The organism is Paenibacillus sp. NPDC056579, from assembly GCF_042793215.1.
Classification (GTDB): Bacteria; Bacillota; Bacilli; order Paenibacillales; family NBRC-103111; genus Paenibacillus_S.
Genome location: NZ_JBHTVD010000003.1, coordinates 861,999 through 919,669, shown reverse-complemented (window position 1 = coordinate 919,669; position 57,671 = coordinate 861,999). Strand labels below are relative to the sequence as shown.

Here is a 57,671-nt window from a genome sequence, read left to right as displayed (position 1 = left end):
AAAATACGAACCTGAACTTCAAGGACGCGAACAAAATTCAGGATTGGGCTAAAGGCTATGTAGCCGTTGCGCTGCAAAACGACCTGTTCGAGGAATCCGACGATATGGTTCAGCCGACGAAGGAAGCGGATCGCCTCTGGGCTACGACGCTGCTTGTTAAAGCGTTGAAGCTGCAGGATGAAGCCAAAGCGAAAATGACCACGAAATTGAACTTCAAGGACGCCGATAAAATTCCGGCAGGCTCCGTAGGCTATGTAGCCGTTGCCATCGAGAAAAACCTGATCGACGGCTACGAGGACAACACGTTCCGTCCGACTCGTCCGGTAACTCGCGCCGAGCTGGCAGCTTTGCTGGATCGTACAGGCAATCAGCTTCCTGACAACACTTCGGTTAAGGGCACTTTGAGCTCGGCCGTGAGCAATAATACATTGACTTTTACCCAGGATGGCCAGTCCTACAGTATAGAGCTGGACTCGAACGCTTACATCTTCCGTAATGGCAGCAAAGTCTCTGCATCCGAGCTTAGATCGGGAGACGAAGTGCTGGTACGCACCTTCGGCGGCAAAGCGATCTTCGTAGAAGTGACCAAAGTGGCAAGCGGCAGCGATCTGCCTAGCAACTCCAATTTCACAGGTACTTTGAACGCAACGGTAAGCAACAACAAGCTCTACCTGAACAAAGATAATGCTTCTTACAGCATCGAGCTTGCTTCCGATGTTACGATTGTTCGTGACGGACGTACGGTATCGGCTTCCGAGCTGAAATCCGGCGATGAAGTGCTTGTCCGCACATCCGGCGGCAAAGTGGTATTCGTAGCGGTAACAAAGCTTGCAGGAGATCAAAACGGGAACTTCGTCGTTAACGGAAGGTACAATTCCTTGACTACGAACTCCAACGATCAAGTGACTCAAATCTCGATTGATAAAATTTTGAGCGACGGTACCGTTCAAGATAACGTGTACTACAACACAACCAGCAACGTAACGTTCTTGTACACCATTTCGAACGGAACGACCATTCAAGGCGACCGTTCCCAGCTTACAGATAACCGCTCGGTCGAATTGAGAGGCAATGACAATGTCGTTCATACGATCGTTATTAAATAAGAAGCGATAGTAGAAAAAGGTTAGAAGCTGCGAAAGAACAGTCTCCCCGGCTCAAGCTGCATGCTTGGCGGGAAGACTGTTTCTTTTTTTTTTCGTTGAGAAGGCTCAATGTGATGTAAAAGATATGGACAGCCGCATCCAGAGGTGTATAATAGATAGAATTAGTTACAACGGCGCATGATCCGTTCCCTTATGAAAGCAGGACTTTTACACACCGGAGGAGCTTATGGAGAATCAGGAGAATCAATCGGTCAAGCTGGAAGATATCATAGTAGCAAGCCACGTATTGAAAGATGTCGTTCATCATACCCCGCTGCAAAAAAACTTTATTTTGTCGGAGAAATATAACTGCAACGTCTATCTGAAGCGAGAGGACCTGCAGGTAGTCCGTTCGTTCAAAATTCGCGGGGCGTACAACCTGATGCGCAGTTTGCCGGCGGACAAGCTGCAAAAGGGCGTCGTATGCGCAAGCGCGGGCAATCATGCGCAGGGGCTTGCCTATTCGTGCAAGGCGCTTCAGGTGACAGGCAAAATCTTCATGCCTACGACAACCCCGCGGCAAAAAATATCGCAGGTCAAGCTGTTCGGCGGACCTTTTGTGGAAGTGATTCTCATCGGAGACACGTTCGACGACTCGCTGAACGAAGCATTGCGGTATAGTGAACGGGAGGACATGCAGTTCATTCACCCGTTCGATCATCAAATGATTATTGCGGGCCAAGGAACGGTAGGCTTAGAGCTGATGAACGATATGAGGGAGTCGGTCGACTTTGTTCTTACCGGAATCGGCGGAGGCGGACTGGCAGCCGGCGTAGGAACGTATATCAAGAGCATCAGCCCTTCTACCAAGGTAATCGGAGTAGAAGCCACCGGTGCGCCTTCCATGAAGCAGGCGATGGAGCTGGGCGAGATCGTTACGCTGAACGAGATCGATAAATTCGTCGACGGTACCGCGGTGCGCAGGGTAGGCGAGCTGACATACGACATTTGCCGGAAGGTGGTTGACGACATTGTGGTCGTGCCGGAAGGCAAGGTATGTACGACAATTTTGGAGCTCTATAACGAAAATGCGATCGTAGCCGAGCCAGCGGGCGCTTTGACGATTGCGGCGCTGGACTTTTGCCGGGAGCAGATCGCAGGGAAAAATGTCGTCTGCATCATAAGCGGCGGCAACAACGACATCGACCGGATGCAGGAAATCAAGGAGCGTTCGCTCATTTACGAAGGGCTGAAGCATTACTTTACTGTGGAATTTCCGCAGCGGGCAGGGGCTCTTCGGGAATTCCTCGACGAGGTGCTGGGTCCGAACGACGATATTACACGGTTCGAGTATACGAAGAAAACGAGCAAGGAAAACGGTCCGGCTCTTGTCGGCATCGAGCTGAAGAACAAAGAGGACTACGGTCCATTGATCGAACGTATGGGCAATAAAGGGATCAAATATGTAGAGATCAACAAAAATCCGCATTTGTTTAACTTGCTGATTTGATATTAATTTGGAGACAACACGGCTTGGTGTCCTTGCGGCACAGGTCGTGTTGTTTTGTTTTTGCTTTACAAAGGAACATACGTTCGGTATAATGGGTTTATTATCCAATTGGTAGGAAGGTGCGGATGTATGGAAGTATCGATTATTGAACTCCCTCAGCTTAAGGCGGTAGTTAACAAAGTGGAGCGTAACGGGACCATAGTCCGTGAGGCTTGGAAACGGGTCGAAGCGTTTATGGATGGACACGCCGGAAGAGCCAATGAAGATTATGGACTTGTCTTTATTCCGGAATGGCAATGGGCTGACGGGGTTAAACAATTATGGGTCGGCTTGCAGGTGAATGATTTTCCCGAGCTGACCAGCGATATGGAGGAGCTCACGCTTCCTGCCCGAACCTATGCCAAGCTGACGGTATGCGGAGATCGGGAACATATGGATGCTGCCTATCGGTATCTATGGGATTGGTTTAAGAACGAAGGGGTGGAGAGAGATTGCAGCGAAGGCTCGTATGGATTTGAGGCCAACAGGCTGAAGCCGGTGAACCCGTTCCATATTCCGGCCGACGTCATCGATCATTTCGAGTTTGATATATACGCTCCGATCAAATCCAAGTAATCCATAGAAAAAACCGTGTACCCATCCATGACAGGCACACGGTTAGAAATAGTTATTATGCGGCCGACAATTATTTCGCAGGCACGTTTAGCAGGTCTTGCACGCCTTGGAAAACTGTCTCGAACAGCTCTTCAAGGTTCTCTTCTTCGATGCAGGAGAAGGCTACGCGCAGGTCGGTTTCGCCCAGAGCGATCGTTCCGATGCCGTATTGGTCAAGCAGATGGACGCGCAGTGTTTCCGCATCGACGGTTTTCAGCTTCAGACACATGAAGTAGCCGGAGTTGAAAGGATAATATTCCCATGCCGCATCGTATTTGCCGGAATCGAGAATGCTTTTTACTTTGTTGGCGCGGCCTTTCATAATTTCGGATTTCTCCTGCTTCTGCGCTTTGAAATCCGGAGAGTTCAGAGCCTTCAATACGAATGTTTGCGATGGATGCGGACCGCTGGAGATGGTCGCACGGATGATACCCATCGTTTTTTGCTCCAAGGCAGCGAGCATTGCTTCGCTTTGACCGGAGTACGTAATGAAGCCTACGCGGAAGCCCCATACATATTCTTCCTTGGTCGCTCCGTCAATTTTGACGGACAAAATGCGCGGATGAAGCTCGCTCAACTGTCCAGCCAGCGATTCCATCATCGAGTCCTCGAAGAACAGACCGAAGTAAGCATCATCGGTAACGGCCACGACATTGATTCCGGCTTCTGCAGCGTCTTTGATAGCGGCTACGATTTGCTTGCCTTCCTCAATACCGGGTGTATAGCCGGTTGGGTTGTTCGGGAAGTTTAAGACGACGATTGCTTTCCCTTTGCTCTTTTGAGCCAGCAGGGCGTCGCGCAGTCCTTCGGAGTTGAATTTGCGTTCGCTGTTGTACAGCGGATAGTAGACAAGCTCGGCGCCGCGGCGAATGCCGAAGGTCAGCTCATAGTTTTCCCAGTTCTTGTCGGGAATGATAACGGCGTCTCCGGCATCGGCGTACAAGTCGGCTACGATGCTCAAACCGTGAGTCAATGCGTTCGTGGCGATCGGATTACCCAAGCTTTTGCCTTGCAGCGACGGGTTCTCCTCGATCATTTTGGCGCGCCATGCCGTCCGGAGCTCTGGCTTGCCTGCAGGCGGAGCGTATTCGTAAATGTCTTTCGGATCATATGCGGACAATGTATCTTGAATCACCTTCAGATGCATAGGCTTTCCTTTTTCCAATGCGGTACCGATGGTGGCGTTAAATTTCTTCGCTTTTTGCTTGGCTTCGGCCGATTGGCTCAAAATGCCTACTTTAGGGAAATAAATTTGCTTCCCGAGGCCGGAAAGCATGTCATAAACATGCGGGTTTTCTTTGGCTATCGTGTCGTTGAGCTGTTGTGCAAGAGGGTTCATCTCGCTCCATCCTTCCATTTATCTAACTTCACATAGATAATTGCGTAACATTAGGCTATATTATACCATTTAAGACCGAGGGAGTCACGGTCTCTTTCTGGATAAAACCCGAACTATTCTTGTCGAAAGAAACCAAGTAATTCGTCTTTTCAGACTGCAAGCCGGACAGTGCGCTTCCGGTCCAAATGTTGACAAAGTTTGAAGATCCTTTATAGCGGTAGCGATGCAAAGCAATTTATGTTACCATATATAGGGGTGCGGAAAGAACGCCATTCGCTTTTTTGGCGAATTGAAACGTTTTATGGCGGAATTCCTACCGTACAGAGCTAATTATTTTTGAGGAGGCAATTATTGTGGAAATTCGCTATGCGACAAATCCTACTGAAACGAAATCTTATGATACGGACAGACTGAGAAACGAGTACTTGATCGAAGGCCTGTTTGTCCCTGGCAAATTGACCATGGTATACAGCCACGTTGACCGTTTTATTACTGGCGGCGTTATTCCAACTTCCGAGCCGGTTAAACTCGAAGCGGACAAGCATGAGATGGGCGCAGACTTCTTCCTGGAGCGCCGTGAGATCGGGATCATCAACGTTGGACCGAAAGGTTCCGTAACCGTTGACGGCACTGAGTATGAACTGAACACAAGAGACTGCCTGTATATCGGGCTTGGCAATAAAGACGTTACTTTCAAAAGCGCCGACGCATCCAATCCGGCTCGCTTCTACTTCAATTCCACTCCGGCTCACAAGCAATATCCTACTGTAAAAGTAGGTCTGGAAGATGCGGAAACCGAGCACCTGGGCTCGATCAATTCCTCCAACGAGCGCGTGATTCACAGATACATCCACTTGAACGGCGTACAAAGCTGTCAGCTGGTTATGGGTATGACTTTGTTGAAGCCGGGCAACATGTGGAACACAATGCCTTGCCATACGCACAACCGTCGTTCCGAAGTGTACTTCTACTTTGATATGCCGGAAGATGGTCTGGTGTTCCACTTCATGGGTGAGCCTAGCGAAACTCGTCACCTTGTCGTTCGCAACGAGCAAGCGGTTATTTCCCCAAGCTGGTCGATTCATTCCGGCGTAGGTACGAACAACTACACGTTCATCTGGGCTATGGCCGGTGAGAACCAAGTGTTCCACGATATGGACAAAGTAGATCCTAAAGATCTTCGCTAATCGCGATATCGTTATCATGGATTAGCAATAAAAGAGTGAGGCTGATTTATCTGCACAATGCAGGCAAATCAGCCTCTTTGCTGTTTTTGCACCGTCGCTGCTTCTCTATCAAAGTAAGGTAGAAACGGCCAAACCTTATTTTTCCATGATAAGATAGTCTCGTATTGAAACTATTTGTAAATCTGGGAGGTTAAGGTAATGGTGACTATTGTAAAATTGAGGGCATGTGTGTTTATCGGCGAGCTGCACTGGCTGCAGCCCATCTACGACCCGACGAACGGTAATTGTCTGGAATTTGCAGGAGATATTCGAGGATTTACGCCACATGCCGTCAATACGGGTCGTTCTCGCGTAGAGCAGGAGGTGACGATCGATTTTGTCAAAAGAAAACTCGTTCCGTTTGCTTGTACGGGAGAGACGATTCTGAAAATAACCGGATCGGACGGGACTGTGAGCTATCGTCAAGAAAGGGCATCAACGAAAGGAATCATTGTGGATAATGAACAATGGAGCGAGGATGCGGTATTCTTCACAATGAAATCCAGCGTGAGCAACCCGATGAGAAGGGATGCGCCGGCTCCGGATTATATACTGCATGTGAAGGTGCAGGCGGACGGGAAGATTCATGCCAAAGGCTCTCACGACGGCTTTCCGTGCTACGAATTTTATAAGCAAACCGATTTCGGGCCATTTGAGCTTATTCATTCGCACAATTTCCACCTGACCGGGGACACTCCGGCGGCGATGGCCGGCGAGATGGAATATCATTTTGAGAAAACGATAGGATAAACGTCAAAAGCCTCCACAGATCCGAATGAGCTGCTCCTCCTACGCTGGACATAGTCCGCAAATGAGAGCGAAATTCAAACGATCCTGGAGGCTTTTCCATTCATCGGTTAATCGAAATCTTTATGTACCCATTCGTCTTCCGGAATGTCCAAGGGCTCGCCTGAAAACCGTTGCTCTTTGTTAGCGTCACCGTACAAGTGGAATCCGTTTTGCTCCCAAAAGCCCGGACGGTCCTCCTTCATAAACTCGAAGCCGCGAATCCATTTGGCGCTTTTCCAAAAATACAAATGCGGTACGATCAAACGCATTGGGAACCCATGCTTCTTAGTCAGTGGCTCACCGTTGTAATGAGTGGCGAGCAGCACATCATCCCGCATCAGGTCTTCAAGCGGAACATTCGTCTCGTAATCGTTGTCCGCGTGGACCATGACATAGTTAGCCGTTGGCTTTACATCCAGCAGCTTGAGCAAATCTTTGAACAGGACGCCTTCCCACTCGGTATCAAACTTGCTCCAGCGGGTTACGCAGTGGATGTCGCACACGACTTTGGTTCGGGGCAGCTTCATGAATTCGTCGAAGGTGAAGCTCCTTGCTTGTTCCACCTCGCCAAACAGCTTGAAGTCCCAGACGGACAAATCGTACTCCGGCACTTCGCCTTCGTGAAGGATCGGAAACCTTTCCGTCAGCACTTGGCCGGGGGGCAGCCGGTCGCCATACTCTTGCCCGTTCTGCGTCGCGGGCGGCGCCATTTGCTTCAGTCGTTCCGCTTTATTGTTCATGCTCTCTCCAGTCTCCTCTAAGTTAGTAACTGCAAGCAGGCAAGCCATATAACTTGGCCGGCCGATAGGCTTACTTGGCTTTGAAATGCACGACGGCGCTGTACAGCATTTTGCCTCTGTTAGGGTCAAATACAACGTTGTGCTCAATTTGGTACACATCGAGGAGCAGCGCCTTGTTGTTATCGATTTGCGCCTCTATGTTTCTTTCCAGCGTCTTCAGATCATAGGCTTCAAAAAATTCAATTTTGTTCTCGATTCGATCCAGTCTGAATTCCATAGGGGTTATCTCCCGCTTCCTTATTCATCCGCCGCCGACTGCTGTCGCCGCAGGCTATCATCCCTATTGTACCAGATAGATCGCACAGGACAACCCTGTGCTAGACTCAATTCTTTCGAGCAAGTGCATGAGAAGTCTAAGCCAATATGCTGCCAAGGAGGGAAGGAGGCCGAATTCTGCAGTTCCTTTCCTATTGTCATACCATGTGGGCGGTGAGATAATGAAGGTCGTACTTATTCAACTCTACTCTACGAAGAAAAGAGCGGAAGCCGCAATGATCTATTTTCTGCTGTTCTATATGGTTGTGTATATGGGAAATGCGGTATACGGGACTTACATCCCGGTATACTTTCAATCCGTGGGGGCGACGCCGGCACAAATCGGGACGCTGCTCAGCCTGGGACCGCTTGTCGCCGTTTTGGCCCAGCCGTTATGGGGAGCCATAGGGGACCGTGCCAAGACGAAAAACTCCGTCCTTGCCGTGCTGCTTGCGGGAAGCGGACTCATGGTCATGTTATTTCCGTTGTCCGACGCATTTTATTACTTGCTCGTCATGGTGTGTCTGTTCACCTTTTTCCAGACATCGACCTTCGCAATAAGTGACGCGATTACGCTGGAGGAGCTCGACAAGCAGAAGAGCTGGTCGTTCGGGTCGATCCGGCTTGGAGGGACGATCGGATTCGCGATCATGTCGATCAGCTTCGGTTATTTGGCCAAGTATGATATCGGTACACTATTTCCCGTTTATGCCGCGGTCATGCTGGTCTCACTGTTGTTGTTAATACGGTTTCCGAAGGTTTCCGGATATCAGTCGGCCGGCAAAAAAATGCAAGTGTGGGTCTTGTTCAAAAACCGCAAGCTGATGATCTATATGGGCATCAATCTGGTGCTGCAAATTACGTTAGGCTACTATTACTCGTTCTTTCCGATCTATTTCCGCGAGCTCGGGGCGGACAACGTATTGATCGGCTGGTCCATGGTCATTTCCTCGCTGAGTGAGATTCCTTTCCTGCTCTTCGCCGATCGGATTATGAAGCGGGTCCGCTTGACGCATATTTTGCTGGTCTCCGGTGTAGCTACGGCGCTTCGCTGGTTTGCCTTTTCGTTCACGGAGAATCCGTATTGGGTGCTGCCGGCGCAATTGCTTCACGGCCTTATTTTTATCGTGCTTACGGTAACGATGGCCATGTATATTAACCGCGAGGTTCCCAAAGAGCTTAAGGCGAGCGGCCAGACGCTCAACGGACTGCTAAGTCTTGGGGTTGCGCGGATTATCGGCAGCTTTTTCGGCGGGTTTGCGAGCGAAGCCTTCGGAATGAGGAACGTCTTTTTTTACAACGCATGGATTGCAGTCATTTGTACGGCAGGTATCGTCTGGCTCATACTGAAGGAAAAGAAAGCCGCATCGGTTCAGACAGCGGATAAGGGAGTGTACAACGGGTGAAACGGGTTGTAGTGACGGGATACAAAGCCGCGGAGCTGGGGATTTATTCTCTCAAGCATCCGGGCATCCCGATAATTAAGAAGGCGATTAAGAAACAAATCGTGGCTTTACTGGACGAGGGGCTGGAGTGGGTTATCGTCAGCGGCCAATGGGGAGTGGAGCTGTGGGCGGCCGAAGCCGTGCTGGAGCTGCAGGAAGAGTACGATACGGTTCAGCTGGCTGTCATTACGCCGTTCCTGGAGCAGGATGAGAACTGGAGCGAAGAGAAGCGAAGCGTGTACAGCAGCATATTGCAGCGCGCGAATTACGTGAACAGCGTAACCAAAACCAAATACGACGGACCGTGGCAGTTTAAGGAGAAAAATAAATTTTTGCTCCGCAATTCCGACGGAATCATCGTTTTGTACGATGAAGAAAAGGAAGGCTCGCCGAAATTCATCAAGGAACAGGCGCTGCACCTGGCGAAGCAGCACGATTACCGCATCTTAAGCATTACGGCGAATGATTTGCAAAATATTGTGGAAGAAGAGCAGTTCGAATACTAAAACATTCTCCCGTATCATATACATGTATCACACTTAGGGAAACTAAGTGCAAATTGGAGGGATTGCTATGGGAGAAGAATTTCAAAAGGATGAAGTGTTGGTTGAGGCCGAGGTTGAAGAAGTAATTGTAAGCGCTTCAGAAGAAGAATCCGAAGCTGCTGTCGATGAAGTGGATGATGAAGAAGTGGAAGAAGAAGCTGATGATGATGCCGGTGAAGAAGCCGGCGATGACGATGCTGAAGATGCAGAGGATGCCGATGAAGATGAGGAAGTAGCGGAGGATGACGGTGAGGATGAAGAAGCCGACGCATCGTCCGAAGCAGAGGAAAGTTCAGAGCCTGCCGAATAACGTTTTGACTCCAAATCCCTTCTCCAAAATATGATATCAATGAACCTGTTCAGCGATGAGCAGGTTTTTTTATTATATTGAAGTGTCTTTCCAATATATACTGGATCAATGTTAAAATTACCAGGAAAGAAACTGCAAGAAAAGAATACACAAAATTTGTTAGGCAGGAGTTGAAGAGGTTGGATCTTAACAAACTGATAACGCTTATACAAGAGCACACTGATGGTAATGATTTTACTGGTGGGATTTCGGATAACGACATTGAAAAAATCGAATGTAAATTAAATGTTGAGTTTCCACGAAGCTATAAATGGTTTCTGGGAAACTATGGTTCGGGTGGGATGTTCGGTGTGGATATACTAGGTTGTGGGAAATCTAATAATCCTTCTGTAGTAATAAATACAGAAAGGCTTCGTAATAATCTTGGACTACCACATGAATACATTGTCATTGAAAACTGTGATGAGTTTTATTATTGTCTTGATACTAATAATTTGTTGGATGGTGAATGTCCGATTATATCATGGGATAGAGTGGCTGGATTCGGTGGGAAACGAGCAGAAAGCTTTCATGAATTCTTAGTTGATAGACTAATTGACGCTAAAGAGAACTGGGATGATGACGTATAGGGGGTAGTAATATAAACATCTATCAACTGGAAGTCAGGTAGTTATTGATTTTCTGAAAATCCATGTATAATAGGTTCTAGTCAGGCAGTTGGAAAGGATGTATGAATAAACGTGATAACGATTACCGACTACAGTGTAGAATTAATTAAAGATCCGTTCGGCATTATTCCCGGCAAGCGGGTTGAATTCGTGCTCGACATCGAGGTTCCGGAGGACGACGAGCTTTATTCGGAGAATGGACTGTATGTCCGCGTCATTTACGGTGTGCAGGATGAGGACGAACGCATTGTGAAATACGAGATTCACGAGCGGGGTACAGAGCAATACCTGGAGTTTGACATGGAAGACGACGAGGTGGCCGTCGTGGAAGCCTTTTGCAGGGAGCATTGGAAGGTAGCGCTGGATTCCTAGTACAGCGAAGCAGAGGCCGGCGTTATGCCGGCATGCCTGCTGTCCGTCGTTCCGTCGGCTAACTGTTCTCCTGCCCGCGGTGATGCGGACAATAGGCTTTCATCAGTGCAATCGTCTCTTCATCCAGCTCGGCTCCCCTATGTTGAAGCCCTTCGGTGATTCGGGTAAACTTCGGTTCCTTCAAGTTTTGTCCGAACTTGTACTTCGCTGTCATCTCTTCGATCCGGATCCGCACGATAGAGGTTGCTTTCAGCTGCGCAGCGTAATCCTTGTCTTCAGCATCTATCGGCTCGTAGCCGCCTTCAGGCTGCAGCTTCTTCATAAATGCGGCAAGCGCCGTCGCCTTTTCCCCGGGCTCGGTTACGATTTCCGCCCGGCCCTTGATCATGACCGACTTGAAGTAGGCCGTTGCCGGACAAGCCAGCTTCGGATCGAGAAAATAAGAAGGAATAATCGCATATTCCTTGGCTACGGCAAACGTGACTCTCGTATCGGATTTCAGGTTGGTCATTTTTTGTCCGACTTTGCTGCCGTGAAAATAAAGGCTTCCCCCGGTGTACACGAAGTTAAGAGGTGTGATCTCCGGCCAGCCGCCTTCTCCGACCGTCCCTAGAAACCCATAGCTCATCTCATGCAAAAATTGTGCTGTTTCTTCGCTATCCATCACTTCAAATTCATTTCTTCTCATCGGTTGTCTCCCTTCTAAATCACCAATTATGCAAACTAAAGTACCGCAAACATTGACAAGCGAAAAGCTCCAATTTACATTATTTTTAATGGACCATTGATGTAGACGGAGGCGATTCGATGCATTTTCACATTCCTTATGAAGGCTACCGGGACAAATACCCGACCAAGCTTCTCTCCTTGTACCATTCCATCCGCGATTCAATTGTAGACGCCGTGCTGCCTTACCGGACCAAGCTGCCTTCCAGCCGGGAGCTGGCCGGATTGTATGGGGTATCGAGAGGCACGGTCAATCAGGTATACGAAATGCTGGCCGCCGAAGGCTACGTCGTAAGCGAGATCGGACGCGGAACCTTCATTTCGTACAGGACGAAGGAGATGAAGCGGGAGGACCCGCTTGAGGCGGCCTATACACTCTCGGAATGGGGACAGCGGGTGGAAAGCCATTCTTATCCTCGTGCGGCGGGCATACCTGCACATTCGGATGAGGGTATGCGGCGTATCGATTTCCATATGTTCGCGCCGGATTTGGCATGGTTTCCGCAGGAGGAGTGGAACCGGTGTCTGTACGCACAAGCGAGAAAGCTCAGCATGGCGGAAGGCCGCGCATACGGCAGCTTGGTTCAAGCCCAAGGCGACGAAGCGCTTCGCGAGGGCATAGCGCAATATTTGCGCAGAGCAAGAGGGATAGCGGTCGATGCCGGTCAAATCATCGTGGTCAGCGGCTCCATGCAGGCTATCGCTTTCGCGGTGCAGCTGCTCGTTAACAAAGGGGAGCATGTGATTGTTGAGAATCCGGGCTTTCTTGGTATTCAGCGGGCGGTGCAATCCGTCGGAGGAACGTGCATCCTCGCCGATGTGGACGAGTTTGGAATGATACCGGACGATTGGGACGCAAGGCTGCTCTTCGTCACCCCAGGCAGACAGTTTCCTACAGGCTCCGTGCTGAGCATGGAACGAAGACAACAGCTGCTCGGCTGGGCCTATGAGAAGGGAGCCATCATCGTAGAGGACGATTACGACAGTGAATTCCGCCATCGCGGCAAGCCGTTGGAGCCGCTGAAGGTGTTGGACCGCCATGAAAGAGTGATCCACATCGGCTCTTTCAGCAAGACACTGCTTCCCAGCGTAAGAATCGGCTACGCAGTGGTACCACAAGCTTTGACAAGCGCGTTCGTCAAAGCCAAGGCATTGTACGAGCTGCTCCCTACCGGTCTGCTGGAGCAGCGTACATTGGCTGCATTTATGGCCAGCGGGCAGTATGAGAAGCATTTGCGGCGTATGAAACGGGTGTACGGCCGCAAGTTCGAATGTCTGCAGCAGCTCCTTGGAGAATCGCTATCCGGGCTGTTCGATTGGGTGGAGAGCGATGCGGGGCTTCATCTTTTCGGATGGTGGAAGGGCACAGAGGAGCAATACATTCGTTACCGCGAGCGGTGCCTTGCCGCCGGCATTCGATGGTCCGATACGGAAGTCGATGATGCTGGCGGCAGGCGGCGATACGGGGTCATATTTCATTTTCCGCATTTATCGGAGCCCGATATGGCGTACGGGATTGCGAGGATGAAGGAAGCGGCGCTGACAATCGAATGATGCGGCGGCATCAGACAATTTTTTTTGCAACAGGCAGGCAATTGAAGGTACAATAGGGGAAAGAACAAGGGCTTGGCCTAGTGCGGCAAAGGCAAGGAAACCGCAGGCCCGGCAAAGGAAGGGGAAGCAATGCAGCAATCGATCGATGTGATGGGAGTCTCTTTTTCTACACTGAACTTAACCGAAACATTGGAGCATCTCACCGCACAGGCGGACCGCAAGGAAGGCGAGGGCGAGCTGTTTCATCTAATTACGGCGAACCCAGAGATCGTCATGACCTCCAGACAAGATGCTCAGCTCAAGCAGATTATGGATGCCGCAGGGCTCGTTACGCCTGACGGAATCGGCATTGTCATGGCTGCCAAATGGAAAGGCACGCCGCTGCGTGAACGCGTGACGGGGTTTGATATTTTGACGGGCATGCTCGAGATCGGCAGCCGCAAAGGATATTCGTTCTATTTCCTTGGAGCGGACGAAGAGACGAGCCGCAAATCGGTGGAAACGATCATGGCCCGCTATCCGGGCGTGCGTATTGCAGGGAGGCAGAACGGCTTTTTCGATAAAAAAGACGAGGACCGGATCGTACGCGAGATCGGCTCGGCGAAGCCGGATTTTCTGATCGTGGCGATGGGGGCCCCTTACTCGGAGAAATGGATTAATAAGTACCGGACGGTACTGAATGCGAAGATAACCTTCGGTGTCGGAGGCAGCCTCGATGTGATCGCAGGGAAAGTGAAGCGAGCTCCTGTGGTGTGGCAGAAGCTGCATGTGGAATGGCTGTACCGGCTGCTGTCGAATCCTTCGAGATGGCGCAGACAGCTCGTGCTGCCGAAATTCGCCTGGAAGGTCATAACAGGCAAAGCCTAAAACCAAAAAGCCCTTGTACCGCACGGTTTGTGGACCGTAGGCGGTTCAAGGGCTTTTTTACTGACGGATAACGTACGTGCTCCGAAGCGGGCTAAAATGCATTCAAGCCGTTCAACGAAGATTAAGATGCGTCGGCGTCCTGCGCCCATTCCTTCAGCTTGCGGTCCGACGGTAGGAAGAACGTCAGCAGGCCGAGCAGAGGCAGAAAGCTGACCATTTGTATGACGACAGGCAAATGGAACTTGTCGATCAGGCTGCCCAGGGCGACGGCTCCCAGCGCACCGAGACCGAAAGCCATGCCGGTGATGAGTCCGGACACGGTACCTACTTTGCCGGGAATGAGCTCCTGTGCATACACAACCGTCACGGAGAAGCTCGACAAAATGATGAAGCCGTTAATAAGCAGGATGACATAGGCCCAGAGCTCGTTGGCGTAAGGCAAGACGATGGCGAGCGGAGCCGAGCCCAGCATGGAAAAGAAAATCATGTTGCGCCGGCCGAACCGGTCGGCCAGCGGTCCTCCGATGAACGTTCCTAACGCTCCGGCTGCGGCGAACAGAAAAATGTAAATTTGCGCATGCTCCAGCGAAACATGGAACTTGTCCATCAAGTAGAACGGGTAATAGATGGATACGCCCGAATGGTACCACGATCTTGCGAAGACCAGGAACACGAGTAGAACGACCGCGAAGGTGATCTGCTTCTTCCGGGCGGGACTGACCTTGCGTACGGCCGACGATTTGACCGGGCGCGGGTGCGCAGCCAGGTAGCCGCCGTACCATTTGGCAATGTATATTTGCACGACAATGGCCAGTCCGGCTACCAGCGTAAACCAGATCGCTCCGCGCTGGCCGAGCGGCACGAAGATGAGTGCCGTCATGATGGAAGCAAGCGATTGTCCGGCGTTGCCGCCGACCTGGAAGATCGACTGGGCCAGACCCCGGCGCGAGCCGCCGGCCATATAGGCGACGCGGGAGCCTTCCGGATGAAAGACGGCGGAACCGAGTCCGACCAGCATAACCGAGAGCAAAATGAGCCAATAGTTAGGCGAAAAGGCCAGACCGAATACCCCTAAACAAGTCATACCCATACCGAGCGGGAGCATGTAGGGGGAAGGCTTGCGGTCCGAATAGAGACCGACTACGGGCTGCATGATGGATGCAGTCATGTTGAGGGCAAATACGATAATGCCTGCCTGCATATAGTTCAGGTTCATCGTATCTTTCAAAATCGGTAAAATGGCAGGAATAATGGATTGAATGGAATCGTTAAACAAATGAACGATACTGATAGCTAACAAAATGCGCAAAACGGTTGGTTTCGTATCGGGCTGCGGCGCTTGCTGCATTCTTGGCTGCGCTGCCGCGGTGCCGGTCTGTGCTGCTTGCATGACGTTAAGTTCTCCTCTGCTGCTACGTTGTTGTAATTGTTGTAAACACACGGAAAAGCCACGCAGCTTTTACGCTGCATGGCCGGAATCAAAGCTTTAGGACGGATGAATTCGTCCTAGAGCCTCTCCCATTTTCACTTTGCTGCCGACCTTCAAGTCGCTCCGGACGTCGAATGTATCGCTCTCCATAAGCAGGACGACTGTCGATCCGAACTCAAAGTACGCTAGCTCATCTCCTCGCTTCACGCGATCCGGAAGCGGGGATACGTATTGAATGCTGCTGACGTTCATCGCGCCGACCTTGACGACGGCTACTTCTCCTCCCTCATGCTGCATATAGGTGATCAACCGCTCATTACGGCTCAGCACCCGGCGCATTTGGCGAAGCCCAAACTCATTGACGGGATACACCTTGCCCGGAACATGCTCTTTCTCGATAATCGTTCCGTCGATTGGGGTGTGAATGCGATGGTAGTCCGTCGGGCTCAAGTAAAGAACCATATAGAACCCGTTCTTGTAATTGACGGTGCGCGGAGAGAAGTTCAGCAGCTCTTCGACCGTATAATCTTGTCCCTTGACATTAACGATCAGCCCTTCGCTGATCGGGCCAATGCCTGTAATCGCGGCATCGACGGGGCTGACCACAGTTTGCTCCGCCTGATCGATGGGGCGCAGGCCGCTTTTTAACCGTCTCGTGAAAAAATCGTTCAAAGACGCGTATTCGCTAAGCTGCTTCTCGGCGTCTTCGACGGGAATGCCATATAGTTTGGCAAAACGCGGGATGAAGCCGCGGCTTGCTCGTGATTTTGCAAAAGCTCCGGTCAAGCGGGAAATCGACTTGCGGGACGAAAGCTCCGTCAGCAAGCGGAAAAAGGGTTTCATCATGACTTCACATTCACCTGTTTCTTCAATAGTCTGGGTATACCGATTATCTTGACATATAACCTGTTTTAACGCAAGAAAAAAAGCAGGCCATGCCACCAGCTGCAGCGGCAAAAAAACGATTGCGTACATGCGTATCCTTGCTACAATGAAAAAGAAGGTGAAACTGCGAACATCATCCAATATTGCCTAACGAAAAGAGGAGAACAGGTTATGCCTAATGTCGATTGGCCCTTATCACAGCTGCAAGCCTATCAACCTGAATTGACGGCTGAAGCTGATTTTGACGCATTTTGGGAGCGGATGAAAGCGCATTCCCAGTCGGTTCCTTTGAACGCCAAGCTTACTTGGGTAGAGGATTATCCGGTCAAAAGCGTCCGAGTCTACGATGTAGTATATGAAGGAACAGATGGAACGCCGGTACATGGATGGTATGTTGTGCCCGCTGCTGAGGCGGCGAAAGGCACATTGCCTGTCATCGTCAAATATCACGGATATAACGGAAATCGCGGAAAGCCGCATGAATTGCTCCAGTGGGCCGCGATGGGGATGGCGGCTTTCGCCATCGACGCGAGAGGCCAGGGAGGCTTAACGCCGGACTTGGCTGCTTACCCTCAAGGCAGCGTTAGCGGTTGGATGACGCTCGGCATTCTCGATCCGAATACATACTATTATCGCAACGTCTATATCGATTGCCTCCGGGCGTTGGACTTCGTATGTTCTCGGGAAGAAATCGATACGAGCCGCATTGCCGTATACGGCGGAAGTCAAGGCGGAGGACTTGCGCTGGCCGCAGCGGGATTGGATTCCAGGCCTAAGCTGGCCATGCCGTATTATCCGTACTTGTGCCATTTTCGCCGTTCGGTGGAAATGCATAACGGTGGACCTTATGTGGAGATCAAAAACTGGTTCCGACGGTTCGATCCGGATCACTCGCGCGAGGAGCAGGTGTACCGGACGCTCAGCTACTTTGACGGGATGAATATGGCATCGCGCGTTCGGGCTCGTACTTTGATGGCCATTACACTGCAGGATACGATCTGTCCTCCGTCAACTTGCTTTGCCGCCTACAATCATTTGTCCTGCGAAAAAGAATTGAAGCTGTACCACGATTACGGCCATGAGGGGCTGCCGTTTCACGAAGAAGAAATGATGCGGTTCATCCAGAAATATATTTGAATGAACCGTTGACATTTGTTTCAATCATGTTAATATGATTATTGTCACTAGGGGAGCCGCAAGGCTGAGACTGGATCGATAGATCCTAGACCCTCTGAACCTGATCTGGATCGTACCAGCGTAGGGAAGTGGAGAGCGTTTCTAGCGTGTGTTAAGACTGTACATGCAACCACTTCCAGTTATGGAAGTGGTTTTTTTGTTGTATAGGCAACGATGCGCAACCCATTTCTTTGAACCCGCCGGAGGGCCCCCGGCAGGAACGGGAATACAGCTGCTCTGTTACGCTTCGCTTAATTGGCGGATCAGTCGGTCGGAGTAATGACCCCGAACATAGCAATCTATAATTGAAGGAGTGGTTGAACATGTCCAAAGGATTAAAGCTGACCGATATTTTGGTTACCATTGTCATCGCCATCGTATTCGCGATCATTTATCGTCTGTGGGGAGATGTGTCCAATGTAGTGAAGCTGGCAGGCTTTCAGCTGGAGCAGCTGATGTACGGAGTGTGGTTTATGGCTGCAACCGTTGCCGCTCTTATAATTCGTAAGCCGGGTGTAGCTTTATTGGCGGAAATAGCCGCAGCATCCGGCGAGCTGATAGCGGGCTCGCAGTACGGCGTTGAGGCGCTGACTTACGGGATTGCGCAAGGACTGCTGGCAGAGCTTGCCTTCGCTCTATTCCGCTACCGCAGCTTTTCGGCAGCTGTCGCTTGCCTGGCGGGGATCGGAGCGGCTGTGGCTTCCCTTGTCTTTGATGCATTCAAAGGCTACTTGATCGATTTGCAAACATGGAATTTGACCTTGTATCTCATCTTCCGGATCATTAGCGGCATCTTCTTCACCGGTTTGTGCGCGTACTGGCTTGTCAAAGCGTTGGAGGTTACCGGCGTAACCTCGCTCGTCAGACCGGCCAGCTCGGCGGATTATCAGGCACTGGAGCGTAAGCAATGAGTGCCGTCTGCACCTCTGTCGACGGCTTGCGTCTGAAGTTTGCCGGAAGTCCGTCGCTGCTGTTCAATGATATATCCTTTTCGGTGACGGCCGGGCAAAAGGTGCTGCTGCTCGGTCCGAGCGGCTGCGGCAAATCGACTTTGCTGCAGGTGCTGACCGGATTGATTCCGAATGTGATCGAAGTTCCCGTGAAATTCGACGAAATTACGATTCCCTCTTCCTGGGGCTATGTATTTCAAGATCCGGAAACGCAGTTTTGCATGCCGTTCGTCGATGAAGAGATTGCCTTCGTGCTGGAAAATCTCGGGGTACCCCGCGAGCGGATGAAGGCTATGATCGAGGATGGGCTGAGGCGGGTCGGGCTGCATTTGCCCGATCTGCACATGCCGATCCAATCGATGTCGCAAGGGATGAAGCAGCGGCTCGCCATCGCGTCCGTACTGGCGCTGGAGCCGGATGTGCTGTTCTTCGACGAGCCGACGGCGCTGCTCGACCCGGAAGGGACGAAGCAAGTATGGGACACGATAAAGGCTGTAGCAGATCAGAAGACGGTGCTCATCGTGGAGCATAAGATCGATGAGATCGTCGATTTCGTGGATCGAGTCGTGCTGTTCTCCGCCGACGGGGCTATCATAGCTGACGGACCGCCGCAGCAGGTGTTCGAGCAAAACGAAGCCAAGCTGCAGGAATACGGGATTTGGTATCCCGGCGTATGGGACGATTACAAGGAAAGCGCAACTTATAAAGCCTTGAGCAGTCGAGGCAGACGTACGCCGCGTACGCCGCTTGCAGCGGAAACGCCCGAGGCGCCAGCCTCGCCTGGAAAAGGGCTGCTTGCGATCCGCGATTGGTCCGCCTACCGAGGTCGGGAAGCGAAGCTGCATGTTACCGAAGCGCAGGCTGGGGCGGGCGAGTGGATCGCCGTTGTCGGCGAAAACGGGGCCGGCAAAAGCACGCTGCTGCAGGCGATGATGCAGCTGATCGCGACCGGCGGCGGGAGCTACGAGCTCGCCGGGCGGAGCGTCAAAGGCTTCAAGGACGTCGCAGACGCGGCCGCCTATGTGTTCCAGAATCCGGAGATGCAATTCGTCACGAACTCGGTTCTTGACGAGGCTGCCTTCGGATTCCGGCGAGACCGCGCCGCTGATGCGGAGCGGCTTGCACTTGAGCTGCTGGCCGAGTTCGGCCTGCAGGCACAGCAAGCGCAGCATCCGTATCAGCTGTCGCTGGGGCAGAAGCGCCGTCTCAGCGTGGCGACGGCGATGGCGAAGGAGCAGCGGCTCGTGCTGCTTGATGAGCCTACGTTCGGGCAGGATGCGGCGAACACGTTCGCCATCCTGGAGAAGCTGGAAGCATGGCGGCAGAAGGGGACGACGATTGTGATGGTAACGCATGATCTGCATATCGTGGACAGCTTCGCTACCCGGGTGTGGGTGGTGGAGCGGGGAGAGCTTGTGCAGGACCTGCTGCCGGCCGATTATTTGCAAGCCTTGGGCACGAATTTAGAGGCCAAAACGGCGGCGGACCCGGGCGAAGCTCGAACGGATGATAGAATCGAAATGATGAAATGAACGATGGCAAAGGATTGGTAAGAAAGGGAAGTGAGAGCTGTGGACAACCTGATGGCATATGACGAAACCTGGCTTCACCGGGTAAACCCTTGCTTCAAGCTGCTGCTGTCGCTGGCGTTGTTCTTTGTCGTGCTGTTCACGGACAATATTAACGTCATGATCAATGTAACGTTGGCGCAGCTGCTGCTGCTGCTGTGCTTCTCCGGGCATCCGCTGCGCCGGCTTCTATTGCTCATGCTGCCGTTTGTGCTGCTGTTCGTTTCCTCATCCATGTCGATGATGATGTTCGGCAAAGGGGATACGACCTGGCTCAAGTGGGGGCTTGTGCACGTAACGGAGGAAAGCTTCTACCGCGGTTTGCATATAGGATTCAAAACCGTCAACATGGCATTGACCGGCCTGACCTTTGCGTTGACGACACGGCCTGTCGCCTTGTTTTACTCGCTGATGCAGCAATGCAAGCTGCCGCCCAAATTCGCTTACAGCTTCATGGCGGCGCTGCGGCTGATCCCGATCATGGTCGGCGAGTTCCAGACGCTCGGCATGGCTTTGAAGGTGCGAGGCGTCAAACGCCGGGTCGGACTCGGCGGTGTTTACGAGACGCTGCGGCTGTATGCGATCCCGCTGCTTGCGCAGAGCATCCGGCGGGCGCAGCGGATCGCCGTCGCTATGGAGGCAAAGCGCTTCTCGGCGGCGCGCGAGCGGACGTATTATTACCGCATCGGCTTCTCGATGCTCGATGCGTACTTACTGCTGTACGTCGCTGCCGCTCTCGGCGCTGCGGTGTACATAGGCCTGCATTTTCCTTATGTTTCTATAGGCGATGTAAGATATAAAGTTATGTAACAACCAAAAACATTGGAGTGGGAGGATCATAACATGAAATTTTCCGAAGAGCTGCGGCTTGCCGTAGAAGACAGCTGGAGTGCGAGCTTCCAGCACCCGTTTGTGCAAGGCATCGCGGACGGCACACTGCCGCTCGCGTGCTTCAGGTATTACGTCCTGAATGATGCGTATTACTTGTCCCAATTTGCCCGTGTCCAATCGATAGGCGCCGCCAAAGCGGATGACCTGTACGTCTCCAACCGGATGACGGTCCATGCGCAAGGTACCTATAATGCGGAGCTGTCGCTGCATGAAACGTTCGCCAAGCAAATGGGCATTACAGCCGAGGAGCGCGCCGCGTTCCAGCCGGCTCCTACCGCCTATGCTTATACATCGCATATGCACCGCGCTGCATATAACGGGCATCTTGGCGATATTATCGCAGCGATTTTACCATGCTATTGGCTGTACTTCGAGATCGGCGAAAAGCTGCAAGGCTCCGCGCCGGACGAGCCCATTTATCAAGAGTGGATCAAAGCCTACGGGGGAGAATGGTTCCGCGACCTCGTGCAGGAGCAGATCGACCGTCTGGACGCTATTGCGGAGAAAGTGACGGAGGCGGACCGTCAGCGGATGAAGCAGCATTTTATTATCAGCAGCCATTATGAATATATGTTCTGGGAAATGGCCTATACTCAGGAAACATGGCCAACGTATAAATAGCATAGAGATTTCGGCGTCGGGTGCTGCGGTAGTGCCCGGCGTTTTTTTGCTGCAGAAAAAAATGTAGCGGAATAATTGAACGTTGGTTATAATACAATTGTAAAATGTAAACGCTATCATTTGACTGTTGTATATTTTACCAATTGAAGCAGTCAGGCTAAACATCTTAACGATAAGCGGAAGGAGAGCTTATGAAAGCCAAAGCGAAGAGCTACCATGAAATTGCGAATTCCCCTAAATTCAAGGCTCTGATGAGCCGAAAAAAGCGATTTTTGCTGCCGGTATCGCTATTCTTTTTCGCGTATTACTTCACGCTGCCGCTTTTGACCTCCTATTCGACGGTTTTGAACCGTCCGGCCTTCGGTCCCGTATCCTGGGCATGGATCTTCGCTTTTTCGCAGTTCATTATGACCTGGGTGCTGTGCATTGTGTATTCGAGAAAATCAGCCCAATATGACAAAATGATCGAGTCGATCCGAGAAAATGCAATGTAATTAAATACCATTTATTTTGACTTCGCGCACCCTAACTTGCTTGCTCACATTTGGAGGTGGATTCTAAGATGAATACGACCGCATTCATTTTGTTCCTTGGCATCGTGGCGCTCACCTTGATCATTACGTATTTTGCAGCGAAAAAAACGAACTCGACAAGCGAGTTTTATACGGCGGGCGGCGGGCTGACAGGCTGGCAGAACGGGCTCGCTATTGCAGGCGACTATATGTCGGCAGCGTCATTTTTGGGGATTGCCGGGACGATTGCGCTGTCGGGCTTCGACGGATTTTTTTACAGCATCGGCTTTCTGGTCGCTTATTTGGTCGTCCTGTATCTCGTGGCGGAGCCGCTTCGCAACTTGGGCAAATATACTATGGCCGATATGATCGCAGCCCGTTTCGACGATAAAAAAGTGCGCGGTGTCGCGGCGCTGAACACGATCACGATCTCCATCTTTTATATGATAGCGCAGCTGGTGGGGGCAGGATCGTTGATCAAGCTGCTGCTTGGGCTGGATTATACGACCTCCGTGCTTATTGTAGGTGCCTTGATGACCGTCTACGTAGTGTTCGGCGGGATGCGGGCAACGTCCTGGGTGCAAATTATTAAGGCGATGCTTTTAATGGCGGGAACATTCATTGTTTCGATCATCGTCTTCGCCAAGTTTAATTTCAGCATTACCGATATGTTCGAGCAGATGAAGGCGGCCACGCCGCTCAAGGAGAGCTTCCTCAACCCGGGCAATAAATACAAGGTTCCGCTGGATACGCTGTCGTTGAATCTGGCTCTGGTGCTGGGCACGGCGGGACTGCCGCATATTTTGATCCGGTTTTTCACCGTAAAAGACGCTCCGACCGCCAGAAGCTCCGTTGTTCATGCGACTTGGCTGATCGGGATCTTCTATATTATGACGATCTTCCTCGGCTTCGGCGCGGCGGCATTCGTCGGGTATGACAACATTGTGGCTGCTGATAAAGGGGGCAATATGGCGGCTCCTCTGCTGGCCAAGGCGCTCGGCGGCGATTTCTTCTTCGCCTTCATTTCGGCGGTAGCCTTCGCCACCATCCTTGCGGTAGTGACAGGGCTCGTGCTGTCCGCCGCTTCGGCGTTCGCGCACGACTTCTACACCCATATTCTGCGCAAAGGCAGCGCCTCGGAAAAGGAGCAAATGAGCGTCGCGCGCTGGGCTTCGGTAGGGGTTGCAATCGTGTCGATCGTGCTGTCCTTGTTCGCGCAAAAGCTGAACGTGGCGTTCCTCGTGTCCGTGGCGTTCGCGATAGCGGCAAGCGCCAATTTGCCGGTTATTTTGTTCACGATATTCTGGAAGCGATTCAACACGGCCGGCGCCGTCACAGGAATGCTCACCGGTCTTCTGAGCGCGCTCATTCTGGTTGCGTTAAGTCCCAGTGTGTGGAGCCCGGAAGCCGGCAAGGCGATTCTCGTAGGGCAGGCCTGGTTCCCGTATGCGAATCCGGGTATCGTCTCGATCCCTCTCGGGTTCATAGGGGCTATGGTCGGCTGCTGGTTATCGCGGCCCTCCGATTCGGCGAAGTACGAGGAAATATTGGTGAAGGCGAATACGGGCATCAAGCTGTAATTGATGGCTTCGTGTGGGTCTGAAGGTGTGACCCTTAGGAAGGTAAAGCTATGCTGCTGCGCCTGATGGCGGGCGTACCGGTCATTTGTAATGAACAACCTCCAATTCCGCTTGGCTCAAGCGGATTGGAGGTTGTTTTATGTTAGGGGTGGGGCGGTATCGGAAAAGCTACGAGAGTTGGGCTGGGAAGAGGCAATTTGTTGGTAGTGTGAGCGCGTGCTAGCGATCTGAATTCCATTTTGCGCGTAGGAGCGGAGATTCGGTGGTTTGAGGCGGGCGATGGAGTAACTTATGGGTTTTATGATTGTTGGCGCAAGCGATCGGACCGTAGATCCGTTATTTCTCTCGAAACCGGGGAAAACGGGAGGGCTGCGGACATAGGTTCCGTTATTCGGCTAGAATCGTGCGAAAATGGGTCATTTTGGAGCAAATAAGGGCTTCTCAGTCCGATCACCCTCATTTGTAGGGTGAATTTTGCCAAATAGCGGAACCAGTGTCCGATATCCTGTTGCGAACAGCCGGGGCTTGGCAAGCTGTTACTATAATCGCTCACCTTACCTGCTAACGTGAACTATTGATCATTACCAGTTACTTTGTCTGGAACACCCGATTGTTCTCATTAACAGTTACCTTTGCTACTATATGCCGATTGTTGCTCATTACCAACTACATGTGCCTTCAACACATCAATTGTTGTTCACTACCATTCTAACTCTGCTAGCCGTATTGCTAGTTACTAACCCATGATACTCAACGCATGTTACTCACTACTACTTTTTGACCGTGCCGCAGCTATCTTCTTCTCATTTCAAAAAACTCGCAGCCTTTTCTGTCATGGTAGGTAACATCGCTGACTCCAGATTGGGTTACGATGAATGTATCCGTAAACCGGATAATAACGACTCCTGAATCGACGATTTGGTCGTCTTGAAACACGCGTACGTGGACCTGCCGGTCCATCGCTTCTTGGAAATCCTGCTCCGTTATGAGCTTGCGGTTAGCCATACAATTAATCTCCCTGATTCGCAAAAGTATGTTTCTTATTATAGCAGATGATATAGGGCCGGCCTAGCATAACTGGATACCGCCGTGGCCATCTCCCGTGCGTGTAGCGCTACGTCTGTATCCGCTCACCGTACCGCGCCAGCACGCCGCAAGTGTCGCCGTACCCGCGCCCGCCTCAGCTCAATGTGCCCCCGCATCCACGTAGCTTTGCCCTCGCTCACCATGCCGCGCCTCCTCCTGCTATGGGCTCCGCGTGTCTCGGCCCATGTTGGCTCTGCACCCGCCGGCCATCACCATGCTAGCCTGCATGTCTCCGTGCCGAACGCCTCGCCGCACCCGCTAGGAGTGACGAATAACAGGGGTTATGGTATGGTAAAGTGGAACTTTTATATGTAAGAAAACGGAAAAAAGATCGGAGAGGTGAAAGCCGGAGGTGCGGATAAAACGCGGGATAGCGCTAAGCCTGCTGGCGGCGCTTTGTTTGTTCAATTACATACGCAATGATACGCCCGATCAGGACCCTTATATGATCACCGACTACAGCCGCCTGCATCCGGTCAAAGTAGAACGGATCATCGAAGGCCGGGAGGAGGAGCAGCTGATCCGGATCGTCCGCGAGGCGGCAGCATCGGGCCGCTCTATCTCCATAGCCGGTCAGCGCCACAGCCAGGGCGGCCATACATACTATAAGGATGGCATCGTAGTGGATATGACGCATTACAACAAGGTGCTGTCCGTCGACACGCAAGCCAGGAAAATTCGCGTCCAGGCAGGCGCCACATGGGAGGACGTGCAGGATGCGGTCAATCCGTACGGGCTTGCGGTCAAGACGATGCAATCGCAAAATATTTTTACCGTCGGCGGCTCTATCAGCATTAACGCGCACGGCAGAGACATCCGCAATGGCTCCTTGATCAAGAGCGTGGAGTCGTTTCGGCTGCTGAAGGCCGATGGGCAGGTCATTCAGGTGAGCCGTACGGAGAATGCGGATCTATTCCCGCTTGCGCTCGGAGGCTACGGGCTGTTCGGGCTGATTTTGGACGTGACCTTAACGCTGACGGAGGATGAAGTCTACAAGGTGACGACCGACGCGGTGAAGGTGGACGAATACAGCCGTTATTTTGCGAGCAGCGTCAAAGCGAATCCGGACGTCCATATGCATATTGCCCGTATCTCGATTGCACCGGATCATTTTCTAGACGAAATGTACGCGATCAATTATACCGTTGACAAGGAAGCCGAGCTGTCCCGGTACAGCAAGCTTGTTACACGAGAGCCGTGGGTCATTCCAACGAAGCTCATGTTTCACTTGAACCGCTCGTCCGATTGGGGAAAAAACGTGTTCTGGGAGCTGCAGCGCTATTATTTTTCCGGGCAGCAGCAAAAGCTCATCAGCCGCAATAATGCGATGCGCTCCGAATCTGCTTTTATGGAATACCGCGAGGCGGGGTACAACGATCTTTTGCAGGAATATTTTATTCCGGTAGACCGGTTCGCCGGGTTTGTCGACAGCATGAAGACCGTGCTCCGCAAGGAGGACATGAATCTTCTTAATATCACGGTCCGATACGTCAATCGAGATCAGGAAGCGGTATTGTCTTACGCCAAGGAAGATATGTTCGCGCTCGTTTGCCTGTTTCAGACGCCACTGTCAGATCAGGGCCAGCAGAAGGCGAAACAGGGCGTTCAGGCCATTTTGGATCAAGTTCTGCAGCATGGAGGGACGTATTATTTACCTTATGCGGCATATCCGAGCATGGAGCAGTTTCACGCGTCGTATCCGCGGTACAAGGAATTTTGGGCCAAGAAGTTGGAGTACGATCCGAACGGGCTGTTCATGAACTATTTTTACGAGCAATATCATTGAGCTGGCTGAGGCCCGGCAGGTTCGCCGGGAACAGCTTTACAGGGGGGAATCCGTACGATGGGGGACAGCCGCTGGCTTATCCGTTCGCAAAGTCTAGTCACGTTAGCTGCGGGCATGATTTATCCTTATTATTTGCTTTTTTTGAAAAATCTCGGCAACAGCTATTCGAAATACGGTCTGGCTTTTGCCATATTTACGATCAGCTCGGCTGCTGCCTCTCAGTGGTTAGCAGGGCGGCTCGACAAGCAGGCGCATCTCATCCTGTTCAGCAGCTCTGTAGGGATGATGCTCGCCATGCTGCTATTCCCATGGATATCGTCTTATACACAGGTGCTTATCGTTCAGCTGGCGATGGGAGCCTTCAATGCGATGCAAAAAACAAGCGAGAGATTGCTGCTTGCCGACACCACCGAAAGAGGAGCCAGAGGGCAAACGATAGGCTCTTATCATTTTTGGACTTCCATCGCCTCGGGCTTTGCTGTTCTGCTCGGAGGCTACTTGATTGATTGGCTTACGATCAACGCGTTATTTTACGCTAGCGCAGCGGTTTACGGCTTCAGTGCGTGGGCTGTATGGCGAAATCGGACCGCGAACTGACTAAATATTTCGCAATGCGAAATATTTTTGTTTGCAAGTGAAACCTTTTGTCGATTTATGCGTATTATCATGGTTGGCACGAAACTATTACATGCAACCATGGAGAGGAAGATTTATAAAAATGCATCATCGGGAACAAGACGGCTGGCGTAAGGACATCGCTCCTTATGAGAGACCTGACATCAAGCACAGCGTTTGGCAAATTATTAACACGGTTGGGCCGTTTTTCCTGCTTTGGTATTTCGCCTATATGAGTTTATCAGTATCGTATTGGCTGACCCTGGCATTAGCCATTCCGGCGGGAGGGTTTCTGGTTCGCATTTTTATTATTTTTCATGATTGCTGCCACAAATCGTTCTTTAGAAATAAAACCGCAAATGAAATCGTCGGGACGTTAACCGGCATTATGACCTGCTGCCCGTACAATCAATGGCGTCACAGCCATTCGGTGCACCATGCGACAAGCGGCAACTTGGACAAGCGGGGAACAGGAGATATTTGGACGCTTACGGTCGATGAATACGTGTCTGCTTCCTGGCTGAAACGGCTCATATACAGGCTGTACCGCAATCCGATTTTTATGTTCGGACTGGGACCAATTTATATTTTTTTGATCGACTACCGGTTCAACCGCAAGAACGCCGGGTTCAAGGAACGGATGAACACCTATATTACTAATCTCGGTATCGCTGGAATCATCGCTCTGCTCTGTTGGATCATTGGCTGGCAAGCGTTTCTTCTGGTACAGGGGCCAATCTTCTTCATTTCGGGGATAGCCGGCATTTGGCTGTTCTACGTCCAGCACCAATTTGAGGATACGTACTACGAGCAAGAAGAGGAGTGGGACTACGTCAAGGCGGCTTTGCAGGGAAGCTCGTTTTACAAGCTGCCGAGGGTGCTTCACTGGATTACTGGTAATATCGGCTTTCATCATATTCATCATTTGAGTCCCAGGGTACCTAATTATTATTTGGAAACCGTTCATAACTCGAATTCCTTTTTGAGAGATGTCAAGACCATAACACTGCTGACGAGCTTAAAATCGCTGCAGTTCCGGATTTGGAACGAGCAGAGCAAGCAATTCGTCGGCTTCAAAGATATTAAACGGCTGGCAGCACTACAAACCCAGACAGCGAAAGCGTCCGGGGAGTAACGCAGATAACTTCCATACAGCAGGCTCTTGCACGGTAGAACGGTATCTACTGTGCGGGGGCTTGTTTTTTTGTACCACACGTCCATAAAACGTTCACGATTCATTAATAATCGTTGTGACTTTGGTCATAGTTGACAACGGGCCGTCAACCTACAATGAACTCATAGAATTCAACGCCCGAAGGGGGAGGAAGCACGATGGAACAAAGGGATTCGAAGAGCACGGAGCCGTCTTTGAAGGGCACATTCGCATCGGTTATGCTGCTTGCGGCGTTTCTGATCGTAACATGGGTCGGCGTTTTATGGTTGTTCGTGGCTCGCGGCTAACACCTAATACTTATCGATTGAAGGGGATGAAGTCAATGCATATGCACAAGCTGGAAAAAATCTGGATGACCTTCGGGGTATCCATGCTAATCGTATTTCTGATCGTTCTTGGAGTCGGCGCCTTCGCGCTTGGAGCCCAAACACCGGGGGATCATGCCCACGGCCAGCATCGTCAAGTAGTCGATCCGGAGACAGTGGAGCAGACCGCGCCGTTTAATGAGCTGGGCTTGAAGAAAATCGGGGAGAATGAGTACGACGCGTACATGCTTGCTTTTGCTTTCGGATACGGTCCAGAGAAGATGGAGATTCCGGCGGGAGCTACGGTACATTTTCATATTACAAGCAAAGATGTCGTCCATGGGTTTCAAATTCCGGGAACGAACGTGAACATGATGGTTGTACCCGGTGAAGTGAACCACTTGACATACAAGTTCACGAAGGCGGGAGAATATTTGGTGCTGTGCAACGAATATTGCGGTACGGCACACGAAGTGATGCAGACAAGGATTATTGTCAGCTAAACAGGGCTGATTACAAATTTCAAGGCTACAACTCAATTATATTGTGAAAAAAGTCACATGAAGACGCGAAAGCTTCGCGCAAAAGGAGTGCTGTCATGATGAACCAGGAAGCGCAAACGTTTCAACGCGGCGATTCGTCGCTGGTGCTTGCCCATATTTTATTCGCATTCTTCGCTCTGCTGCTGGGAGGGGTTGCCGGAGTCCTGCAGGGGCTCGTGCGCGGCGGTGCGATTACGCTGCCTTACGAGATCGGGTACTATCAGCTGCTGACGGCGCACGGCGTGCTGATGGCGCTTATTTTTACAACGTATTTCATCATCGGGTTTCTATATTCCGGCGTTGCCAAAACGATGGGAGGCCATCTGCTGCCGATCTCACGCAAGCTCGGGTGGCTCGGTTACGGCTTGATGACGACGGGGACGATTATCGCCACGATCCTCATTTTGCTTAACAAAGCGACCGTCCTGTACACGTTCTACGCTCCGATGAAAGCATCACCGTGGTTTTATGTCGCGCTTGTGCTCGTTGTTGTCGGAAGCTGGATGAGCGGCTTCGGTATTTTTACCCAGTACCGGTACTGGAAAAAAACGCACAACGGCAAGCTGTCTCCCTTGTTCGCCTTTATGTCCGTCGTCACGATGCTGATGTGGCTGATCGCGACGCTTGGCGTTGCCATCGAAGTGCTGTTCATGCTGATTCCATGGTCGTTCGGCTGGGTGGAAACGGTCAACGTAACGTTAAGCCGTACGCTGTTCTGGTATTTCGGTCATCCGCTCGTTTATTTCTGGCTGCTGCCTGCTTATATTTGCTGGTATGTGATCATTCCGAAAATTATCGGCGGCAAAATGTTCAGCGACGCCTTGGCACGCTTGGCCTTTGTCATGCTGCTGCTGTTCTCGATTCCGGTCGGCTTCCACCATCAGCTGATGGAGCCGGGCATTTCCTCGGTTTGGAAATACGTTCAAGTCGTGTTGACGTTCATGGTTGTTATCCCGTCGTTAATGACGGCATTCTCGCTGTTCGCTACCTTTGAGCTGCATGGACGCTCGGTGGGAGCCAAGGGGCTGTTCGGCTGGCTGAAAAAGCTTCCATGGTCCGACGTGCGCTTCTTCGCACCGTTCATGGGTATGCTCATCTTCATACCTGCCGGCGCCGGCGGGCTGATCAACGCGAGTCACCAAATGAATATGGTCGTTCACAATACGTTGTGGGTGACGGGGCACTTTCATTTGACCGTAGCGACAAGCGTTGCGCTGACATTCTTCGGCATCACGTACTGGCTGATCCCGGCGCTGACCGGCCGTGTGCTGACTCCGCTAATGCATAAGCTAGGTATCGCCCAAACGATAGTGTGGCTGGTCGGCATGTTCTTCATGTCCGGCGCGATGCACACCGTAGGCTTGTTCGGTTCTCCGCGGCGTACCGCATATACGACGTATCAGGATCACCCGGACGCCATTTTGTGGATGCCGTATCATGTCGTGATGGCAATCGGCGGAACGATATTGTTCATTGGCGTGCTGATGATCATTATGAACGTGATTATGCTGCTCCGCGCTCCGAAAGGCTACACGGAATATCCGATTGCCGAAGTTCGTGATACGGCGGAGCATACACCGGCCATTTTCGAGCGTTGGGGAGTATGGGTCGGGGTTCTGATTGTACTTATTCTCGTTGCGTACTCCGTTCCGGTTATGGAACTGCTTAACAATCCGGGCGTAGGCTCGAAAGGGATCGTGACGTGGTAAAGCAAAAGTGTTTTAATTGAACGAAAGGAGAACAGCCTCTAGTGCTGTTCTCCTTTTTGCTAACATTTTCAAGAAATTAAAATATCTCGCTGCGGTCCCTATCAATTTATGTATATTGGTCTTCTCGTTGAGCATCCCATAAGCAATATGCAACAGTAAGTATGACAGTAAAAAAGAGTATTGTGCCTAACGCATTCCACCAAATCGTATCAATTAGCATTGTTTAGCACTCTCCTCATTTGATTTTATCGAGATGTGAGGACACCGACCAAAGTTACTCACTCCAATGGAAGCCACTAAGCGAAGGACCTCTTTTATTCCCTCTGTATTTACAAATACCGCGCAATTATTTCAGCCAGCTGCATTGATAGTAAGAGCATGTCCTTACTAATTTCTATGCAAGAAGGGCCGATTCGATTCTACTCTTTTTCAACCTTCCTCAATCTCTAGCAGTGATTATGATGACCGACAAGGTCGGTGGTTATATATTCCCTCAATTCGAACACAACGATGAATGGGAGGATGAGCATCAGTGGTACGGCAGAGTCGCGAATCGAAGCAATGTATGCGACTTATATATTCCCGCGATTCAAGCCAGAGGCATGTACCGTTATTGGTCAAATCGAGTCCTTTTTTGAGGGAATATAAGGAAAACGGATGTGGGGAATGCTTACAAATCCAGTTTCGCTGCATTATAATGGAAATGGATATTAATTCCATTGCTGAGGAGGCTCTCGCGTGGCTATTGCATCTGTAAAGATGAAAACAAACGATAACCGAAAAGTATTTCCTCAAGTTTATGAGCTAAAGCCAGGTCCCGCACAAATACTACAGCTTCCTGCTTTGCAATATGTTGCGCAGGAAATGAGTACTTCCTTCCACATGAACTGGGCGGGAAGGCCGGAACCGTTGGACGAGCCGTACATCGTCTGGAAAGTGGTCAATCAGCTCAAGCGAATTTCCAAGTCGCTGAACTATAAGTTCAAGCTCATGCCGCCCGAACTGATCTGGCGTCATACGGACGCAAATAAACGCTCCTCTGTCACTCATTTGATGCAGGTTCCCGATTGTATTACCCAGGAAATGTTTGATGTCGCCAAAGCTCATGTAAGCAAGCAGCTGAGAGGCCGGCCTAATCCCGAGACGAGGTTCATCGGGGCCGGTTCTGCCTTATGCGCGCAAAAGCTTCATGTGGGGCATTACCGCGATACACAGACTACCGTTCAAGAAATTACAGCTTTTGTCGAAGAGCAAGGATATCGGGTGAAGGGGAACCGGACGGAAATCTATCTTACTCCTCCTATGCAGTGCCATCCGCCCGAGACATGGAGAACGATAGTTAGAGTTGAAATCGAGCAGCTCGGATAGAAGCTGATTAACAAGAAGGGGACTTTTATAATATGAATACAAATTCAGAGCAATTCGTTCGGCAGCAATACGGCAATTCATCCAATCTGGATATCCGGATTCGCATCCACGAGATGTATAGTACCACGGACAAGGATTGGCATGAGTGGGTATTTGAACAGATGGACTTCGCCCCAGATAGCCGCATGATCGAATTCGGGTGCGGTTCCGGAGATTTGTGGATCAAAAATGCGGCAAAGCGGATGCCGAAATGGAACGTTACGTTAACCGATAATTCTGCGGGAATGCTGGCTAAAGCGGAGCAGACGATAGGTAATCATCCGCAGTTCACCTACAAGCTGATGGATATTCAAGCTGTGGAATATGAGGACAATACTTTCGATGCTGCGATTGCCAACCATATGCTGTATCATGTCCCGAACCTGGATCAGGCCTTATCCGAGCTGAGCCGGATCGTCAAGCCCGGAGGGACGTTGTATGCTTCCACTATCGGTTTGAAGCATATGAACGAGATTTATGAATTCGCTGCCGAGTTCGATTCATCCTTATCGTTTACCAAACCGTTGAATTCGAAGCACTTCGGTCTGGAGAACGGGATGGAGAAGCTGCAGACCTATTTCGGGCAAGTCGAGCTGCTCCGCTTTGAAAGCGATTTGCATATTACGGATGTCCATCATTTGGCTGATTATATGTTCACTATCAACAGCAATCTTAAGGAAACATTGCTGCAAAAAGAAGCCTTAAATTCATTTATCGAGTTTCTGGAAAGCAAGAAAACGGCGGAAGGTTATGTGCGTATTAGCAAAGACTCCGGGTTGTTTGTTTGTACGAAATAAGGGGAGGAGGGAGATGAAATAGGATCTAAAGGTCTGATCCACCACCAGGTTCCTGTATCCAACGTGGAAAATGCGGTGTCATAGTATGTTCATGTACTGGGGAGCGGCGGTGCATTTGATTCAGTCAGATGATCCGGCGCGGATGCAAAGCCGAGCTGGAGGATGGCGGCTCCTGCGGTTGGTGGCTCTATTTCAGCGACATCGATGGGAACCGTTATTTTGCCGCGGAGAACAAGTGAGGTGTGGCCGTACAATCGGGTCACTCGCCGGCTCATCCTTCACAGCAACGGCTGGAAGCTCACGACAGACTTGTTGGCATAGATGTAATGCGCGCTGTTAGGTTAGCATACGAATTGAGGGATGAGGGGAGACCGTTAGACAACGGCTCCTTTTTTATTTCACTGTTGCATTATTATTTATCATGTTGTATAAATATTCAATACACAAGTTTCCATATGGTTCTAATCGGTTCTGGGAGAGGAGATTCTTTGGATCGTATCGAAATAGTTACATATGAATCTATTGTCGCGATAAATGGAAAGATTCCGTATGCAAGAGGAGGCTGCTGAATATGACATTGAAAGATAAAATATTGAATAAACAGTCAGGCATTATCACATATGGTATGACACCGCCCAAGCTGGCGAATGCGCCGGAAAAAAATCTCGAAATCTCGCAAAAGCAATTTGAGAGATTGAGACATCTCGAAATCGACGGTTTGATTCTATACGACGTTCAGGAGGAAGCGAGCCGTATGGAACAGGACCGGCCGTTCCCGTATTTGCCGACAATGGAGCCTGCCGATTATAGCAAGCAATATTTGTCGCAATTGGAGGTCCCTAAGATTGTATACCGGTGCGTCGGAAAGTATACAAAGGCGGAGCTTGAAGAGTGGGTGAGCGCAGACTCGGAGCAAGACCGGTTCTCCGTGTTCGTGGGCGCATCCTCCAGCAAGCAGGAGGTGAAGCTGGATTTGGCCGAGGCCATTCAAATAAGCAAACAGCGGAACGGCAACATGCTGCTCGGAGGCGTCGTCATCCCGGAGAGACATATCAAGAAGAACGACGAGCATGTTAGGGTGGCGGAGAAGACCCGCAACGGCTGCTCCTTCTTCGTATCGCAGGCGACTTATAACGTGGAGGCCTCGAAAAACTTTTTATCGGATTACTATTATTACTGCCGTGAGAATGAGATAGAAATGGTCCCTATTCTATTTAATTTGGCCCCGTGCGGTTCAGCGAAAACGCTGGAATTTATGAAATGGCTGGGCATCAGCATTCCAAAGTGGCTGGAGAACGAGCTGCTGTTCTCGCAGGACATTCTGGATAAATCCGTCCGTTTGTCGCAAAAAATATTCGAGGAGCTGCTGGATTTCGGCCTGGAAAAAGGAATTCCGATCGGCTGCAGCATCGAAAGCGTCTCCTCGAGAAAGGTCGAGATCGAAGCATCCGTTCAAATGGTCAAAGACATCAAAGCGGTCATCGATAAAAAATGCTACCAGCTGCAATAACCGGCAGACTGCCGTGGAATTCTTTCCAGGCAGTCTGTTCTTTTTGACAAGGCCGGTTCACCTTCATTCATATGTCGATGCGGGAGGTCGTCATAATGATACATAGAGCCAAACAGCTCCTGAGCGTTAACATGTTGGAGAATATAACGCTGCTGAAAATGCTGGAGACCTATGGGGATAGGATGGAATGCAAATTTATGGAGCGGGAGAGGGATTGGGGGCTGCTGCTGAGCCTCCCGATCCAACTCTCGTTGTACGACCGCAAGACCTACCCTGAGTGTGAAGCGATTATTTTGGTAAGCGGTTCGGATCCGAACTCCATTGCCCCGTTAGTCGAAGCATTGCCTCAATACAGGCCGATCATTTTCAAAGTTCAGAATGATGCCTATAGGCAGGTCATCGCAACGAAATTTTCGCTGGAGCTGAAAAGAGCTTTTCATACATATTCATGCAGGGAGCCGATCCGTCACATGCAGCTGGATGATGTAGCGGAGGAGGACCGTTATCAGGATAAGCTGGCGGAGCTGTGGATTCGAAACGGCTATGAAGCGGGAGAGCTGCAGCGGATGTTTGACGCCGGCGCAAGGTCATACAGCATCTATGAGCTCGGGGAGCCTGTAAGCACCTGCTTGACGTGTTGTATTTACGGCATGGTGTGGGAAATCGGTGCCGTCTTTACTAAGGAGTCATACCGGGGCAAGGGATATGCCAAGAAAGTGGTCTCGGCCGCAGTCAATAGGCTGCTGAACGAGCAGTCAGTCCCAAGATACCAGGTGGTTAACGATAATGCCGCTTCGATTCAATTGGCCGAATCGCTCGGGTTATCGCGCGAGGTCACGCTGCAGCATTATGTTTATAAGGGAATGTGAGCTTCGCCATGCTGGCGGGCTCTTTTTAGTTTGCGGCGGCGGCAGCTAAAACAACGGTAGTTTGGCTATGCCGAAATACCGACTTTTATGCAAAAAATACTCGGATTTACAAAAGATTAACATGTTATACCATTAAAATTGACACTTCTCTGGTAAATTGAGTAAGGACATTTCATGGGGGAGTGATCATCTTTGAAGAAGAGAAACAGACGCATCGTCTCGTTGCTGCTTGCAACGGAAATGCTGGCGGGTTCGTTGGGCGCAGCCGTTCCTGTAATGGCAGCTCCGGCACCGCTGGCCGGAACGCCTTATGCCGTGAACGGGAAATATGATGTAACGGTGCCGCACGTATTCATTAACCAGGTTTATGGCGGCGGGTTAAAGACCGATACCGGCACTTACATTTCCAACGGTTTTATCGAGCTGTACAACCCGACGGACAAGGATGTTGACCTGAGCCAATGGTCGCTTCATTATTCCGACGGCGATTTGAGCGTATGGGATAAGTTTGACTTGAGCGGGACCATCAAAGCACATTCCTCCTACTTAATCGTTGGACGTGCTACCGGTGCCTCTAATGAAAATCAAAAGGTGGATGTTTCCACTAAATTCGACAAGCAGATTGACCGTTTTATTAGCAACAAAGGCTTCAAGGTTGCTCTTATGAGCAATCAGACCGCATTGACTGTGGTCAATCCGTTCGCCGAACCGAAGCCGGACGGATACGTCGATATGCTCGGAACCGACAGCAATGACGGGGATACGGCCGTGAACGGATACGAGACGGAATATCCAGGTAAAGGATATGGCGTTTCCAAGAAGAAGTCCCTTCGCCGTAAGGCGCTTTCGGACACCGACAACAACAAGGCGGATTTTCAACAGGTCGATTACAGTGCGGCCAACGCGACGGAAATCAGTATCAACAAACCCCGTGCAGGGTCTGACGGGCAGTGGGATTCGAAGGTTACCGTTACTACTTCTTCCTTGATGGAAGCTTATGCCGGATTACCATACAGCGCTTCCGTGTCCGTATCCGGTGGACAAGCTCCTTATACGTTTAATGCGGTCGGTTTGCCTGACGGCCTTACAATCAACAAAAATAATGGAGGTATCGCAGGAACTCCATTAACCGGCGGAACGTCGTCGGTAACGGTATCCGTTTACGATGCCGTATACGGTCCGTCGAGCCCGTTGTCATGGACGAGCAAAACGTTCTCGCTCAATGTCCGCAGCGGTGCTATTCAGGATAAGCTGAATGTTACGAAAATCGGCGAATATTCTGTTGGTCAAACGAACCCTGACGGCGGTGTCGCTGAAATCGTCAAGTATAACAAGGATAACGGCAAATTTTATGTCGTTAACGGCTCCAGCAATCCGCCGAGCCTGGATATCGTCAAGCTGGCCGCAGGAACGATGACGAAGGATAAAACCGTACACGTTAAGGAGCTTTCTGAAACCGCCGGTTTTGTATATGGAGATTTAACGAGCGTGGATGTCAACACAGCGACCAAGCGCGTGTTCGTGTCCGTACAGGAAAAGGACTCCATGAAAAACGGTAAAATTCTCATGCTCAACTATGACGGAGAATTGCTCAAGACCTACGAAGCCGGAGTACAGCCGGATATGATTAAATCGACTCCGGGCGGACGTTATGTGCTTACCGCCAATGAGGGCGAGCCTCGCGATTTGGGCAAAGATCCGGAAGGCGGCATTACGATCGTAGATACGACGACCGATACGGTTACTCATGTCAAATTCAACGATCCATCCGTCATCGCTGATAATGTTCATATTCGTGGCGCTTCCGATTCCGAAGGAATCATTCGCGGCAGCGGGACGAAAGCCGACGCCATTAAGGATCTGGAGCCGGAATTCATTACGCTTTCCGCAGACAGCACGAAGGCTTATGTTTCTTTGCAGGAAGCGAATTCGATTGCAGTTGTCGACATCGCTTCGAAAAAGGTTACAGCCGTTAAAGGACTGGGTCTCAAAGATTTGAACGATCCGAACAATGCGCTTGATCTGGTGAGCGATAGCTCCGTCAAGCTGCAAAACGTACCGTTCTACGGCATGTTTATGCCGGATGGTATCACCACGTATACGGTTAACGGGAAAACGTATCTGCTTACCGCTAACGAAGGGGATGTCACGGAATGGCCGGGCCTCGAGAACGGCTCAACCATTAAGGACATGAAGGCATTGCTGGACCCGGCATCGGCGGCAGCTCAATTTATCGGCACCTCCACTACTTACGATAAAGTGGAAGTTGCCAGCGACATGGGCAATGATAGCATCTATTTGTACGGCGGCCGTTCGTTCTCCGTTTGGGATGCGGACACAATGCAGCTGGTTTATGACAGCGGCAGCGATTTTGAGACTATCACTTCCCAGCGTTTGCCGAACTATTTCAATGCTAGCAACAGCAATGCAACCAAAGACAGCCGCAGTACTAAAAAAGGACCGGAGCCGGAAGATATTAAAGTCGGCAAGGTCGGTACGAAGCAATTCGCATTTGTCGGTCTGGAGCGCGTTGGCGGTATCATGACTTATGATATAACGGATCCTGAGCGCCCGGTGTTCGCCAACTATATTAATACACGCGATTTCGTCAATTTGCTGCCGAATTCCGCACCGGAAGGCTTGGAATTCATTCCGGCTCCACAGAGCCCTACCGGTCTTCCATTGCTGCTTGTCGCCAACGAAGTCGGGGGAGAAGTTACCGTTCTTCAGCTTAACGTGACGAAGGTTACCCTTGACAAAACATCGCTGTCGCTTGAGGCAGGCGCAGCGGCAGCTCAGCTGAACGCAACGGTATCGCCTGTAGGCGGCGGCGCGGCATCCGCTACCTGGTCGTCCTCCAATCCGGCCGTAGCTTCAGTTGACGCCAACGGCAAGGTTAACCCTGTTGCTGCAGGAACCGCGGTGATTACAGCAATTAGCGCTGACGGCTACGGCGTGGCGGAAGCAAGCGTACAAGTGCTGCCGAAGGGCAGCGGGGAAGCTTGGACATTAACCGTTATGCACACTAACGATACACACGCCCATCTGGCTGATGTAGCACGTCGAGCTACAATGGTGGGACAAGTCCGTTCGGAAACGAAGGACAGCATTTTGGTGGATGCAGGGGACGTATTCTCCGGCGATCTGTATTTCACGAAGTGGCAAGGTCTGGCCGACCTCAATTTCATGAACGGCATGGGCTACGATGCCATGACCTTCGGCAACCACGAGTTTGATAAAGGAACGGGCGCGCTTGCGGAGTTTATTAAAAAAGCGAACTTCCCGCTAGTCAGCTCGAACATCGATTTTACGAATGACGCGAACGGCGGCCCGCTCGTGAGATCCTCGGTAACTCTCAGCACTTACCTTGCCGGCGGCATGCGGACTAGTCAGGCGGCAGGCATTTATCCTTATGTCATTTTGGATGCGGGGAGCGGACAAAAGGTCGGCGTTTTCGGATTAACAACCGAGGACACGAAAGAAACGTCCAGCCCAGGCAAGGATGTTACGTTCAATAAAGCGGAAACTTCTGCACAAGCAACCGTAGACAAGCTGCAGCAGGAAGGCATCGATAAAATCATCGCTCTGTCTCACTTGGGCTATGCGCGAGATAAATCACTTGCTGAAGCAGTAGAAGGAATCGATCTGATCGTAGGCGGCCATACGCATACGAAGCTCGACGCACCTGAGTTTGTTACAGACAGCGTACACAGCACACCGACCGTCATCGTTCAGGCTAACGAATGGGGCAAATATCTCGGCCGTGTGAATGTTACATTCGACAGCCACGGGAATGTCATCGCATTGCCTGATTTTACGAACGGCAAGCTGGAGCCGATAACCGCCGCCGTCGTGGAGAATGGCGCTGCCAAGGCCATGCTGGCTCCTTATAACACCGAGCTGGAAGAGCTGAAGAACGAAGTTGTCGGTAACACGAAGGTCGTTCTTGACGGTGAACGGGCCAATGTCCGCTCCAAGGAAACGAACCTGGGTAACTTCATTGCAGACGCAATGCTTGCGAAAGGGAAAGAATTGAAAAACGCCCAAATCGCCATTCAAAACGGCGGTGGTATCCGTACCTCCATTGATGCGGGAGACATCACGATGGGCGAAGTAAGAACGGTTATGCCGTTCGGCAACACACTGTACATTCTTGACGTTACCGGCCAAGAGCTTCTTGAAGGTCTCGAGAATGGCGTCAGCGGAGCAACGCTGGCGGATCTTCCGGGCAAGTTCCCTCAAGTAGCCGGCTTGAAGTTTAAGTGGGATCCGAACCAGCCTGCAGGAAGCCGTGTTTATGACGTTCAAATTAAGAAAGATACAGCTTTCGAGCCGTTGAACTTGACGGCAACCTACCGCATCGCTACGAACAGCTTTATGGCTACAGGCGGCGACGGCTATGCTTCCTTCGCAAGGGCAATAGCTAACGGTGCCTACCATGAAGATCTTGGTTATGCCGATTATGAAAACTTCATTAACTACATGGACTCGCTCGGAGGCTCGATTGAGCCTGTAGTCGAAGGCCGGATTGAGAAAGCGGCTAAGACAGAGCAGCCGCCGGTTGACAATCAAGGCCGTGGCGGCCGCGGAGGTTCTTCCGCTCCTGCCGCTGCAGCTCCTGCTGAAGTATCGGACAAAGGCATTACAGTTAAGCCTGAAATCAGCAAAACCGAGGACGGACGTACCCAAGCATCCGTAACATTGGCTGTGGCGGACATCCAAAAGGCGTTGGAGCAAAGCAAGGAGAAAGTCATCATTAAGGTGGACTCCGGCGATGCAGATATGGTGACGGTTCACGTATCCAGCGCGGCGCTGCTGGCTATGGCTTCAGCGAACGGTAACGCTGTGTTGGTGGTGGAAAGCCCGATCGGCTCTTATGAGCTTCCGGTCAGCGCGCTTGACCTCGAAGCACTGTCCGGCAAGCTGAATACGACAAGCGATAAGCTCGATATCCGCATTCATATTACAAAAGCCGACGATAAGCAAAAAGCGGAAGTGGCTGGAAAAGTAGCCGCAATCAAAGCGAATTCGCTCGCTCCAGTCATCGACTTCTCCGTTGATGTGACGGTGAACGGAGAGCAAGAAGTGATCTCTTCCTTCGGGAATACGTATGTCACCCGTTCCATTCCTGTTGAAGGTGCCGATGTGAAGCCTAACCAAGCTACCGGCGTAATGCTGACTTCATCGGGCGAATTGAGATTCGTACCTTCCTTGTTCAGCCAGACTGACGGTAAATGGACCGCACAGCTGAAGCGTAACGGCAATAGCTTGTACACCGTAATCGGACATCAGCAAAGCTTTGGGGATACAGCTTCCCACTGGGCCAAATCCGATATTGAGCTGCTTGCGTCCAAGCTGATCGTCCAAGGTACAACGGACACCACGTTCCAACCGGACGGCAGCATTACGAGAGCGCAATTCACTGCAATCATCGTTAGATCGCTTGGATTGGATGACAACCAAGCCGGCCAATTCAAAGACGTTGCCGCTAGCGACTGGTTCAACGGCGTTGTAGGCGCGGCTTATGAAGCCAAGCTGATTTCCGGATACGACGACGGCACATTCCGCCCGAATCAACCGATCACACGCGAAGAGCTCGCTGTATTGATGAGCAGCGCCCTGCGTTACGCTAATGTGAAAGCAGGAGAGCAGACAGCCGACCAGGCGCTGAATCAATTCAAAGACAAAGGCGCAATCGCCGGATGGGCCAAAGAAGGGGTAGCATCCATCGTACAAGCCGGTATCACTAACGGCAAATCGGAAGGCTACTACGAAGGTACGTCGCAAGCGACCCGTGCCGAAGCTTCCGTCATGATCAAGCGATTGCTGCAAAAGGCGAACTTTATCAATTAATTGTTACAAGATAAGAATTAGTAGTTGAGATCATTTTACTCAAAGGCTTCCGCTTTCGTGGCGGAAGTCTTTTTTTGCTATCGTTTCGATTTAGGCGGTGCTGTCTTGTCCGTATAATCCCAGGTTATCGATTTTGTCGGATACCCGACATTAATTTCTGTGGATTTATGTTAAAATCGATATATTGCATCGGAATACTAGTTATTTGGAAGGCGGTTGACGGGATGGACCTGTATAACGATCTTACGGAGCTAAAGGAGCTTAAGAACGAGGATCCTACCAAAGAAGTGATCCTGGATGCGTTCCGCAAATACGGAGTCCGGAGAAGCTGCACGAAGAACGAGTATATTTTTCAAGAAAATGATCCGCCGGACGGTGCTTACTATGTCCAATCGGGATTGATCAAAATATCTCAATCGTCGGAAGAAGGCCAAGGGATTACTTTATTTCTCCGTTATGAGGGAGAAGTGTTCGGCAATGCGGAGCTGTTGGCTGGCGTGAAGCGCAGAAGATATGCGCGGGCTCTGAGCAACTGCCAGCTCCTTGTATTGGATGGAGTGAAGTATACGGAGCTTGCAAAAGAGAATCCCGAATTTGCATATTCCGTAGCGGTGTTAGGAGCTCGCAGGCTTCTTCAGACGCAGCAAACAGTGGAAGCCCTGATCAGCAGACCCGCTGCCTGGAGGCTGGCGTGGTTTATCATGAAGCTCGGCAAGCCGGCGGGAAGAACGATCGAAGCGTCATTACCGTTAAGCCATGAGGAGATTTCCTATGTGATCGGATGCAGCAGGCAGACCGTAACCGAAATTTTGAACAAATGGCGAGAGCAAGGTCTTATCGAATATACGAAGAAGAGTGTCGTTATTGTACAGCCGGAGCATTTTTTCTCCACAATCTAAAATATATAGGGAGGTTATTCGAATGCAAATTCAACCGCAGCTGCATCTTCAGCCTGAATTTATTGAGGGGATCAAGGCCGTCATTCTCGGAACGGGAACGCCTCGGGCATTTTATGGCCGGGCCAAGGCGGGCGTCGCCGTCCTCGTGCGGGACAAGACGTTTCTGGTCGACTGCGGCGGGGCAACGGTAGATCAGCTGATCAAATCCGGAATCATGCCGCAGCGTATTTCAGACGTTATGTTTACCCATCATCACAGCGATCATAACTCGGGCTTTTTCGATGTGTTCATCACGAGCTGGCGCACCCATGTTACGGCGGATCAGGTATTTGAAGGCAGGAAAGGGCCGATGAATGTATACGGTCCGACGACAACGAAGGAGATCATCGGCAAGATGAGGGAGTCCTTCGATTTCGACGCGAAGCTGCGGGTCAATTACAACAAGTCATCCGGGGACGGGGCGGATATTGCATATCATGAGTGCAACGAAGGCGTTGTATATGAGCGGGACGGAATCAAAGTAACCGCATTCGAGGTCGATCACCGGCCCGTATATCCGGCCATTGCCTACAAGTTCGAATACAACGGCAAATCGCTGGTCATTTCGGGAGATACGATCCCCGTCGCCAGCATGGTCGAATACAGCAAAGGCATTGACCTGCTTGTGCATGAATCGTACAACAAAGCGTGGCTCGATGCGCTGATTGAGAAGTTCCCCGAGCAAACGGAAGGGTTGTCCAATCCGGCAAAATACCATTCGACAACGCTGGAGGTTGCCGAAATCGCAAGAGAAGCGGGCGTCAAGCACCTTGTGCTCACTCACCATATTCCTGCTCCTGCCGCAACCGACAAGGCGGAAGCGGAGTATACGGAAGGGATGCAAGAGATTTACGGCGGCAAGATCACGATGGCGAGAGATTTAATGTCATTTGAACTGTAACAAAGAAAAAGCTCCCTCGACGGGGAGCTTTTCTACTTTACTCTATCGGCTCGAAGCCTCGCGCATGGCTTGAACCAGATAATGCAGCGCAAGCACGGAGCCGCTGGCGAGCAGGAGCCAAGCCATGGAGCCGAAGCCGGCGAACAGACCGAACCGGTCGGCGCTCCAGCCGAACAGCAGCCCTGTCGCCGCCGTGAGCGCATGGGTCACTACCGAATCTATCGAGCTGATGGTGACCCGGTACCGGTCATCCGCGCGGCGCTGGATGTAGCCCGTCGTCAGAGGCGAGACCGTCTCCATGAGGAAGATGCATACAATCAAATAGGCAATCTGCCACTTATGGGCTGCGCCGCTGTACAAGAACAGCAGAGCGATCGAGCTTGCCATCAAGCCGACGAAGATAGCCGGATAAGAATAGCGCTCCTTCAGCTTGGCGGCGGCTAATCCGGATAGCGCGCAAACAATCATCGTGGCCAGGCTGATGTAACCGAACTGGCTTACCTGGAAGCCCAGCTGCGGAAAAGACAAGGAGCTGATTTCATGCAGCTGTCCGTACAATACGGCCCCGATGATACCGCCGAACAGCATCACCGGCAGCAGCGGTCGCAGCGGCCCTGCAAGGACATAACGGCATTGCTTCCATAGCTGCTGCACATTCTGTCTGCTGCTGCATTCCGCTCCGGACGTTATCTTGCCGCCATCCTGAATGGAGCGCTCAGGCTCATATAGCGTAAGCGCGATGATCGCTGCCGCAGGCAGCCCGAACATGGACATCCAATAATTGAATGCCAATCCGTACCGGTCCGCCATATAGCCTCCGAGCACTCCGGCAGCGCCCGATAAGGCGAACTTGAGCAGCTTCCAGCGCCCCAAATAAGCTTCGTACTTGTCGGATCTGCCCATACCCTGCAACGTCTCGTACCATATCGATTCCATCGTGCCCGACTTGAGCGAGCAGCCGACGGCCGTCACGACATAGGTCAGTGCGAATACGGGAAAGCTGTAGGCCATCAAAGACATTGCAAACTCCAAAGTACAAATCGCAAGCCCAAGGGATAAAACATACTTTTTCTTCCATTTATCGGCCAATAATCCGCAAGGAATCTCCAGCAGCACGCTCGTAACGGAGAAAATAATAAAGATCCACTGCATCTCAATAATCGATAAACCGCGTTCTACGGCGAATAACCGTTCTATGACATAAGCGAAAATCCAGCCGTTGCAAAACGTAATTGCATACAGCTTGCCAATGTTGCCCTTAAATCGGGCTGCGTCCTCATGCTTCATGCTTTCCCTCCATTCGGTTGTTAACACACATCGTCAGATGCGAACCGAATAGGGGGACCGCGTGCCTGTGAACGGCACCATTCGAGTTAAACTCAGCTGCTGCTTTTATTGCGTATACGCATGCCGGTCCAGCCTCCTGTATTTTAGATAATTGTAAGCTAAATAGGAACAGCGGAGATCCTAAAACCAACAGTACCCAGCTATGGTATGATAGATACATTCCGTCATAACCAAAGGAGGGGTTACCGTGCATACTCCGATTCATTGCTTAGGATGCAGACTGGCACTGGGGCTGCAGCAGACCCATATCGTATGGGAGGATGAACGGGTGACCTGCCTGTTGGACATCGATCCGCTATCCGAAGGCCATACGCTCATTTTGCCGAAACACCATGCTGTAGATGTCGATGAACTGGATGCGGAGACGGCTGCTTCCGTCATGAAAGCCTCTATGCTCCTGTCCCGAGCCCTCAAAGCCGCCTACAAGCCGGACGGCATCTCAATCATGCAAAATGGCGGACTATTCAACGACCTCAATCATTACCATATGCATATATTTCCCCGGTATGAAGGGGACGGCTTCGCATGGCAGGAGCCTGTAAGCAGCGGCTTGGCAGACAAGCGTTTGGAGCAAACGAAGAGACGGTTCACGATGGAGCTCGAACGGCTCCGTTAATCTTGCCGGAGCACGGGAAGCCCAGGCGCACGTCTCGATGCTGTGCGGCAGCCGGACAACCCTCGGCTTGCGTCGTAATTACGCATTAGACTGCATTCACGACTCAGTAGTCTGCCTGGTCAGGTCTGCAGCTATCCGGTCTCCGCGCGTCTGCGGATGGGAAATGACAAGAAATTCCACATCCGCGTCGGATGTGTTTTTCATTTGATGCGGGATTCCTGGCGGAACCTCGACCCCTTCGTGTGCATGCAGGCGCGCCGGTTCCCCATTCACCTCGAGCTCCGCTTCTCCGCTTAAGACGAAGAAAAACTGCTGCGAATGCACGTGATAATGACGGACTTCGGATGTGCCCGGAGGCATCCTCTCATGAATTACGCTTAACTCCTTATTCTGGACCAAGTGCCAGCCGTCGCATTGGTCTCCCCAAATATAATGCTGCGCATTTTGCTTGCTTATTTTCATCCAGATCGCCTTTCCTTTATATGTTTAATAGTGCATTCGATTCTGTTATTAAGGATGGTAGGGGTCCGGCGCTTCCAATGCCTTGCGCTTCTCTTCCTCCAGCCAGCGGAGCCGGTAGCAGTTCATCCCGACACGGCCGAGCTCATCGAGCAGCCCATAGTTCGCCCAAGCTCCCACGACAGCGCCAATGCCCGGGACGAGTTGAAGCATTTTGCGGAAATCTATCGTATCCCGGTATTCCTGCTGCAGCTGCTTCCAATCGATATGCTGCGCGTACGACTCGGAGGGCGGAAGCAGCCGGGCCGTTTCGGGCCAGCGCAATATCGTCCGGTATAGGACGGCTTTCTTGTTTTGGCTGGAGTAGGCAAGCTGGAACACTTGCAGAATGAACAGCCGCTCCCGGTAATCGTTCGTCGAATGCCCGTATACATGAGCGAGCTCGAACAAAAACTTCATTTTGATCCCGATGAGGATGGGAAAATCCGCGAGTCCGAGCAAGATGCCTCCGGCTCCGGTGCCGGCTCCTTCAGCCGCAGCCAGCTTTTTATAGAAGCCGATGAGCTCCTCCGCCTTATGATCTCTGAGCGCCAGCGTCGAGCCGGACAGGGGAGGCTGCTTGGGCGTATATTCCGCACTGAACAACGCTGTCTGCACGATTCCTTTTACCGCAGCGGTGATTGTTTGATGCACTTTCTCGGGGATAACCTGGTTGATGCGTGTCGATACGGCTTTCGATGTTTTTTCCAATAAGCCGGGCGGCTTCAATAGCTCAAGCTCCCATTGTTTGAGAGCTTTGGCTGTTTGCTGCTCATAGACGCTTGCGTTAGTGTCCATCCGATACATAAGCCCCCTCTGGATCAAGCTATGGATTTGATTCTTACCTTTTTATTATACATGCGGAACAAGCAAAACGACAAAACGAACCGTGAGATTGGGAATTGCTGGTTGAGTGCTCGGCGGCGGTTTCTGATCCGAGTCAGACGGTTAAACAAGGAATACGTACGGAGTAAAGGAACGAAGTGGGGACGCATGTATGGAGCTATTTATGAATGTCATCGTACTGCTGGTTATGGTCGTTATCGCACATATTGTCAATGGATGGGTACCCTGGTTCCCCGCCCCGATAATTCAAGTCGGCTTAGGGATTGCCGCAGCGCTTCTTCCGTTCGGAATCCGCATCCCTTTGGAGCCGGAGCTGTTTTTTATCGTTTTTATTGCTCCGCTGTTGTTTAACGACGGAAAGCTGACGCCAAGAGACGAGCTATGGCAGCTCAAAGCGTCGATATTGCTGCTTGCTCTAGGTCTAGTCTTCATTACCGTCATCGTTCTTGGATGGTTCATTCATTGGATGATCCCGGCGATTCCGCTTCCTGCGGCGTTTGCGCTAGCCGCTATTTTGTCGCCTACCGATGCGGTAGCCGTCGGCGCTTCAGCCAAACGGATCCGGCTGCCCCGTCATATATTGAGGCTGCTGCAGGGCGAGGCATTAATGAACGATGCATCCGGCTTGGTTGCTTTTAAATTCGCAGTCGCAGCGATGGTGACGGGAGTGTTTTCGTGGGGCGAGGCTGCGGTCAGCTTCGGGCTCATATCCATAGGAGGGTTGCTGTGCGGCGCGGTCAGCGCCTATCTGATCACCCGGCTGCAGAGGTTTCTCAGTAAGTACGGGATGGAGGATGCCACCGCACATATGCTGCTCCAAATCCTGGCTCCGTTCCTTATTTATTATTTGGCCGAAGAGCTTCACGTGTCCGGCATATTGGCGGTTGTAGCCGCCGGCATCGTGTACGCAATCGAACGGGACCATACGACCTACGCGACGCCGGCCATGCAGAATGTATCGTCGAGCACCTGGTCGGTCATCATGTTCATCTTAAACGGACTCGTCTTTCTGCTGCTGGGGCTGCATATTCATGAAGTCAGCACAGCAATATTTTCCGATGCATCGTTTGATAACGGGCTGGTTATCGGCTACATTATCGCCATATCGCTGGCGTTGATAGCTATTCGTTTCCTGTGGGTATACTGGTTCGTGAAAGAAACCGGCTTCCGGACCTCTCTTATGACGGCGATTTCCGGCGTTCGCGGTGCGGTCACGTTGGCGGGGGCGTTCTCGATCCCTTACACTTTGCAGGACGGAAGCGAGTTTCCCGGGCGCTCGCTGCTTCTGTTTCTTGCAGCAGGGGTCATCGTATTCACGCTGGTGACGGCAAGCGTTCTCCTCCCGCTTCTGACTCAAGGGCAGCAGGACCAGGTCACGGGAAACAATGCCAAGGAATGATTGTGTGAATTATTGTGTTTTCGTGCATATGATTTTGCAAATAAAGGCTGCTATGCTACAATGGCAGTAGCACACAAGATAGGTCTTGGATTAGGAAAGGGCGGTAACGGACGTGTTCGTGCAGCAAAGGCATCAAGCCATTATTCAAAAGCTTCATAAAGAAAAATCGGTCGTTGTCTCCGACCTGATCGATATGTTCGGCGTATCGTTCGAGACGGTTCGGCGGGATTTGGAATTTCTGGAGAAAGAGGGCTTCCTGAAGCGAGTGCATGGCGGAGCTATTCCGGCGGATATCGACTATAAGAAGGAGCAGCCGCTGACGATCCGCGAAACGAAATTCATGGAAGAGAAAAGGCAGCTTGTCGAGCTGGCGACACGGTATGTGTCGGAAGGCCAATCGATCGCGCTCGATGTCAGCACGACCAATACCGAATTCGCAAGAGCCTTGAAGCGCAAATTCGAGAAGCTGACGATCATTACGAATTCGCTCCCTATCGCCAACGAATTGGTCGAGATGCCGCACTATACGATCATCCTTACCGGAGGAATCGTTCGCAACGAGGAGCGGGGGACCGTAGGAGAATGGGCGGAGGCGTTCGTATCGCAGTTCCATGCAGATCTGTTCTTCATGAGCGCATCCGGCGTTTCGCTCGAAGAGGGTATCACCGACTTCGGAATCGGGGAGCTGCAGATCAAGAAGCTGATGCACAAGAATGCAAGGAGAACGATCGTGCTGGCCGACAGCAGCAAGCTCGACGTCGTGTCCTTGCTCAAAGTATGTCCTATCGAGCAGGTCGAGCGGATTGTTACCGATGCCCTGGCGGATAGGGACATTGCCGCAAAGTATAGAGAGCACGGAATTGAAGTTGTATATGAATAAAATAAGCCTAAGACCTCCCGGTTAACGGGAGGTTATTTTTAAGTTGACGCATTGTTTAGACATACTTCCAAAACTGATTATTTTCCATCAAAAACTGATGAGTTTCCGGCATGTTGGAATGTATGGGATTGTTTTACAATATTTATGGAAGCGCTTTAACTTGTCTTCCGAAATCTTATCCGATAGGGAGGTGACGGATTCTTACTTTCAGCATGGTCAGTCGGAAATGCCCGTTTTGACACGCTAAAACTATTTAGGAGGATGATGTCATGTTGAAGAAGTCCCGTAAAGCCGCAGTCGGATTGTCCTTATTGTCGTCGCTAGTTCTTGGAAGCCTTACCGCTTTTGCAGGCACTGTATCATTCACATCGGACGGTCCGAATACCGGTCAATCCGCGCTTGCCATTTTCAAGCAGTACTTGGGAACCGATCCGGTGGACGGTCCCGACGATACCGGCCACTTGTATGAGTCCACTTCCACCCATGTAGGCAACGTGTTCATGTTTAAGGTGGGTGATTCGACCGATACGGCTGCTCTGGACGGCTCGAATACCGACAGACAGCGGCTTGAAATCAAAGCATACAACAGCTCGCAAAGCAATGTGAAGGCGTTCCAGGGCGATACGGTGACTTATAACTGGAAGTTCCGTCCGATGTCCCCATATCCGGTTTCCCCATCCGGCAATTTCCATCATATATTCCAGCTGAAAGCTTCCGGCGGCGACGACGGATATCCGGTTCTTACCTTCTCCGTAGACGGCGGCAACTTGAAGTTCAAGCACAGCCCGATCGGAGCCGACGCCAGCCAGGTTCAGACTTTGGCGCAGACCGCTTTCTCTAACGTAGACGGGCAATGGGTCGAGGCGACGGTGACCGTCCAAAATACCGATAACGGCCAGCTCACCATGTCGCTCAAGAAGCTCGATGGTACGACATTGATGTCCTACAGCGGGACCAAGGACAACTGGAGAACGGGCGCCGATTTCAACCGTCCGAAATGGGGCATCTACCGCAAAATTTACTCCGGTATGCCGGAGGCGAAAATTCAGTTCGCGGAGTTCAACATCACTAAGTAAACGGGGGGTGGAGATAAGGTGAAAAAAACAGTAAGGATTTGCGTTTTATTCCTGTTTTTCTTATCCATGATCCCCTTGTTTCATGCCGATCCGACCGCGTTTGCCGCTACGTATACCGTTCCGGCCGGAGATGTGGCGTCGCTGCGCAGTTATTTAGCCAACGCCCAGCCGGGGGATATTATCCAAGTATCGGGAACGTATAACGTTACGGACGGCACGATTGCCACCTCCCGAAGCGGAACCGCAGGCAACTACATTACGATCCGCGGCACGGGGAGCGGAGCTATTTTCAACTACACCGCCTCCGCAGGCAATGCATCGTTCCATATTAAGCACGGCTATTACAAGCTGGAAAACATTACGATTAACTCCAATTCGCAATCGAACAAAGGTCTGCTGATCGAAGCGTCTCACGGTTATGTAACGAATGTGACCGTGAAAAATACGCTGTCCGAAGCGTTCAAAATCAGGAAGAACAGCCAATATTGGCTGTTTGAGAATTGCGTAGCGCAAGAGGCCGGCAAAAGCGGCAAGTTCGGAGAAGGCTTCTATGTAGGAGATGCGGATCAGAACTGGACGACGGCCCCTAATCCGGATCAAAGCGGCTATATTACGTTCCTCAATTGCAGCGCGATAAAGACGAAAAACGACGGCTTCGACTTTAAGGAAGGAACGCATCATATCAAGGTCATCGGCAGCACGGTAGACTTCCAGAACACGGTGCCGGAATCCACTGTCGGCAATAACGGCCTGTTCATGCGCGCCAACAATGTTCAGGTCATTAACACGACGGTGAAAAATAACGCAGGCACCGGTCAAGGGTTCCGTACGAGCAAGCTGACGGCTTCGGACGGAGTTTCCTACGGAAGCAACCTGGAGCTGAAAAAGGTAACGGCAACGAATCTGGCAGGCGCCATGATTTATACGAACTATTCGTCCAACAAGCTGTACACGGATTACACGATGACCAGCGTTGCAGGCGGATTGCATGCATCCGGCTCCAATACAGCGACCTCGACTAGCCCCTCCTCCTTTAACGAGATGACCTGGAGCGGCGAAGGCGGAGCTGTGTATGGAGGCGGGCAGACGCCGCCGACTACAGTTTCGCTGACAGCAACGGCTGACAGCTTCGTTCGCGGCGGCACGGAAGCCGGCAACAATTTCGGCAGCCTCGATACGATGACCGTCAAGCTGGACGCCAACGCATCATTGGAGAGAAAGGGATATTTGAAGTTTAATACGTCGACGTTAAGCGGCAGTGCGACTTCGGCTACACTCAAGCTGTACTTGACGAATCTTCACAGCAATACGACGACCTATACGGTGGAGGCCCGAGGCTTGACGAACGATTCGTGGAGCGAGTCGGCCATCACCGGCAGCAACCAGCCGACCGAGGCAGGAACGGTTCTAGATACGGCGGAGGCATCGGCGGAAGGAACGTACATCAGCTTCGACGTCACCTCGTTCGTTAACAGCCAGACGGACGGTACCGTCAGCTTCCGGCTTGTCGGACTGGATACGTCGCTCGGCGGAGATTATGCAACGAAGGAGCATGCTACGGCTTCGTTCCGCCCGGTTTTGGAAGTAACCGGATCATAGGCTTCGGACATTCCGGCTGCCGCGGCACGGCATCGCGCTATGCTTGCATGAAGTAAGCAACACTTTTGCGCTGCACCCCAAGAGGCTGACCCGACCGATTCACGGCGGGTTGGCCTTTTTTGCATAAGTATTACCGGTAAATCGATAGTTTTGTCTATATAGATGTGAGGATACGACATATACATGGATAGCGCTTCCATTTATGATAAATAGATAACATACAGAGGAGATACGTATTGGGGGAACACAATGACAAAGAAACCGTGGTCGAAAGGCATTTCCGCTTCATTAATGATTCTGATGATCTTGCTGACGGGCTGTGAGAACGGCAAGGATTCCGCAGCGCAAGCTAATAAAGAGGAGCCTGCGCCTGATGCGAAAGCACAGACCACGCCTGCTCCTTCCAAACCGGCTGCAACGCCGTCCAAAGAAGCCGTTACGATCCAGCATGACAAGATCCTGGCGAAGATCGGTCAGCCGTCGCTGCTGTCCATCGGGGATTCTCATCCCGGCGTGAAGATTCAACCGGTGAAGAACGGTGTCGCCGTGCTCCGTCTTCTTGAAGAGAAAGGCGGAAAAGAGCTGTATAAGTCGGCCGGGCAAAAAGTAGAGCAAAACAAAGAAAGCATCATCGCCGTTCCCGGTAAAGCCGAGGCTGCGGGGACTTATACAATCGAGGTTGAGCTTGCATGGGACGATAAATCAAAGCAAACCGAACAGGTATATTTTACCGTGACGAATAAGCTGAAGGAGAACAGCAGCAGGACAGCTTTTTTGGGCGATGACGGCCGCATGGTGTACGTTCCCGACTATAAGGGCAACCGGATTCCCGACTTTTCCGGCGTAGGGTATATGGGCGGCGGGGTAGCGCTGCCGGACGTGCCTGTCAAGGCTGCGGTGGAGCCTTCTGCGGGAGATGCGACGAAGAAAATTCAGGATGCGATCAATGAAGTGTCCAAGCTGCCATTGGATGGCAACGGATTCCGGGGAGCCGTGCTGTTGAAGAAGGGCGTCTACGAAATTGCTGCCTCGCTTGAAATCAAAGCAAGCGGAGTCGTGCTTCGCGGAGAAGGGCAGGGCGACACGAAAAGCCTGTGGCTCGATCCTGATAAGCCTATGAGCCTGGAGCAATTAAGCGAGTCGCTGAAGCAGAAGAACGCTACGACTTTAATTGCAACAGGCAAGAAAGAAGAAGAATACTCAAGATCCACGGAGCCGGGGATCTGGCTGTTACCGCGAGCGGCAGCACCATCACCGATTCCTATGTGCCGGTAGGCACCCATTCGTTCCACGTGGAGAAGCCAGAGCTGTTCAAGGTGGGAGACCCTGTCGTCGTCCAGAGAGCAGGCAATGCAGCATGGATCAGCGAGCTCAAGATGGATAAAATTCCGCCACGCTCGGACGGAGCCAAAATTACGCAATGGACGCCGTTCAACCTCGATTTCGAGCATTTTGTAACGAAAATCGAGGGGAATCAAATCACCATCGATTCCACCTTGGTCAATGCGATTGAAACCCAATGGGGCGGCGGGAAGCTGCTGAAAGTGAATGACACGCAGCGCATTAGTCAAGTAGGGCTCGAAAATATAAGAGCGATCGCTTATTGGCAGCCGAACAAGGACGGGGTCGACGACACCCGCCATTCGGATGAATTCCTCGATATAGACAATGTAAAAAATGCATGGGTGCGCAACGTCACTACTGAGCATTTTACGAGTATCAATGGGGCGATCCGCACCGGTAAAGGCTCCAAATGGGTCACCATTCAGGATTCCTCCGTGTTGAGCGCCGATAAAAAGTTTTATAGCGGCAAAGGCTATGATTCGACCGGAAGAACGTTCGCCGAAACGAACATTTATGTGGGCCGCTACGGCTTCCTGCTGAACGGGCAGAACGCTCTTGTGATGAGAAGCTTCTCGTTGAACAACCGCCACTCGTTCACGCTCGGCTCCCGAGTTACCGGCCCTAACGTGTTCGTCGATTGCATTGCGGAAAAAAGCGTCGCACAGAGCGAGCCGCATCATCGCTGGTCTGTCGGCGGGCTGTTCGACAATGTCCATGACGATATCAACCTGATGAACCGGTTGAATATGGGCTCCGGCCATGGGTGGGCGGGTGCCAATTACGTCGCTTGGAATACGGAAGGCAAGCTGGTGACGCATCAGCCCCCCACGGCTCAAAACTGGGCTATCGGCCATGTCGGCAAAAAAGACAGCGGGGGCAATCGCGGTCCCGACGGCTTCTGGGATTCGATAGGAAAACATGTTGCCCCGCGAAGCTTGTACATCCAGCAGCTGAAGGATCGCTTGGGCGATGGTGCTTTGAAAAATATCGGATACTGATAGGATGTACAACATATCGTCAACTGGAATGGGGCTGCCGGCAATCGGCGGCCTTGTTGCGGTTTGGTCGGGCTCATTTTAGAATAGAGGTATAGTGCTGCGAACTTCTCCCGGATGAACGTTAGAATTCTGGATTTTGAAATATGCTCTCCTGATCTGAGAGCGATGGAGCTCGCGATATGCTTAATGCGATATGTCGAATCCGAAGAGAGATGGCCCTACGCGAAGCCATTTCTGACCGGTTACAGCAAGCATGCTTCACTCAGCCGTGCTGAAATCGAAATGATTCCCGAGCTTATCCGATTGCGGTGTATGGTTTCTTTCATTCACCATCTCGGCCGGTATTTTGCTGGAGTTGGGTCGTTAGAAAGGGTGCATGAACTGAAAATGCCTCAAAATTAATAAAGACAGGATCCCGCATTAGGGAGCTATGCTATTCGTATATCCCTCATGAGTAGGGGATGTTACCCGTCGATTACAGAAAGGAGCCATCTTATGAGTTTGAATATGAATATGGAAGAAGCGATTGAAGTTCTGGAGCGAACGCCCAAAGCGCTGGAGCTGTTTCTGGCCGGTCTGTCCGATAGCTGGCTGCAATGCAATGAAGGCGAAGGAACCTGGAATGTTACGGAAGTGATAGAGCACCTCATTGAGGGGGAGAAGCATAATTGGATACCGAGGCTGCAATTTATTCTTGATGAAGGTGAAAGCAAGCCGTTTCCCCCGTTCGATCGTTATTCCCATTTAGAGAACCGGGCGGAAGCATCGATCGAGCAAAAGCTGCAAGATTTTAAAGCAATTAGAGCAAAGAACATAACCAAGCTTAGGGAACTAATTCAGCCTGAAGAGCATTTCGAACGGACGGGAACCCACCCGCAGTTTGGCGCAGTAAAGGTAAGAGAATTGCTCTCCACTTGGGTTGTTCATGATTTAACCCACACGGCTCAAATCGTCCGGGTCATGGCAGGCAGGTATAGTACAGATGTCGGGCCGTGGGAACAATTTTTAGGTATTTTGAAAAAGGGATGAGCCTTGAGAAACAGGCCGGCTCCCATAAACATGCGTTCTATTAGGCAGTGTTGGTCTTGAACGAAAGCTTCTTCACACGTTCAAGCCACCGCTGCCTTTTTATATTCTCCTTTAGAGTGACGGAATGTGGCGCGGAGGATCCATTACTACGGACAGAATATTAATTTATTGTAAATAAATTTTGTGTTTATGTGTCACGTATATTGAAGTTATGTGTGTTTGTGTGTTAATATGCGTGTATAAAACCATAGAGGGGGAGAGACGGCATGTTTGTCGTTGCTGTACTGCTGGTGCTTTGCTCGGGTTTGACCCATGCCGTATGGAATTTGTTCGCGAAGAAGAGCGAGGAGAAGAGTTTGTTTTTGTGGGCCATTCTTGTGCCAACCGTTATTTTGCTGCTCCCTACCTCCATTATGGAGATCGTGAGGACCGATCTTCCGGCCACGGCATATTTGCTGATCGTGCTGTCGTTGGGATTGCAGGCCGCCTATGGCTTGCTGTTGGCCGAAACCTACAAGCATGGCGATCTGTCGCAGGTATATCCGATCATGAGGGGCACATCGACGATGCTGATCCCGGCGATCGGGATCTTATTTCTGGGAGAATCGTTATCGTTATGGGGCTGGATCGGGCTAGCCTGCATCATTGTCGGCATATTTCTGATGAGCGGCTGGACGTTTCGACGCACAAGCACGGCGCCGCAGCTGAAGCCTCTGCTGTTGGCTTTTGCCGTCGGACTGTGCACTACATCCTACGTGCTCGTGGATAAGCTGAACCTCCAGTACTTATCGCCGCTGACGCTATTGGAAATTGCAAATGTCGGGTTTGTCCTTGGAATATCCAAATCGGTATTCGTCATACCGGATATCAAGGCCAAGCTCATCTCCAACTGGAAATGGATCATGATCGGTTCGATCCTGAATCCCGGCTCTTATTTGTTATTTTTATTTGCCATGGGTATTTCCCCGGTCTCCCATATATCGCCGATTCGCGAGATTGGGATCGTGTTCGGCACGATTTTGGGTGTGCTGGTGCTGAAGGAAAAGCAAGGCAGGAAAAGACTTATATCTTCGACGATTGTTGCATTAGGAATTATGATGATCGCAGGATTCGGTTCCTGACGAGGAGAGAGGAAGAAGCGGACGTGAGCATGAACCATCCTATGTCTTGGCAAGCAATAGAGGCGGAAGCGATTGCGAAGGTCGAAGCGATTCGGAGCAGCGGGTCGCTGCAGTTTGTATTTATAACCGATACGCACCATGCAGAGCGAGGCAATCAGCTGCTGGCGGCGCAATGCATACAGCGGTTGGCCGGCCGTATTCCGTTTGATTTTATCGCGCTCGGGGGAGATGTGAGCGTCAATGGCGAGAAGCGGAACGTGATGGAATTGCAATCGGAAATGATAGATGCCCTGTCCGTGCCGTCGTGTCCGCTGCTTACGGTGAAAGGGAATCATGACGATAACTCCATCTACGATTACTATCATGACCCGACCGGGACGTCGAACGTCATTTTCCCGGAAGAAACGTTCGGCATTGCGCTCGAGCGGCTGAACGATATCGTCCGATTCGAGCCGGATAACCCCGGCGGACTGTACTACTATTATGATATCCCTGATAAAAAAACGAGAGTCATCGTGCTCAACTGCATCGATATCCCGTATGTGGTCAGTGATTCAGGCGGCTTGAAGCATAACGGTCAGTGGAAATATGCGTTCTCCGAACGGCAGCTTCATTGGGTCGCCGGGACGGCGCTGGATTTGGACGGCGTGGCGGATCGCGGGGAATGGGGCGTGCTGTTCCTATCCCATGTAGCTTTGCTGCAAGACGGAGTGTTCGGCAGTGATCATCCGATCGCTAACGCAGAGGTGATGTGGGGGATTATTCAAGCTTACCGTAACGGATCCGGCTTCGTCTCTGTTCCGACGACAGGGGATTTCGCCCAATCCGTTGCGGCTGATTTCTCTAATCAAGGCGCGGGCAGGGTGATCGCCTCGCTGTTCGGCCATGTGCATTACGATCAGGTCCTTGTCCGGGAAGGTATTCCCATGATTTCGACCTTGAACTGCCAGACGCATCGTGACTTCGAAGAAGCCCCGGTCCGGGAGAAAGAGACGGCATCGGCCATAGCCTTTGATATTGTGACGGTTGATGCGGAGCGGGGAATCATGAACATGACGCGGGTGGGAGCGGGCGAGGACCGCAGCGTGAAGCTGACGTTTTGAGCGATACATATGAGAAAAACCTCTATCGAGGTGTTTTCACAGAGGAGCGACCTTACAGTTTTGCTTTAGCAAAACTCGCTTCGTAAGCAAGATAGTTTTTATCGCCAAATAGAAAATTCACATCCGATGACCTCGGAATGTGGAATTTCTGTTGTGGTGAAAAATATTCAACCTGGTCTCGTTAGCGGCCAGGTTGCTCTTTTTGCGCTGAGCTACAGCTTTTTCAGCACCTCGAATATTTTCAGCTCGTTCACCGAGGCGACTACTTCGGCGGTGCTTTGCATTTTGAACTTTTTCAAAATGCTGCCTACCTGCTTCTTGATCGTCTCGTACTCGACGGAACGTTCCTCCGATATTTGCTTGCGAGTTTTATTCTCGCAAAGCAGCTTGAGCACCTGCAGCTCGCTTGGCGTCAGCTCCGATATGATCTGGATCAAGTACAGAAGGCTCGCTTCGGTTTTTTTCACGCGCACGAATTCCTCGCGAATTTTCTCTGCGATCATAGGCCGGATAGGAGAACGGTTATGGTACGCGGAGCGGATGGCTTCGATAATCTCCTCTTTCTC

General features: G+C 51.3%; 52 protein-coding genes, 1 pseudogene and 1 riboswitch (2 of these 54 cut by a window edge). Of the genes and pseudogenes, 42 read left to right on the top strand and 11 right to left on the bottom strand.

The features are described 5' to 3' along the window. The 3 genes from ACFQ88_RS16730 to ACFQ88_RS16720 form a co-directional block, all read left to right on the top strand. A protein-coding gene (locus ACFQ88_RS16730; protein WP_379454851.1) for an S-layer homology domain-containing protein crosses the window boundary here: on the top strand, window positions 1–1,106 show its 3' portion. 442 nt of this gene lie to the left of the window's left edge; 1,106 of the gene's 1,548 nt are visible here — the last part of the coding sequence; its start codon lies off the left edge, out of view; the stop codon is at window positions 1,104–1,106. A 226-nt stretch (window positions 1,107–1,332) separates the two neighbouring features. After that, the gene (ilvA, locus tag ACFQ88_RS16725) at window positions 1,333–2,595 is read left to right on the top strand and encodes a threonine ammonia-lyase IlvA (protein ID WP_239628005.1); all 1,263 of its coding nucleotides are present in this window, start codon (window positions 1,333–1,335) and stop codon (window positions 2,593–2,595) included. Between the two features lie 129 nt (window positions 2,596–2,724). After that, window positions 2,725–3,210: a GyrI-like domain-containing protein gene (locus tag ACFQ88_RS16720; RefSeq protein WP_379454850.1), complete on the top strand. Its 486-nt coding sequence runs from the start codon at window positions 2,725–2,727 to the stop codon at window positions 3,208–3,210. 70 nt (window positions 3,211–3,280) lie between these two features. On the opposite strand, the gene ACFQ88_RS16715 is transcribed toward ACFQ88_RS16720, so the two are convergent. Then, entirely contained in the window at window positions 3,281–4,588 is a 1,308-nt protein-coding gene (locus ACFQ88_RS16715) for an aminotransferase class I/II-fold pyridoxal phosphate-dependent enzyme (protein WP_239628003.1), read from the bottom strand. 353 nt (window positions 4,589–4,941) lie between these two features. On the opposite strand from ACFQ88_RS16715, the gene kduI reads away from it, so the two are divergent. Both kduI and ACFQ88_RS16705 read left to right on the top strand, forming a co-directional pair. Beyond that, window positions 4,942–5,775 carry a 5-dehydro-4-deoxy-D-glucuronate isomerase gene (gene kduI / locus ACFQ88_RS16710; protein WP_239628001.1) on the top strand — a complete coding sequence of 278 codons (834 nt, stop codon included), beginning with the start codon at window positions 4,942–4,944 and terminating at the stop codon, window positions 5,773–5,775. Between the two features lie 198 nt (window positions 5,776–5,973). Further along, window positions 5,974–6,564 carry a DUF3238 domain-containing protein gene (locus ACFQ88_RS16705; protein WP_379454849.1) on the top strand — a complete coding sequence of 197 codons (591 nt, stop codon included), beginning with the start codon at window positions 5,974–5,976 and terminating at the stop codon, window positions 6,562–6,564. 107 nt (window positions 6,565–6,671) lie between these two features. Here ACFQ88_RS16705 and ACFQ88_RS16700 read toward each other — a convergent pair whose 3' ends face one another. Both ACFQ88_RS16700 and ACFQ88_RS16695 read right to left on the bottom strand, forming a co-directional pair. Then, window positions 6,672–7,343 carry a sulfite oxidase-like oxidoreductase gene (locus ACFQ88_RS16700; RefSeq protein WP_379454848.1) on the bottom strand — a complete coding sequence of 224 codons (672 nt, stop codon included), beginning with the start codon at window positions 7,341–7,343 and terminating at the stop codon, window positions 6,672–6,674. A 70-nt stretch (window positions 7,344–7,413) separates the two neighbouring features. Next, a complete protein-coding gene (locus ACFQ88_RS16695) occupies window positions 7,414–7,620 on the bottom strand; it encodes a YrzA family protein (protein ID WP_379454847.1) in 207 nt (68 codons plus the stop codon). 220 nt (window positions 7,621–7,840) lie between these two features. On the opposite strand from ACFQ88_RS16695, the gene ACFQ88_RS16690 reads away from it, so the two are divergent. From ACFQ88_RS16690 to ACFQ88_RS16670, 5 genes are all read left to right on the top strand, one after another. Next, a complete protein-coding gene (locus ACFQ88_RS16690) occupies window positions 7,841–9,064 on the top strand; it encodes an MFS transporter (RefSeq protein WP_379454846.1) in 1,224 nt (407 codons plus the stop codon). Continuing rightward, window positions 9,061–9,609 (top strand): SLOG family protein, encoded by a 549-nt coding sequence (locus tag ACFQ88_RS16685; RefSeq protein WP_239627989.1) that lies wholly within the window; start codon window positions 9,061–9,063, stop codon window positions 9,607–9,609. Before ACFQ88_RS16690 ends, ACFQ88_RS16685 begins: the two co-directional genes overlap by 4 nt. Window positions 9,610–9,676: 67 nt before the next feature. Then, window positions 9,677–9,958, top strand: a complete 282-nt coding sequence (locus ACFQ88_RS16680) for a hypothetical protein (RefSeq protein ID WP_379454845.1) — start codon at window positions 9,677–9,679, stop codon at window positions 9,956–9,958. A gap of 179 nt (window positions 9,959–10,137) precedes the next feature. Beyond that, the gene (locus ACFQ88_RS16675; RefSeq protein ID WP_379454844.1) at window positions 10,138–10,587 is read left to right on the top strand and encodes an SMI1/KNR4 family protein; all 450 of its coding nucleotides are present in this window, start codon (window positions 10,138–10,140) and stop codon (window positions 10,585–10,587) included. Window positions 10,588–10,698: 111 nt separating this feature from the next. Beyond that, window positions 10,699–10,998 (top strand): DUF6509 family protein, encoded by a 300-nt coding sequence (locus ACFQ88_RS16670; RefSeq protein WP_379454843.1) that lies wholly within the window; start codon window positions 10,699–10,701, stop codon window positions 10,996–10,998. Window positions 10,999–11,056: 58 nt separating this feature from the next. Here the strand turns inward: ACFQ88_RS16670 and ACFQ88_RS16665 are convergent, their stop codons facing one another. Next, window positions 11,057–11,686 (bottom strand): pyridoxamine 5'-phosphate oxidase family protein, encoded by a 630-nt coding sequence (locus tag ACFQ88_RS16665; RefSeq protein WP_379454842.1) that lies wholly within the window; start codon window positions 11,684–11,686, stop codon window positions 11,057–11,059. Between the two features lie 119 nt (window positions 11,687–11,805). Between ACFQ88_RS16665 and pdxR the strand changes: the two genes are divergently transcribed. Further along, window positions 11,806–13,278, top strand: a complete 1,473-nt coding sequence (pdxR, locus tag ACFQ88_RS16660) for a MocR-like pyridoxine biosynthesis transcription factor PdxR (RefSeq protein WP_379454841.1) — start codon at window positions 11,806–11,808, stop codon at window positions 13,276–13,278. 129 nt (window positions 13,279–13,407) lie between these two features. Then, window positions 13,408–14,145, top strand: coding sequence for a WecB/TagA/CpsF family glycosyltransferase (locus ACFQ88_RS16655; RefSeq protein WP_239627970.1), 738 nt, complete (start codon window positions 13,408–13,410; stop codon window positions 14,143–14,145). A 121-nt stretch (window positions 14,146–14,266) separates the two neighbouring features. On the opposite strand, the gene ACFQ88_RS16650 is transcribed toward ACFQ88_RS16655, so the two are convergent. Both ACFQ88_RS16650 and asd read right to left on the bottom strand, forming a co-directional pair. Next, on the bottom strand, window positions 14,267–15,535 hold the full coding sequence (locus ACFQ88_RS16650; protein WP_379454840.1) for an MFS transporter: 1,269 nt from the start codon (window positions 15,533–15,535) through the stop codon (window positions 14,267–14,269). A gap of 96 nt (window positions 15,536–15,631) precedes the next feature. Beyond that, window positions 15,632–16,420: an archaetidylserine decarboxylase gene (asd, locus tag ACFQ88_RS16645; protein ID WP_239627968.1), complete on the bottom strand. Its 789-nt coding sequence runs from the start codon at window positions 16,418–16,420 to the stop codon at window positions 15,632–15,634. A gap of 210 nt (window positions 16,421–16,630) precedes the next feature. On the opposite strand from asd, the gene ACFQ88_RS16640 reads away from it, so the two are divergent. The 7 genes from ACFQ88_RS16640 to ACFQ88_RS16610 all read left to right on the top strand — a co-directional run bounded on the left by ACFQ88_RS16640 (window position 16,631) and on the right by ACFQ88_RS16610 (window position 23,757). Then, window positions 16,631–17,596, top strand: a complete 966-nt coding sequence (locus ACFQ88_RS16640) for an acetylxylan esterase (protein ID WP_379454839.1) — start codon at window positions 16,631–16,633, stop codon at window positions 17,594–17,596. Between the two features lie 39 nt (window positions 17,597–17,635). Then, window positions 17,636–17,740: riboswitch (TPP riboswitch) on the top strand. A gap of 218 nt (window positions 17,741–17,958) precedes the next feature. Further along, on the top strand, window positions 17,959–18,546 hold the full coding sequence (locus ACFQ88_RS16635; protein WP_239627963.1) for an ECF transporter S component: 588 nt from the start codon (window positions 17,959–17,961) through the stop codon (window positions 18,544–18,546). Next, window positions 18,543–20,117, top strand: coding sequence for an ABC transporter ATP-binding protein (locus ACFQ88_RS16630; protein ID WP_379454838.1), 1,575 nt, complete (start codon window positions 18,543–18,545; stop codon window positions 20,115–20,117). Before ACFQ88_RS16635 ends, ACFQ88_RS16630 begins: the two co-directional genes overlap by 4 nt. A gap of 51 nt (window positions 20,118–20,168) precedes the next feature. Further along, a complete protein-coding gene (locus ACFQ88_RS16625; RefSeq protein WP_379454919.1) occupies window positions 20,169–20,963 on the top strand; it encodes an energy-coupling factor transporter transmembrane component T family protein in 795 nt (264 codons plus the stop codon). A 33-nt stretch (window positions 20,964–20,996) separates the two neighbouring features. Further along, a complete protein-coding gene (gene tenA, locus ACFQ88_RS16620; RefSeq protein ID WP_239627958.1) occupies window positions 20,997–21,665 on the top strand; it encodes a thiaminase II in 669 nt (222 codons plus the stop codon). 191 nt (window positions 21,666–21,856) lie between these two features. Next, window positions 21,857–22,159, top strand: a complete 303-nt coding sequence (locus ACFQ88_RS16615; protein WP_379454837.1) for a DUF485 domain-containing protein — start codon at window positions 21,857–21,859, stop codon at window positions 22,157–22,159. A gap of 68 nt (window positions 22,160–22,227) precedes the next feature. Beyond that, window positions 22,228–23,757, top strand: a complete 1,530-nt coding sequence (locus ACFQ88_RS16610; RefSeq protein WP_379454836.1) for a solute symporter family protein — start codon at window positions 22,228–22,230, stop codon at window positions 23,755–23,757. Between the two features lie 792 nt (window positions 23,758–24,549). Here the strand turns inward: ACFQ88_RS16610 and ACFQ88_RS16605 are convergent. Continuing rightward, window positions 24,550–24,762, bottom strand: coding sequence for a hypothetical protein (locus ACFQ88_RS16605; RefSeq protein WP_379454835.1), 213 nt, complete (start codon window positions 24,760–24,762; stop codon window positions 24,550–24,552). A gap of 439 nt (window positions 24,763–25,201) precedes the next feature. Between ACFQ88_RS16605 and ACFQ88_RS16600 the strand changes: the two genes are divergently transcribed. From ACFQ88_RS16600 to ACFQ88_RS16540, 13 genes are all read left to right on the top strand, one after another. Beyond that, window positions 25,202–26,629 (top strand): FAD-binding protein, encoded by a 1,428-nt coding sequence (locus ACFQ88_RS16600; RefSeq protein ID WP_379454918.1) that lies wholly within the window; start codon window positions 25,202–25,204, stop codon window positions 26,627–26,629. A 57-nt stretch (window positions 26,630–26,686) separates the two neighbouring features. Continuing rightward, window positions 26,687–27,226 carry an MFS transporter gene (locus ACFQ88_RS16595; RefSeq protein ID WP_379454834.1) on the top strand — a complete coding sequence of 180 codons (540 nt, stop codon included), beginning with the start codon at window positions 26,687–26,689 and terminating at the stop codon, window positions 27,224–27,226. A gap of 121 nt (window positions 27,227–27,347) precedes the next feature. Beyond that, window positions 27,348–28,379, top strand: a complete 1,032-nt coding sequence (desA, locus tag ACFQ88_RS16590; protein WP_239627943.1) for a Delta(5) desaturase DesA — start codon at window positions 27,348–27,350, stop codon at window positions 28,377–28,379. 197 nt (window positions 28,380–28,576) lie between these two features. Next, window positions 28,577–28,705 (top strand): cytochrome c oxidase subunit 2A, encoded by a 129-nt coding sequence (locus ACFQ88_RS16585; RefSeq protein ID WP_239627940.1) that lies wholly within the window; start codon window positions 28,577–28,579, stop codon window positions 28,703–28,705. 35 nt (window positions 28,706–28,740) lie between these two features. Beyond that, window positions 28,741–29,226, top strand: a complete 486-nt coding sequence (locus ACFQ88_RS16580) for a cytochrome c oxidase subunit II (protein WP_379454833.1) — start codon at window positions 28,741–28,743, stop codon at window positions 29,224–29,226. Between the two features lie 98 nt (window positions 29,227–29,324). Next, window positions 29,325–30,974 (top strand): b(o/a)3-type cytochrome-c oxidase subunit 1, encoded by a 1,650-nt coding sequence (locus ACFQ88_RS16575; RefSeq protein ID WP_379454917.1) that lies wholly within the window; start codon window positions 29,325–29,327, stop codon window positions 30,972–30,974. A 738-nt stretch (window positions 30,975–31,712) separates the two neighbouring features. Next, window positions 31,713–32,342: a GyrI-like domain-containing protein gene (locus ACFQ88_RS16570; RefSeq protein WP_239627936.1), complete on the top strand. Its 630-nt coding sequence runs from the start codon at window positions 31,713–31,715 to the stop codon at window positions 32,340–32,342. A gap of 32 nt (window positions 32,343–32,374) precedes the next feature. Continuing rightward, on the top strand, window positions 32,375–33,178 hold the full coding sequence (locus ACFQ88_RS16565) for a class I SAM-dependent methyltransferase (RefSeq protein WP_239627934.1): 804 nt from the start codon (window positions 32,375–32,377) through the stop codon (window positions 33,176–33,178). A 571-nt stretch (window positions 33,179–33,749) separates the two neighbouring features. Next, window positions 33,750–34,688 carry a methylenetetrahydrofolate reductase gene (locus ACFQ88_RS16560; protein WP_379454832.1) on the top strand — a complete coding sequence of 313 codons (939 nt, stop codon included), beginning with the start codon at window positions 33,750–33,752 and terminating at the stop codon, window positions 34,686–34,688. Window positions 34,689–34,783: 95 nt separating this feature from the next. Next, a complete protein-coding gene (locus ACFQ88_RS16555) occupies window positions 34,784–35,557 on the top strand; it encodes a GNAT family N-acetyltransferase (RefSeq protein ID WP_379454831.1) in 774 nt (257 codons plus the stop codon). Window positions 35,558–35,749: 192 nt separating this feature from the next. Beyond that, entirely contained in the window at window positions 35,750–41,410 is a 5,661-nt protein-coding gene (locus ACFQ88_RS16550; protein ID WP_379454830.1) for a choice-of-anchor I family protein, read from the top strand. A gap of 224 nt (window positions 41,411–41,634) precedes the next feature. Further along, window positions 41,635–42,309, top strand: a complete 675-nt coding sequence (locus ACFQ88_RS16545; protein WP_379454829.1) for a Crp/Fnr family transcriptional regulator — start codon at window positions 41,635–41,637, stop codon at window positions 42,307–42,309. A gap of 22 nt (window positions 42,310–42,331) precedes the next feature. Then, a complete protein-coding gene (locus ACFQ88_RS16540) occupies window positions 42,332–43,249 on the top strand; it encodes an MBL fold metallo-hydrolase (protein WP_239627923.1) in 918 nt (305 codons plus the stop codon). A 42-nt stretch (window positions 43,250–43,291) separates the two neighbouring features. Here the strand turns inward: ACFQ88_RS16540 and ACFQ88_RS16535 are convergent, their stop codons facing one another. Next, window positions 43,292–44,536 (bottom strand): MFS transporter, encoded by a 1,245-nt coding sequence (locus ACFQ88_RS16535; protein ID WP_379454828.1) that lies wholly within the window; start codon window positions 44,534–44,536, stop codon window positions 43,292–43,294. A gap of 247 nt (window positions 44,537–44,783) precedes the next feature. Between ACFQ88_RS16535 and ACFQ88_RS16530 the strand changes: the two genes are divergently transcribed. Next, window positions 44,784–45,212 carry an HIT family protein gene (locus ACFQ88_RS16530; protein WP_379454827.1) on the top strand — a complete coding sequence of 143 codons (429 nt, stop codon included), beginning with the start codon at window positions 44,784–44,786 and terminating at the stop codon, window positions 45,210–45,212. Between the two features lie 96 nt (window positions 45,213–45,308). Here ACFQ88_RS16530 and ACFQ88_RS16525 read toward each other — a convergent pair whose 3' ends face one another. Next, entirely contained in the window at window positions 45,309–45,674 is a 366-nt protein-coding gene (locus tag ACFQ88_RS16525) for a cupin domain-containing protein (RefSeq protein ID WP_379454826.1), read from the bottom strand. A gap of 48 nt (window positions 45,675–45,722) precedes the next feature. Beyond that, complete coding sequence (locus tag ACFQ88_RS16520) at window positions 45,723–46,508, bottom strand: EcsC family protein (RefSeq protein ID WP_379454825.1); 786 nt, start codon at window positions 46,506–46,508, stop codon at window positions 45,723–45,725. A gap of 199 nt (window positions 46,509–46,707) precedes the next feature. On the opposite strand from ACFQ88_RS16520, the pseudogene ACFQ88_RS16515 reads away from it, so the two are divergent. The 9 genes and pseudogenes from ACFQ88_RS16515 to ACFQ88_RS16475 form a co-directional block, all read left to right on the top strand. Further along, window positions 46,708–47,940, top strand: a pseudogene (locus tag ACFQ88_RS16515) (Na+/H+ antiporter); the annotation flags it as partial. Window positions 47,941–48,067: 127 nt separating this feature from the next. After that, on the top strand, window positions 48,068–48,835 hold the full coding sequence (locus tag ACFQ88_RS16510; protein WP_379454824.1) for a DeoR/GlpR family DNA-binding transcription regulator: 768 nt from the start codon (window positions 48,068–48,070) through the stop codon (window positions 48,833–48,835). A gap of 269 nt (window positions 48,836–49,104) precedes the next feature. Further along, a complete protein-coding gene (locus ACFQ88_RS16505) occupies window positions 49,105–49,911 on the top strand; it encodes a heparin lyase I family protein (protein WP_239627908.1) in 807 nt (268 codons plus the stop codon). A gap of 18 nt (window positions 49,912–49,929) precedes the next feature. After that, entirely contained in the window at window positions 49,930–51,510 is a 1,581-nt protein-coding gene (locus ACFQ88_RS16500) for a CBM96 family carbohydrate-binding protein (protein ID WP_379454823.1), read from the top strand. A 249-nt stretch (window positions 51,511–51,759) separates the two neighbouring features. Continuing rightward, entirely contained in the window at window positions 51,760–52,785 is a 1,026-nt protein-coding gene (locus ACFQ88_RS16495) for a hypothetical protein (RefSeq protein WP_379454822.1), read from the top strand. Next, window positions 52,776–53,852 (top strand): hypothetical protein, encoded by a 1,077-nt coding sequence (locus ACFQ88_RS16490; RefSeq protein ID WP_379454821.1) that lies wholly within the window; start codon window positions 52,776–52,778, stop codon window positions 53,850–53,852. The genes ACFQ88_RS16495 and ACFQ88_RS16490 overlap by 10 nt, the downstream gene beginning before the upstream one ends. A gap of 501 nt (window positions 53,853–54,353) precedes the next feature. Continuing rightward, window positions 54,354–54,881, top strand: a complete 528-nt coding sequence (locus tag ACFQ88_RS16485) for a DinB family protein (protein WP_239635509.1) — start codon at window positions 54,354–54,356, stop codon at window positions 54,879–54,881. A gap of 266 nt (window positions 54,882–55,147) precedes the next feature. Next, window positions 55,148–56,002, top strand: a complete 855-nt coding sequence (locus tag ACFQ88_RS16480) for an SMR family transporter (RefSeq protein WP_379454820.1) — start codon at window positions 55,148–55,150, stop codon at window positions 56,000–56,002. 29 nt (window positions 56,003–56,031) lie between these two features. Continuing rightward, window positions 56,032–57,105, top strand: coding sequence for a metallophosphoesterase family protein (locus ACFQ88_RS16475; protein ID WP_379454916.1), 1,074 nt, complete (start codon window positions 56,032–56,034; stop codon window positions 57,103–57,105). A gap of 212 nt (window positions 57,106–57,317) precedes the next feature. On the opposite strand, the gene ACFQ88_RS16470 is transcribed toward ACFQ88_RS16475, so the two are convergent. After that, window positions 57,318–57,671: the 3' portion of a response regulator gene (locus ACFQ88_RS16470; protein WP_379454819.1), read on the bottom strand. The gene runs 360 nt beyond the window's last position; 354 of the gene's 714 nt are visible here — the last part of the coding sequence; the start codon falls outside the window, past its right edge; it ends in the stop codon at window positions 57,318–57,320.

Coding starts and splice junctions, on each gene's coding strand:
- ACFQ88_RS16565 (WP_239627934.1), top strand. CDS start 32,375: ATGAATACAAATTCAGAGCAATTCGTTCGGCAGCAATACGGCAATTCA.
- ACFQ88_RS16575 (WP_379454917.1), top strand. CDS start 29,325: ATGAACCAGGAAGCGCAAACGTTTCAACGCGGCGATTCGTCGCTGGTG.
- ACFQ88_RS16635 (WP_239627963.1), top strand. CDS start 17,959: ATGTCCAAAGGATTAAAGCTGACCGATATTTTGGTTACCATTGTCATC.
- asd (WP_239627968.1), bottom strand. CDS start 16,420: ATGATGAAACCCTTTTTCCGCTTGCTGACGGAGCTTTCGTCCCGCAAG.
- ACFQ88_RS16655 (WP_239627970.1), top strand. CDS start 13,408: ATGCAGCAATCGATCGATGTGATGGGAGTCTCTTTTTCTACACTGAAC.
- ACFQ88_RS16615 (WP_379454837.1), top strand. CDS start 21,857: ATGAAAGCCAAAGCGAAGAGCTACCATGAAATTGCGAATTCCCCTAAA.
- ACFQ88_RS16585 (WP_239627940.1), top strand. CDS start 28,577: ATGGAACAAAGGGATTCGAAGAGCACGGAGCCGTCTTTGAAGGGCACA.
- ACFQ88_RS16505 (WP_239627908.1), top strand. CDS start 49,105: ATGTTGAAGAAGTCCCGTAAAGCCGCAGTCGGATTGTCCTTATTGTCG.
- ACFQ88_RS16560 (WP_379454832.1), top strand. CDS start 33,750: ATGACATTGAAAGATAAAATATTGAATAAACAGTCAGGCATTATCACA.
- ACFQ88_RS16475 (WP_379454916.1), top strand. CDS start 56,032: ATGAACCATCCTATGTCTTGGCAAGCAATAGAGGCGGAAGCGATTGCG.
- ACFQ88_RS16720 (WP_379454850.1), top strand. CDS start 2,725: ATGGAAGTATCGATTATTGAACTCCCTCAGCTTAAGGCGGTAGTTAAC.
- ACFQ88_RS16690 (WP_379454846.1), top strand. CDS start 7,841: ATGAAGGTCGTACTTATTCAACTCTACTCTACGAAGAAAAGAGCGGAA.
- ACFQ88_RS16520 (WP_379454825.1), bottom strand. CDS start 46,508: ATGGACACTAACGCAAGCGTCTATGAGCAGCAAACAGCCAAAGCTCTC.
- ilvA (WP_239628005.1), top strand. CDS start 1,333: ATGGAGAATCAGGAGAATCAATCGGTCAAGCTGGAAGATATCATAGTA.
- ACFQ88_RS16610 (WP_379454836.1), top strand. CDS start 22,228: ATGAATACGACCGCATTCATTTTGTTCCTTGGCATCGTGGCGCTCACC.
- ACFQ88_RS16705 (WP_379454849.1), top strand. CDS start 5,974: ATGGTGACTATTGTAAAATTGAGGGCATGTGTGTTTATCGGCGAGCTG.
- ACFQ88_RS16495 (WP_379454822.1), top strand. CDS start 51,760: ATGACAAAGAAACCGTGGTCGAAAGGCATTTCCGCTTCATTAATGATT.
- ACFQ88_RS16540 (WP_239627923.1), top strand. CDS start 42,332: ATGCAAATTCAACCGCAGCTGCATCTTCAGCCTGAATTTATTGAGGGG.
- ACFQ88_RS16665 (WP_379454842.1), bottom strand. CDS start 11,686: ATGAGAAGAAATGAATTTGAAGTGATGGATAGCGAAGAAACAGCACAA.
- ACFQ88_RS16555 (WP_379454831.1), top strand. CDS start 34,784: ATGATACATAGAGCCAAACAGCTCCTGAGCGTTAACATGTTGGAGAAT.
- ACFQ88_RS16695 (WP_379454847.1), bottom strand. CDS start 7,620: ATGGAATTCAGACTGGATCGAATCGAGAACAAAATTGAATTTTTTGAA.
- pdxR (WP_379454841.1), top strand. CDS start 11,806: ATGCATTTTCACATTCCTTATGAAGGCTACCGGGACAAATACCCGACC.
- ACFQ88_RS16605 (WP_379454835.1), bottom strand. CDS start 24,762: ATGGCTAACCGCAAGCTCATAACGGAGCAGGATTTCCAAGAAGCGATG.
- ACFQ88_RS16650 (WP_379454840.1), bottom strand. CDS start 15,535: ATGCAAGCAGCACAGACCGGCACCGCGGCAGCGCAGCCAAGAATGCAG.
- ACFQ88_RS16625 (WP_379454919.1), top strand. CDS start 20,169: ATGGCATATGACGAAACCTGGCTTCACCGGGTAAACCCTTGCTTCAAG.
- ACFQ88_RS16595 (WP_379454834.1), top strand. CDS start 26,687: ATGGGGGACAGCCGCTGGCTTATCCGTTCGCAAAGTCTAGTCACGTTA.
- ACFQ88_RS16525 (WP_379454826.1), bottom strand. CDS start 45,674: ATGAAAATAAGCAAGCAAAATGCGCAGCATTATATTTGGGGAGACCAA.
- ACFQ88_RS16545 (WP_379454829.1), top strand. CDS start 41,635: ATGGACCTGTATAACGATCTTACGGAGCTAAAGGAGCTTAAGAACGAG.
- ACFQ88_RS16700 (WP_379454848.1), bottom strand. CDS start 7,343: ATGAACAATAAAGCGGAACGACTGAAGCAAATGGCGCCGCCCGCGACG.
- ACFQ88_RS16580 (WP_379454833.1), top strand. CDS start 28,741: ATGCATATGCACAAGCTGGAAAAAATCTGGATGACCTTCGGGGTATCC.
- ACFQ88_RS16630 (WP_379454838.1), top strand. CDS start 18,543: ATGAGTGCCGTCTGCACCTCTGTCGACGGCTTGCGTCTGAAGTTTGCC.
- ACFQ88_RS16715 (WP_239628003.1), bottom strand. CDS start 4,588: ATGAACCCTCTTGCACAACAGCTCAACGACACGATAGCCAAAGAAAAC.
- ACFQ88_RS16535 (WP_379454828.1), bottom strand. CDS start 44,536: ATGAAGCATGAGGACGCAGCCCGATTTAAGGGCAACATTGGCAAGCTG.
- desA (WP_239627943.1), top strand. CDS start 27,348: ATGCATCATCGGGAACAAGACGGCTGGCGTAAGGACATCGCTCCTTAT.
- ACFQ88_RS16680 (WP_379454845.1), top strand. CDS start 9,677: ATGGGAGAAGAATTTCAAAAGGATGAAGTGTTGGTTGAGGCCGAGGTT.
- ACFQ88_RS16480 (WP_379454820.1), top strand. CDS start 55,148: ATGTTTGTCGTTGCTGTACTGCTGGTGCTTTGCTCGGGTTTGACCCAT.
- tenA (WP_239627958.1), top strand. CDS start 20,997: ATGAAATTTTCCGAAGAGCTGCGGCTTGCCGTAGAAGACAGCTGGAGT.
- ACFQ88_RS16640 (WP_379454839.1), top strand. CDS start 16,631: ATGCCTAATGTCGATTGGCCCTTATCACAGCTGCAAGCCTATCAACCT.